Source organism: Marinomonas colpomeniae (assembly GCF_014803385.1).
Classification (GTDB): domain Bacteria; phylum Pseudomonadota; class Gammaproteobacteria; order Pseudomonadales; family Marinomonadaceae; genus Marinomonas; species Marinomonas colpomeniae.
In genome coordinates this window covers 1-57,671 of the sequence record NZ_JACYFC010000004.1, presented here as the reverse complement: position 1 = coordinate 57,671, position 57,671 = coordinate 1, and the positions used below count along the sequence as shown (strand labels likewise).

At 40.9% G+C, this 57,671-nt stretch carries 45 protein-coding genes and 8 tRNA genes (1 of these 53 running past the window's edge); 19 read left to right on the top strand and 34 right to left on the bottom strand.

The features are described 5' to 3' along the window. The 5 genes in view from IF202_RS17725 to purU are tightly spaced (at most 51 nt apart) and all read right to left on the bottom strand, a layout consistent with a single transcriptional unit that may run on beyond the window. Positions 1-1,887: the 5' portion of a 2Fe-2S iron-sulfur cluster-binding protein gene (locus IF202_RS17725; protein WP_191595225.1), read on the bottom strand. It extends 1,035 nt beyond the left edge of the window; the window shows 1,887 of its 2,922 coding nt (coding positions 1-1,887); the start codon lies at positions 1,885-1,887; its stop codon lies beyond the left edge, outside the window. Further along, entirely contained in the window at positions 1,884-2,195 is a 312-nt protein-coding gene (locus tag IF202_RS12330; RefSeq protein ID WP_191595224.1) for a sarcosine oxidase subunit delta, read from the bottom strand. The genes IF202_RS17725 and IF202_RS12330 overlap by 4 nt, the downstream gene beginning before the upstream one ends. A 10-nt stretch (positions 2,196-2,205) precedes the next feature. Beyond that, positions 2,206-3,453 carry an FAD-dependent oxidoreductase gene (locus IF202_RS12325; protein ID WP_191595223.1) on the bottom strand — a complete coding sequence of 416 codons (1,248 nt, stop codon included), beginning with the start codon at positions 3,451-3,453 and terminating at the stop codon, positions 2,206-2,208. Positions 3,454-3,489: 36 nt separating this feature from the next. Then, positions 3,490-4,362: a bifunctional methylenetetrahydrofolate dehydrogenase/methenyltetrahydrofolate cyclohydrolase FolD gene (folD, locus tag IF202_RS12320; protein WP_191595222.1), complete on the bottom strand. Its 873-nt coding sequence runs from the start codon at positions 4,360-4,362 to the stop codon at positions 3,490-3,492. A gap of 51 nt (positions 4,363-4,413) precedes the next feature. After that, positions 4,414-5,268 carry a formyltetrahydrofolate deformylase gene (gene purU, locus IF202_RS12315; RefSeq protein WP_191595221.1) on the bottom strand — a complete coding sequence of 285 codons (855 nt, stop codon included), beginning with the start codon at positions 5,266-5,268 and terminating at the stop codon, positions 4,414-4,416. Positions 5,269-5,437: 169 nt separating this feature from the next. Here purU and IF202_RS12310 point away from each other — a divergent pair, with 169 nt between their 5' ends. After that, a complete protein-coding gene (locus IF202_RS12310) occupies positions 5,438-6,193 on the top strand; it encodes an IclR family transcriptional regulator (RefSeq protein ID WP_191595220.1) in 756 nt (251 codons plus the stop codon). Between the two features lie 119 nt (positions 6,194-6,312). On the opposite strand, the gene IF202_RS12305 is transcribed toward IF202_RS12310, so the two are convergent. Genes IF202_RS12305 through glnT form a run of 4 tightly spaced genes read right to left on the bottom strand, consistent with a single transcriptional unit; the run spans position 6,313 to position 10,642 of the window. Further along, positions 6,313-7,635, bottom strand: a complete 1,323-nt coding sequence (locus IF202_RS12305) for an FMN-binding glutamate synthase family protein (protein ID WP_191595219.1) — start codon at positions 7,633-7,635, stop codon at positions 6,313-6,315. 19 nt (positions 7,636-7,654) lie between these two features. Then, positions 7,655-8,338 carry a GltB/FmdC/FwdC-like GXGXG domain-containing protein gene (locus IF202_RS12300; RefSeq protein ID WP_191595218.1) on the bottom strand — a complete coding sequence of 228 codons (684 nt, stop codon included), beginning with the start codon at positions 8,336-8,338 and terminating at the stop codon, positions 7,655-7,657. Between the two features lie 16 nt (positions 8,339-8,354). Then, on the bottom strand, positions 8,355-9,254 hold the full coding sequence (locus IF202_RS12295; RefSeq protein ID WP_191595217.1) for a class II glutamine amidotransferase: 900 nt from the start codon (positions 9,252-9,254) through the stop codon (positions 8,355-8,357). A gap of 53 nt (positions 9,255-9,307) precedes the next feature. Continuing rightward, entirely contained in the window at positions 9,308-10,642 is a 1,335-nt protein-coding gene (gene glnT, locus IF202_RS12290; RefSeq protein ID WP_191595216.1) for a type III glutamate--ammonia ligase, read from the bottom strand. A 325-nt stretch (positions 10,643-10,967) separates the two neighbouring features. On the opposite strand from glnT, the gene IF202_RS12285 reads away from it, so the two are divergent. Further along, positions 10,968-11,621, top strand: coding sequence for a helix-turn-helix domain-containing protein (locus IF202_RS12285; protein ID WP_191595215.1), 654 nt, complete (start codon positions 10,968-10,970; stop codon positions 11,619-11,621). 340 nt (positions 11,622-11,961) lie between these two features. Here IF202_RS12285 and IF202_RS12280 read toward each other — a convergent pair whose 3' ends face one another. Continuing rightward, positions 11,962-13,092 (bottom strand): BaiN/RdsA family NAD(P)/FAD-dependent oxidoreductase, encoded by a 1,131-nt coding sequence (locus tag IF202_RS12280; RefSeq protein ID WP_206705496.1) that lies wholly within the window; start codon positions 13,090-13,092, stop codon positions 11,962-11,964. A 395-nt stretch (positions 13,093-13,487) separates the two neighbouring features. On the opposite strand from IF202_RS12280, the gene IF202_RS12275 reads away from it, so the two are divergent. From IF202_RS12275 to IF202_RS12250, 6 genes are all read left to right on the top strand, one after another. After that, complete coding sequence (locus tag IF202_RS12275) at positions 13,488-14,069, top strand: hypothetical protein (RefSeq protein ID WP_191595213.1); 582 nt, start codon at positions 13,488-13,490, stop codon at positions 14,067-14,069. Positions 14,070-14,193: 124 nt separating this feature from the next. Further along, complete coding sequence (locus IF202_RS12270; RefSeq protein ID WP_191595212.1) at positions 14,194-15,489, top strand: imelysin family protein; 1,296 nt, start codon at positions 14,194-14,196, stop codon at positions 15,487-15,489. A gap of 80 nt (positions 15,490-15,569) precedes the next feature. Next, positions 15,570-16,955 (top strand): di-heme oxidoreductase family protein, encoded by a 1,386-nt coding sequence (locus tag IF202_RS12265; RefSeq protein ID WP_191595211.1) that lies wholly within the window; start codon positions 15,570-15,572, stop codon positions 16,953-16,955. After that, on the top strand, positions 16,955-18,013 hold the full coding sequence (locus IF202_RS12260) for an imelysin family protein (protein ID WP_191595210.1): 1,059 nt from the start codon (positions 16,955-16,957) through the stop codon (positions 18,011-18,013). Before IF202_RS12265 ends, IF202_RS12260 begins: the two co-directional genes overlap by 1 nt. A 3-nt stretch (positions 18,014-18,016) precedes the next feature. Beyond that, positions 18,017-19,123 carry a DUF1513 domain-containing protein gene (locus IF202_RS12255; RefSeq protein ID WP_191595209.1) on the top strand — a complete coding sequence of 369 codons (1,107 nt, stop codon included), beginning with the start codon at positions 18,017-18,019 and terminating at the stop codon, positions 19,121-19,123. Positions 19,124-19,233: 110 nt separating this feature from the next. After that, on the top strand, positions 19,234-21,486 hold the full coding sequence (locus IF202_RS12250; protein WP_191595208.1) for a GGDEF domain-containing phosphodiesterase: 2,253 nt from the start codon (positions 19,234-19,236) through the stop codon (positions 21,484-21,486). A gap of 92 nt (positions 21,487-21,578) precedes the next feature. Here IF202_RS12250 and IF202_RS12245 read toward each other — a convergent pair whose 3' ends face one another. After that, complete coding sequence (locus IF202_RS12245) at positions 21,579-22,883, bottom strand: OmpP1/FadL family transporter (RefSeq protein WP_191595207.1); 1,305 nt, start codon at positions 22,881-22,883, stop codon at positions 21,579-21,581. Between the two features lie 324 nt (positions 22,884-23,207). After that, positions 23,208-23,972, bottom strand: coding sequence for an IclR family transcriptional regulator (locus IF202_RS12240; RefSeq protein ID WP_191595206.1), 765 nt, complete (start codon positions 23,970-23,972; stop codon positions 23,208-23,210). Between the two features lie 321 nt (positions 23,973-24,293). Here IF202_RS12240 and aldA point away from each other — a divergent pair, with 321 nt between their 5' ends. The 4 genes from aldA to IF202_RS12220 all read left to right on the top strand — a co-directional run bounded on the left by aldA (position 24,294) and on the right by IF202_RS12220 (position 30,244). Next, entirely contained in the window at positions 24,294-25,718 is a 1,425-nt protein-coding gene (gene aldA, locus IF202_RS12235; RefSeq protein ID WP_191595205.1) for an aldehyde dehydrogenase, read from the top strand. A gap of 34 nt (positions 25,719-25,752) precedes the next feature. After that, positions 25,753-26,970 carry a mandelate racemase/muconate lactonizing enzyme family protein gene (locus tag IF202_RS12230; RefSeq protein ID WP_191595204.1) on the top strand — a complete coding sequence of 406 codons (1,218 nt, stop codon included), beginning with the start codon at positions 25,753-25,755 and terminating at the stop codon, positions 26,968-26,970. Between the two features lie 69 nt (positions 26,971-27,039). Next, entirely contained in the window at positions 27,040-28,656 is a 1,617-nt protein-coding gene (locus IF202_RS12225) for a GMC family oxidoreductase (RefSeq protein ID WP_191595203.1), read from the top strand. Positions 28,657-28,822: 166 nt separating this feature from the next. Beyond that, entirely contained in the window at positions 28,823-30,244 is a 1,422-nt protein-coding gene (locus IF202_RS12220; RefSeq protein WP_191595202.1) for an aldehyde dehydrogenase family protein, read from the top strand. A gap of 171 nt (positions 30,245-30,415) precedes the next feature. Here the strand turns inward: IF202_RS12220 and IF202_RS12215 are convergent, their stop codons facing one another. The 3 genes from IF202_RS12215 to IF202_RS12205 form a co-directional block, all read right to left on the bottom strand. Further along, positions 30,416-30,736, bottom strand: a complete 321-nt coding sequence (locus IF202_RS12215; protein WP_191595201.1) for a hypothetical protein — start codon at positions 30,734-30,736, stop codon at positions 30,416-30,418. Positions 30,737-30,960: 224 nt separating this feature from the next. Further along, a complete protein-coding gene (locus IF202_RS12210) occupies positions 30,961-31,272 on the bottom strand; it encodes a hypothetical protein (RefSeq protein WP_191595200.1) in 312 nt (103 codons plus the stop codon). 626 nt (positions 31,273-31,898) lie between these two features. Then, positions 31,899-32,864, bottom strand: coding sequence for an NAD(P)-dependent oxidoreductase (locus IF202_RS12205; RefSeq protein WP_191595199.1), 966 nt, complete (start codon positions 32,862-32,864; stop codon positions 31,899-31,901). Between the two features lie 219 nt (positions 32,865-33,083). Here IF202_RS12205 and IF202_RS12200 point away from each other — a divergent pair, with 219 nt between their 5' ends. After that, positions 33,084-34,031: a LysR substrate-binding domain-containing protein gene (locus tag IF202_RS12200; RefSeq protein WP_191595198.1), complete on the top strand. Its 948-nt coding sequence runs from the start codon at positions 33,084-33,086 to the stop codon at positions 34,029-34,031. A gap of 72 nt (positions 34,032-34,103) precedes the next feature. Here the strand turns inward: IF202_RS12200 and IF202_RS12195 are convergent, their stop codons facing one another. The 9 genes from IF202_RS12195 to IF202_RS12155 form a co-directional block, all read right to left on the bottom strand. Further along, positions 34,104-35,267, bottom strand: coding sequence for a hypothetical protein (locus tag IF202_RS12195; RefSeq protein WP_191595197.1), 1,164 nt, complete (start codon positions 35,265-35,267; stop codon positions 34,104-34,106). Between the two features lie 417 nt (positions 35,268-35,684). Further along, positions 35,685-35,761: transfer RNA gene (locus IF202_RS12190), tRNA-Asp, on the bottom strand. A 70-nt stretch (positions 35,762-35,831) separates the two neighbouring features. Continuing rightward, positions 35,832-35,907: transfer RNA gene (locus IF202_RS12185), tRNA-Val, on the bottom strand. 52 nt (positions 35,908-35,959) lie between these two features. Beyond that, positions 35,960-36,036: transfer RNA gene (locus IF202_RS12180), tRNA-Asp, on the bottom strand. 730 nt (positions 36,037-36,766) lie between these two features. Next, entirely contained in the window at positions 36,767-38,542 is a 1,776-nt protein-coding gene (locus IF202_RS12175; RefSeq protein ID WP_191595196.1) for a SulP family inorganic anion transporter, read from the bottom strand. 68 nt (positions 38,543-38,610) lie between these two features. Then, positions 38,611-41,220, bottom strand: coding sequence for a TRAP transporter permease (locus tag IF202_RS12170; protein ID WP_191595195.1), 2,610 nt, complete (start codon positions 41,218-41,220; stop codon positions 38,611-38,613). Positions 41,221-41,301: 81 nt separating this feature from the next. Further along, a complete protein-coding gene (locus IF202_RS12165) occupies positions 41,302-42,282 on the bottom strand; it encodes a TAXI family TRAP transporter solute-binding subunit (RefSeq protein WP_191595194.1) in 981 nt (326 codons plus the stop codon). Between the two features lie 146 nt (positions 42,283-42,428). Further along, positions 42,429-43,256, bottom strand: a complete 828-nt coding sequence (proC, locus tag IF202_RS12160; protein WP_191595193.1) for a pyrroline-5-carboxylate reductase — start codon at positions 43,254-43,256, stop codon at positions 42,429-42,431. A 59-nt stretch (positions 43,257-43,315) separates the two neighbouring features. Beyond that, positions 43,316-44,227 carry an aminotransferase class IV gene (locus IF202_RS12155; RefSeq protein WP_191595192.1) on the bottom strand — a complete coding sequence of 304 codons (912 nt, stop codon included), beginning with the start codon at positions 44,225-44,227 and terminating at the stop codon, positions 43,316-43,318. Between the two features lie 202 nt (positions 44,228-44,429). On the opposite strand from IF202_RS12155, the gene IF202_RS12150 reads away from it, so the two are divergent. After that, positions 44,430-45,113 carry a GntR family transcriptional regulator gene (locus IF202_RS12150; protein ID WP_191595191.1) on the top strand — a complete coding sequence of 228 codons (684 nt, stop codon included), beginning with the start codon at positions 44,430-44,432 and terminating at the stop codon, positions 45,111-45,113. Between the two features lie 457 nt (positions 45,114-45,570). On the opposite strand, the gene IF202_RS12145 is transcribed toward IF202_RS12150, so the two are convergent. The 5 genes from IF202_RS12145 to IF202_RS12125 all read right to left on the bottom strand — a co-directional run bounded on the left by IF202_RS12145 (position 45,571) and on the right by IF202_RS12125 (position 50,522). Further along, on the bottom strand, positions 45,571-46,896 hold the full coding sequence (locus tag IF202_RS12145; protein WP_191595190.1) for a TRAP transporter large permease: 1,326 nt from the start codon (positions 46,894-46,896) through the stop codon (positions 45,571-45,573). Next, positions 46,893-47,450: a TRAP transporter small permease subunit gene (locus IF202_RS12140; protein ID WP_191595189.1), complete on the bottom strand. Its 558-nt coding sequence runs from the start codon at positions 47,448-47,450 to the stop codon at positions 46,893-46,895. The genes IF202_RS12145 and IF202_RS12140 overlap by 4 nt, the downstream gene beginning before the upstream one ends. 12 nt (positions 47,451-47,462) lie before the next feature. Further along, complete coding sequence (locus IF202_RS12135) at positions 47,463-48,554, bottom strand: TRAP transporter substrate-binding protein (protein WP_191595188.1); 1,092 nt, start codon at positions 48,552-48,554, stop codon at positions 47,463-47,465. Positions 48,555-48,913: 359 nt separating this feature from the next. Further along, positions 48,914-49,360 carry an Lrp/AsnC family transcriptional regulator gene (locus IF202_RS12130; protein ID WP_191595187.1) on the bottom strand — a complete coding sequence of 149 codons (447 nt, stop codon included), beginning with the start codon at positions 49,358-49,360 and terminating at the stop codon, positions 48,914-48,916. Positions 49,361-49,637: 277 nt separating this feature from the next. Next, positions 49,638-50,522: a LysR family transcriptional regulator gene (locus tag IF202_RS12125; RefSeq protein ID WP_191595186.1), complete on the bottom strand. Its 885-nt coding sequence runs from the start codon at positions 50,520-50,522 to the stop codon at positions 49,638-49,640. A gap of 135 nt (positions 50,523-50,657) precedes the next feature. Here IF202_RS12125 and IF202_RS12120 point away from each other — a divergent pair, with 135 nt between their 5' ends. The 5 genes from IF202_RS12120 (at position 50,658) to IF202_RS12100 (ending at position 56,177) form a co-directional block, all read left to right on the top strand. Then, the gene (locus IF202_RS12120) at positions 50,658-51,617 is read left to right on the top strand and encodes a Bug family tripartite tricarboxylate transporter substrate binding protein (RefSeq protein ID WP_206705482.1); all 960 of its coding nucleotides are present in this window, start codon (positions 50,658-50,660) and stop codon (positions 51,615-51,617) included. Then, complete coding sequence (locus tag IF202_RS12115; RefSeq protein ID WP_191595185.1) at positions 51,614-52,123, top strand: tripartite tricarboxylate transporter TctB family protein; 510 nt, start codon at positions 51,614-51,616, stop codon at positions 52,121-52,123. Before IF202_RS12120 ends, IF202_RS12115 begins: the two co-directional genes overlap by 4 nt. Position 52,124: 1 nt before the next feature. Continuing rightward, on the top strand, positions 52,125-53,642 hold the full coding sequence (locus IF202_RS12110; protein ID WP_191595184.1) for a tripartite tricarboxylate transporter permease: 1,518 nt from the start codon (positions 52,125-52,127) through the stop codon (positions 53,640-53,642). After that, a complete protein-coding gene (locus tag IF202_RS12105) occupies positions 53,626-55,215 on the top strand; it encodes a gamma-glutamyltransferase family protein (protein WP_191595183.1) in 1,590 nt (529 codons plus the stop codon). The genes IF202_RS12110 and IF202_RS12105 overlap by 17 nt, the downstream gene beginning before the upstream one ends. A 137-nt stretch (positions 55,216-55,352) precedes the next feature. Continuing rightward, the gene (locus IF202_RS12100) at positions 55,353-56,177 is read left to right on the top strand and encodes a sulfite exporter TauE/SafE family protein (RefSeq protein WP_191595182.1); all 825 of its coding nucleotides are present in this window, start codon (positions 55,353-55,355) and stop codon (positions 56,175-56,177) included. Positions 56,178-57,040: 863 nt separating this feature from the next. Here IF202_RS12100 and IF202_RS12095 read toward each other — a convergent pair. The 5 genes from IF202_RS12095 to IF202_RS12075 all read right to left on the bottom strand — a co-directional run bounded on the left by IF202_RS12095 (position 57,041) and on the right by IF202_RS12075 (position 57,667). After that, a tRNA-Val gene (locus tag IF202_RS12095) sits at positions 57,041-57,116 on the bottom strand. Between the two features lie 53 nt (positions 57,117-57,169). Next, positions 57,170-57,246 (bottom strand) — tRNA-Asp (locus IF202_RS12090). A gap of 70 nt (positions 57,247-57,316) precedes the next feature. Beyond that, positions 57,317-57,392, bottom strand: a tRNA-Val gene (locus IF202_RS12085). A 52-nt stretch (positions 57,393-57,444) separates the two neighbouring features. After that, a tRNA-Asp gene (locus tag IF202_RS12080) sits at positions 57,445-57,521 on the bottom strand. Positions 57,522-57,591: 70 nt separating this feature from the next. Further along, positions 57,592-57,667, bottom strand: a tRNA-Val gene (locus IF202_RS12075). Between the last annotated feature and the right edge of the window lie 4 nt (positions 57,668-57,671).

Here is a 57,671-nt window from a genome sequence, read left to right as displayed (position 1 = left end):
AGCCTCTTCCTGAATCAGATTATCGCGGTTTATAGGGTCACCGTAGTAAGCTGGACGACGCCAAATACCCGCAGCTATCATATGAGCATCCAACTCTAGGTGCCTCTGATGCATAGGCGTTAATTTATGCGGACTGAATATACGACCAGCGATGTTAGCCAGCTTTTCAGGCACAAATGGTGGACGCGCTGTGGTCACTCCCGTTTCCGTTACCGTTCGATTGGTCGCGTCTGCCACCAAACGCGCTGTCGGCAAAGCAGAATGACGACCTTGAGATGGCCCCATGCCTACAGTAGAGAATCGTTTTACAAGTTGAACATCGCGATAACCTAAACGTGTCGCATTCACAATATCCTTAGATTGCAGATCTTCGTCGAAATCAACAAAGTCTTTACCTTTCGGATGCTTGAAAATAGGCCAAGGAAAATTCGTCTGTTTAACACAGGATGCCACTTGCGGCTCATTACTAGACAAACCTAATAACATTAAGCTTTTATAGGCCGCCTGCTCACCATCGTTAATGACAGAGTCTAATTCGTGAATACCATTTACAGACCCAGCAATGTGAAGGTTTTTAGGCAAGTTCGTTAAAGAAAAACGAGCACTGTCATCGTCATAATTCAGTTTGGCTCCTGCCTGACAAAGAAGCTGATACACAGGCATATAACCCGCTGACATACATAACAAATCACAAGGAATGGTTATACCACCAGCAGAGACTTGGCCTTTTCCAGTAATGCTATGAACCTGAACCGCTGAAAGACGTTTTTTATCTGAACTAGGTAACGCCTCATAGACGGTCGAATTGAAAAGCACCTTGATGCCTTTATCTACAACAGCTGAATGCAATACTGAGTCCGCAGTTTCTATTCGCATATCAACGATGAGAGGTACTTCGACACCGTTTTTGATTAGTTCTAAAGCACATAAGTAACCGTCATCATTACCAGTAAGAACAACCGCTTTATTACCCGGTTTAATCGCATACTGAGACATTAAGCGCATCGCAGCACTCGACATCACAACGCCTGGTACATCGTTATTACGAAACACTACATGTTGCTCAAAGGCACCTGACGCCACAATACATTGCTTGGCACGCACTTTGAACATGCGAGTACCTTGAATAACAGGCAAGTAGTTGTCTGTAAACCAGCCATTACACGTCGCATTTGTGAGAATCTGGATATTAGAATGATTTAGAGCTTTAATTATTAAATCTTCTCGTAGCGCTTGAGCACGAACACCCTCAATATCAAAACGATGATAAGTAAGCGCACCACCTAGAATAGGATTTTCATCGACTAATAAAACACTCGCGCCAGCATCAGCGGCTTTTAATGCAGCGGCTAACCCTGCAGGCCCCGCCCCAATCACAGCGACATCATGGAACAAATACGCTTTATCATGATAAACAGGTTTAAATGTTAAATCCGCAAAGCCTAAACCTGCTTTTTTACGAATGAAAGGTTCCCATTTATCCCAAATGCCCGTTGGCTTATAAAAGGCACGATAGTAAAAACCTACCGGCATAAATCGCCCAGCAAGGCCTAGTTTTGCGTCTTTATCATTTTCAAGAGAGCCATTATAGTTTTGACCCTGTACATCCATATCACGAAATATTTGCTGTTTATCAGCTAAGACATTTGGTTCGCTTTTAAGCTGAACTAAGGTATTAGCGTCTTGACCCGCCATCGTCAATGGCCCACGCGGACGATGGTATTTAAATGATCTGGATATTAACCATTGATTATTAGCAATCAAAGCGCTGGCAATAGTATCACCCTCAACCCCTTGATATTCTTGTCCTTCAAAAGTAAAAGTGACTTTTTTTTCTCGTTGGATATATAAGCCTAACGGGGCTGCTAATCTATTATTAAGGCTCATGCTGATTTCTCCTCAACAGGCTCTGGCTTGCTTTCAAATTCTATACGTTCATTAAATAGTTCGGATGGATCATAGGTTTTAAAAATCTCATCACTTGCTGTATGTCGTTCTGCAATAAACCAGTAACCTGAAGCAGAGTGATACCACCACTCAGTGATCACACGAATAGTGTTATCGGAATAAAAAACATAATCAGCCCATTCTTTGTCAGAACAAGTCAAAGAGTTAGGCATCGTTTTAACTTCGCCGCCGTAAACAAACTCACTGATGTTTCTAGGCCCATTTAATGGGCAATTCATAATTTTCATAACATGCTCCCTAGTGGCTTGCCGCCGTTGCGCCCATCTCATTTACTTGACGAAATTCGTCAAAACGGTCCATCGCGAATGGCGCAATAAGCTCAGGTACTTTCCCACCACTTGCCACTAGTTCAGCCATGCTTTTTCCACAAATAGGTGTTGATTTGAATCCCCATGTCCCCCAACCAGCGTCAAGGTAATAGTTCTCTACCGGACTCAATCCCATGATAGGGCTGTAATCTGAGGTCATGTCAGTAATACCGGCCCACTGACGCATCAGCTTTAAGTTCGCCATAAATGGAAACATTTCAACGGCACTTGCCAATAAACTTTCTTTTAAATCCAAAGTAGATCGTGTGTTATAAAGTGGATAAGGATCAGACCCGCCACCGAAGACAATCTCACCTCGGCCAGTTTGTTGAACATAACAATGCAATGCAGAAGAGCTAACCAATGGATCTAGGAATGGTTTCACAGGTTGCGTCACCATGGCTTGCAATGGATATGTGGTAATAGGCATTTTGATTCCAGCCATTGCTGCGACTATCGAACTATGCCCTGCAACAGCCTGTACAATACAACCGCAACTCACTGTACCGCGGTTAGTTTTTACACCTGTAGCCTTACCATTTTCGACAATTACATCCGTCACTTCTGTTAACTGATGAAGTTCTACGCCGCGCTGAGTTGCGCCTTTCGCGTAGCCCCAAGCGACCGCATCATGGCGCGCTGTTGCGCCATCGATGTGCCAAAGACCCGCTAAAACAGGCATATCAGCTGGGTTCATATTAAGCGTAGGCACAAGTTCTTTAATTTGTTGGGGATCAATCAGTTCTGTTTTTCCTCCAAAGTGCGTGTTTACTTCTGTACGCTGTCGAAATGAACGAATCGTAGAGTCTGTATGCGCTAGAGTAAGCTGACCACGAGAGGAATACATTATATTGAAATCAAATTCGTTAGAGAGCCCTTTAAACATATCCACGGACTCTTTATAAAACTTAACACCTTCAGATGTTAAGTAATTAGAACGAATAACCGCCGTATTACGAGCTGTATTACCGCCGCCTAAATATCCTTTTTCCAATATAGCAACGTTAGTAATACCGTGGTACTTGGCAAGGTAATATGCCGTTGCTACACCGTGTCCACCACCACCAATAATAACCACATCATAGTGTTTTTTTAATTCCGTCGGTGATGGTAAATCCACATCATTTTCAAACGGATAATCATTTTTCAATCCATACTTGAGCAGCGAAAAAGGCATAGTACATTTCCTAAATTAATCTAATTTTTCTTAATTTCAGTCTAATGAAGCGCTTAACTGGTGTTGAGCCGCCGTAAGCGTATTCTTCATAAGACAAGCGATGGTCATAGGACCAACGCCTCCTGGAACGGGCGTAATAGCAGACACTTTTGACAATACAGAGTCATAATCTACATCACCAACCAAGGTTCTTTTGCCATCAACCTCTATGGCATTAATACCCACATCAATCACAACCGCACCAGGCTTAACCCAGCTTTCGGTAATCAATTTAGGTTGCCCTACTGCGGCGATTAAGATATCAGCTTCAGCACAGGTTGCTTCAATGTCTTTTGTTCGAGAATGTACGATTGTCACAGTGCAATTTGCTTTTAAAAGTAAACTCGCCATCGGTTTACCAACAATATTAGAACGACCAACAACTACGGCCTTTTTACCTGACAAGTCACCAAGCTGACGCTCTAACATAATCATGCAGCCGAGTGGTGTACAAGGAATCAGAGATTGCTGACCAGTAGATAGCTTGCCAACATTTTGTGGGTGAAATCCATCCACATCTTTTTCAGGAGAAATTGCTTCAATGATTCGATTTTCTGATAAATGAGAAGGCAATGGCAACTGGACCAAGATACCATGCACTGAATCATCCTGATTAAGGGATGAAATTAGGTCATCTAGAGTTTTCTGGTCAACATCTGCTGGTAAGTAATGTTCAATAGAATTCAGACCAGCTTGCACTGCTCGCTTTACTTTATTACGAACATAAACAGAGCTTGCTGGATCGGCTCCAACCAAAACAACAGCTAGCCCTGGTACAACGTCATACTTAGCGGTGAAATCAGCAACCTCTTTGGAGACTTCTTCAACAATTTCATCCGCCAATAGCTTGCCATCGATTCTAAGTGTCATTACCTTCTCCTATTCTTTCAATATATTTAAAAACGACGAATTAAAAACGATCTACTTAAACACAATCGTTTTATTGCCATACATAAATACACGATGCTCTAGGTGTAACCTTACCGCTTTTGCCAAAGCAACGGTTTCAGTATCACGACCCGCAGCAACCAATCGCTCAGAGGTATATGAGTGATCAACAGGCTGAACCGATTGTTCAATGATTGGGCCTTCATCAAGATCAGACGTCACATAGTGAGCCGTTGCACCGATAAGTTTCACACCACGTTCATGCGCTTGGTGATAAGGCTTAGCGCCTTTAAAACCAGGTAAAAAAGAATGGTGAATATTGATTGCTCGGCCATGTAACTGCTTACACAAAGAGTCAGATAAAATTTGCATATAACGTGCTAATACAACTAAGTCTGTTTTAGTTTCTGAGATAATATCTAGTAACGCGGCTTCTTGTTCGGCCTTATTGTCTTTCGTTACTGGAAGGTGAACAAATCGAATACCTTCTCGTTCCGCCATTGGCCTTAGGTCTTTATGGTTAGAAACGATTGCAGTCACTTCCATTGGCAGCTCGCCTTTACGATGGCGATAAAGAAGGTCGTCTAAACAGTGGTCAAATTTACTCACCATTAGAAGCACTTTTACAGGTGTATCTTTGTCTAGAATTTCCCAATCCATTTTGAATTTTGCAACGACAACATCAAGACCATCTCGAATCAAAGCGATTGCATTGTCATCGCCTTCTATTCGACAAACAGCTCTCATAAAAAAGCGATTATTATCGTCATCATCAAACTGATGCATTTCTGCAATGTAGCAGCCATGTTCGGCCAAATAAGACGTTACTGTTGCAACAATTCCACTTGTCGCCTCACAAGACGCTTTTAATACAAACTCTTTCGACATCACAAAATCCCCTGCATATAAATCATTTAAGTAATAATTTTCACTTTAAAAAGTCACTACATTCAAATATATTGGAATAATTACTTTTTGGAAGTATAAATTCAAAAAAACACCAATATTTTAAAACTAAATACATATACGTAAAAACTAATCATATTTGGATAAAAAAATGACAAAAAGCACCGAGTACCAGGTTCCAGCGTTATCTAGAGGTCTCCAAATAATTGAGATGTTTGATAAAGATCACAGAGTTTTAAACACACAAGATTTTGCAGATCATTTAGGTGTTAGTGCATCGTCCACTTATAGAATCGTGCAAACCCTATTGGACATGGATTATCTGAAAAAAGTCACTAGGAATGCCTACGAGCTTGGCCCGCAAGTTGTTTCTCGTGGCTTTGCATTTCTAGCTGGAAAAGATTTAGTTGATATTGCAGCGCCTCACCTTAATGAACTCAGAGATCAAACTTCCATTTCTTGTCATTTAGGCATTCGCGATGGACTAGAAACGGTCTATATATATAGAGCTCAAGCGTCACAACGCTTATCCGTCAACATTCCACTAGGTTCCCGTTTACCTTGCCATACCAACGCAATGGGTCGTGTTTTACTTCAACAATTAAGTGACATTGAACTGAATGCAATGTATCAAACACTGCAATTAGACTTATATCCAGGTCCTCATCCACAATCCTTACCGGAATTAAAAACACTATTAAGAAAGGAGCAAGAACAAGGCTTCTCCAGTAATCGATCCGACAATGCAACGGCCATTGCGGTACCGATCACCAACTATTTAGGAAAAACAATTGCCGCTATTAACATATCAGGGGCGGATCAAGTCATGAACAACCCAGAAAAATTTGAAATTGCTAAACAACAACTTTTAAACATTGCAAAAGCCATCTCTAGAGTGACGCCCTAAACGAAAAAGGCACCTCAAAAATGAGGTGCCTTGACACCCTTCTAAAGAATATATTTCAGGCAAAAAAAACCACGCATCACACGTGGTTTAAAACAGAAATATTATCTAATATCTAATATCTAATATTTCTGACCTGGGATCCAAGTTGTACCTGCTAATGGAACACGCGCCATAGCAGCCGATTCAACCGTTAAAGCAACAAGATCTTCTGGCTCAAGGTTACGTAAATCATTCTTACCACAAGCACGAGCAAGTGTTTGCGCTTCTAGTGTTAACACACGCAAGTAGTTTGCCAAACGATGCCCTGCAGCCACAGGGTCAAGTCGCTTACTCAACTCAGGGTCTTGTGTTGAAATACCTGAAGGGTCTTTACCGTCTTGGTAATCATCGTAAAAACCTGCTGCAGAACCAATGGCTTCGTAATCTTTTTCCCATTTTGGATCGTTACAACCCAAGGCAACCAATGCTGCTGTACCAATCGCTACGGCATCTGCTCCTAATGCCATACATTTCGCTACATCCGCACCATTACGAATACCACCAGAGACAATCAACTGAACTTTACGATGCATCCCCATTTCTTGTAAGGCTTGAACCGCTTGAGGAATGGCGGCCATGGTCGGAATACCAACATGCTCAATAAACACATCTTGAGTTGCCGCAGTTCCGCCTTGCATACCATCAACTACAATAACGTCTGCACCGGCTTTTACGGCTAATTTCACATCATAATAAGTACGAGTTGCACCGATTTTGATGTAGATAGGTACTTGCCAATCAGTAATTTCACGCAGCTCTTGAATCTTAATAGCCAAATCATCAGGGCCTGTCCAATCAGGATGACGACAAGCAGAACGCTGATCGATCCCTTTAGGTAGGTTACGCATACTAGCAACACGATCTGTAATTTTTTGACCTAGTAACATGCCGCCGCCGCCAGGTTTAGCACCTTGGCCCAGTACTACTTCGATGGCATCTGCCTTACGAAGGTCATCTGGGTTCATACCGTATCGAGAAGGCAAATATTGATACACCAATTTACTCGATTGACCACGCTCTTCAGGTGTCATACCGCCATCACCCGTTGTCGTAGAGGTACCGACAATAGAAGCGCCACGACCTAATGCTTCTTTCGCATTAGCAGACAAAGCACCAAAACTCATACCCGCAATCGTCACAGGCGTTTCAATCGTAATCGGCTTTTTAGCAAAGCGATCACCCAGTACAACAGAGGTATTACAAGTTTCACGGTAACCTTCTAGTGGATAACGAGACATACTCGCGCCCAAAAAAAGAAGATCGTCAAAATGTGGTAATTTACGCTTTGCACCAAACCCACGAATGTCGTAAATGCCTGTATCTGCTGCCCGACGAATTTCTGCCATTGTTGCACGGTCAAAAGTCGCGGATTCTTTCAAATTAATATTTTTATCGTTGCTCATAATAAAACCTCGTTAGAAATTAGTAAGCGGATGCGTTATCAACTTTGAATGTATAAAGCTGACGAGCAGAACCGTAACGTTTAAATTCAAGTGGATTCTCATCCACTCCCGCTTTTTCTAATAAGCCTTTTAATTCAATAACATGCTCATCTCGCATGTCTTTTTCAATGCAATCTGCACCTAAAGACTTTACAGAGCCTTTCACATAGATATGCACTTCGTATAAGGAATCACCCAAAGCTTCGCCGGCATCGCCACATACCACAAGTGATCCAGATTGCCCCATGAAACAACTCATATGTCCAATACTGCCTTTTACGACAATGTCCACGCCTTTCATGGAAATACCACAACGAGCACCAGCATTTCCTTCGATGACTAACAAGCCACCATGAGCTGTCGCTCCGGCGGCTTGAGAAGCGTCGCCTTTTACTCGAACAACGCCCGACATCATATTTTCCGCAACGCCTTGGCCAACATTGCCATGAATAGTAACGTTGGCCTCTTTGTTCATGCCAGCGCAGAAATAGCCTGCGTGACCTTGAATATCGACATCCAGATCAGCATCTAAACCCACCGCAATATTATGACTGCCTTTTGGGTTTGTTATTGTCCAGTTCTTTTCGCTCACACTGCTGCTTTGCTGATGTAAAGCGTGATTCAAATCTTGTACAGAACTTGTTGTTAAATCAACTGTTTTCATTTTTAGGACTCCTGAACTATTTGCGTTCCCAGATGTAGAAAGTAGCCGCGTCTGGCTCCCAAACTTTAGCGTTTTCAATACCTGGTAATGTGGTTAACGCTTGGTACTCTGATGCCATCGCAACATAGTCTTCTGTTTCTGCCAGTACAGCAGGTTTACACGCAATTGGATCTCGCATTACGGCAAAGCCATCTTTTGTTCCGATGGTAAAAGTAAAGAAACCATCTAGGTCTTTTAGGCCATTTTCCAACGCTTCTTTCAATGTATCGCCTTGCTCAAGACGCCATGCAAGATACCCTGCTGCAACCTCTGAATCATTCTCTGTTTGGAAAACAATGCCTTCGCGCTTTAGGTTTTCACGCAGACGGTTATGATTTGAAAGCGAACCATTATGAACAAGACACAAATCAGAACCGGTAGAAAAAGGATGACTGCCTTCCATGGTTACAGCTGATTCTGTCGCCATACGAGTATGACCAATAATGTGTGTGCCTTTCATGTTACTTACGTTGTACTTTGAGAGGATTTTTTCTGGCAACCCAACTTCTTTTAGAATTTCAATAGATGAGCCAGCACTTAAAATTAATACATCTGGATACAGTTCAGACATACAATCACGGGCTGCTTTTTCATCACCATTAATTTTAAGCACAGCAACGTCAGCATTATTAGTCCACTCAACTTTGCAGTTAAGCTTACTGGAAAGAACGTCACTGATTTCAGCCCAATCACACGATTCATCTAAATGACGTACTGTTAATTTCACCCAGCCTTCGCCCACTTCATCGCCATAAACCGCAAATCCAGCACTGTCTGGACCACGGTCAGTCATGGCAATTAACATAGGCGTAAATAACTCACCCAGTCTGTCTTTATATTTGTCGTTTTTTAAATAAAGTCCAACAATTCCACACATAGCAGAAACCTCTATAAATATTAAAATGCTTACAATTGATTACTTATAAAAAGCTAAAAGAACTCTGCGTATCTTTCAATTTCCCACGTAGAAACCTGACGGGAATACTCATTCCACTCAGCGCGTTTCACATCCACAAACTCAGCAACAATATCTTTGCCCATGGCTTCTACAAAAATCTCATCTTTCTCAAGTTCGTTTAGTGCATCACCAAGGGACTGTGGAAGAATGGAAATATTTTTAGCAAGAATTTCTTCAAGAGAAAGATCGTATAAGTTGATATTCATTGGTTCGCCAGGATCAAGCTCACGCTCAACACCGTCCATACCTGCGGCAATAATAGCGGCATGCACTAAGTAAGGATTACAACCAGAATCAGGAAGACGGAATTCCAATCGACCATAAGGTACACGAACCAATGCGGAACGATTGTTATCGCCGTAACATACGTAAGCAGGTGCCCATGTTGCGCCAGAGCTATTACCACCAACAACAAGACGCTTGTATGAATTAACCGTTGGCGCTGCAAAAGCACACAAGGCTTTAGCGTGAGCAAGAATCCCCGCCGTAAAGTGATAAGCAAGCTTTGAAAGACCCATGCCATTTTTATCAGAATCATCGTTAAATAAATTTTTACCAGATTCATCTGTAATAGATAAATGGAAGTGCATGCCATTACCTGTTGTATCAGGAGAGGGCTTTGGCATGAAAGAACAAATCATTCCCATGTCGTTAGCAATTTCACCCGCCGCCATTCGAACAAAGGTAAATCGATCAGCCGACTCAAGCGCTTCACCATAAGTGTAATTGATTTCAAATTGACCGTTCGCATCTTCATGATCGATTTGATAAACATCAAAATCAACGGCCTGTAATGATTCAACAAGAGTCTCTAAGAACTCTCTAGAACGAGAAAGTCCTTTATAGTCGTAACAAGGTTTATCTAGTGTGTCAGATTTATCGACTGGAAGTAGCTCGCCGTTTTCACCTTTCTTGAATAAGTAAAACTCTGGTTCCAGACCCGTGTTAAGTGTCCAACCTTTTGCCTCTAAGCGCTTAAGTTGATTCTTTAATACCACTCGAGAACAATATGGATGAGGTGCATCATTAACATAGCCATCACAAACCAGTCGAGCATAGCCAGGTTGCCACGGAACAATACTTAAAGTAGAAAGGTCTCCACGCGCTAAAAAGTCGGGACCATGTGGCTCCATTGCCAGCCCAGTCACTGCAAATCCAGCAAATCCGGCGCCCTTTTCTACTACATCATAAATATTTTTTGCAGGAACGGATTTCGTTTTCGCAACACCATGAATGTCTACAAATTGAGCCAACACGTATTTAATCTGGTTGTCTTTTAGAAAGCTGTCTACTGCATCGGATTGCATTGTGAATCTCCTAACTTTTTATGAACGTAAAGTATGCTTAAGCTGATAAATCAATTGAATAACATTCAAATCACTTACAATATGAAATACCAATAAACACTAAGCTGTCATTATTCGTCACCAAACTGAGGTGGAAAATAAATATATAAAAACCCAATAATTTCCTACTAGGAATTTTTATTTATCTATAGGAAAGCAAAATGTTTGCCAAATATGGCAGAAAAATATTTTTTTTTCCTACCTGTGCAAACACATGATTTTTATAGTGTATTCTTATTAGATAAATAGAGTGGTTGATTGCCCTGAACACTAAAGGCCTTAAAAAATGGAAAAAAACGCACCGTCGCAGCACGCAGAAGCACTAAATAAGGGCGACATCATTCAAGAAAGGGTGTCATCACCTAAACTTAAGCTAGAAGAATACATAGCTTTACAAGTCAGACGAAAACGCATTGCACAAGGCCTAAAAATTACCGATGTCGCTCGCATAGCGAAACTCAGTCAAGGTATGGTCAGTAAAATAGAAAACGCTCAAGTCTCGACTAGTCTAGATACGCTTAGTCGACTGTGTGACGCTATTGGCTTGTCCATTTCTCAATTATTTGCCGACTATGATCGCCCAGAAGGCGGTGCTCAGCTCACAAAATCTGGGCAAGGTATGGAAGTGGTTAGACGAGGAACGGAGAAAGGCCACACTTATCAATTATTGAATTATAACCGTGGTAGTAAGCAGACATTTGAACCGTTCATGATCACAATGGATGACGCTAGTGAAGTCTTTCCAACATTCTCTCACCCAGGCCAAGAATTCATTTACCTATTAGAAGGTGAAATTCTATATCGTCATGGGAATCATCTATATAAAATGGAAGCTGGGGATTCTTTATCTTTCGATGCAGAAGTTCCTCACGGCCCAGAAGTACTAGAGCAAGTTCCAATAAAGCTGCTTTCATTCATCATGCATGAGAATAAAGATTAAACACCCTTATAACGTCATTAGAAATAATAAGCATACCCACTAACATATAATATTTAGGAGTTGTGTTAGCCAAGGTTGCTTAGGATTACAATGAGATCGAAAGCTTGGCCTCAAACATTGAATATCATAATTAATTTGATCCTTTAGCGACATTAATAAGATAAATGCCGCATCTGGAAGAACAAACTCAAAACTTAAATAAACCCATTCTCTAATATTTCAATCTAGCGATGATTTACACATGGATTTAATAATCACTAACGACCTCTCAAGTTTATGATAAAAAAACATCTACCCTATGCTTCACACTCTATAGAAATAAATTTAGTAATAGTTCTCATTAAACATACTGACCTGCGCAGTAACCACTCGCCCAAGCCCATTGGAAGTTGTAGCCACCAAGCCAGCCCGTTACGTCGAGCACTTCACCTATAAAGTAGAGACCTTTTTGTTTTTGTGACTCAAAGGTTTTAGACGACACTTCGTTGGTGTTAATACCACCCAGGGTCACTTCTGCGGTTCGGTAGCCTTCTGTTCCGTTTGGTGCAATGTCGAAATGACTGAGATATTGATATAACGCTTCTATTTGCTCGTTAGAGGTTTGCGCTGAACGTTCGTTTAGCCAAGGAAATTCGGTTTTGATAAGGTCAACCAGTCGTTTAGGTAAAGTAGTCGATAAAACACCTTCAAAGCTTTTCTTGGGCGTATTTTGACGCACGGCAAACAGTTCGTCTAAAGAAAGCTCTGGTGTGATGTTGATATCAAGAGCAACACCCGGTTGCCAGAAGTTGGTGATTTGCAAGATGGATGGGCCACTGACACCTCGATGAGTAAACAACATAGGTTCGGTAAAAGTGGTGCCATTAGCGGTGGCAGAAATGTCACAAGCAACACCAGAGAGTTCGGCCAGTTGTTCTTTACGATCTGGTTGTATCGTAATAGGCACAAGGCTGGCTCTGGTTGGTAATAAGTCGTGACCTACTTGTTTGGCAATATCGTAACCAAAACCACTCGCGCCCATACTAGGAATGGATAATCCACCTGTGGCAATAACCAATGACTCACAAGCAAACACACCTTGATTCGTTGTGACTAACGTGTGGTCGTCTTTATAGTCGATGCTGATGATCTTTGTGTTGAGCTTAAGCTCTGCGCCAGACCATTCAAGTTCGGTCAGTAGGATCTCAAGTAGGTCTTTGGCAGAGTGTTGGCAGAAAAGTTGCCCCGGTGTCTTTTCGATGTATTCCAATCCGTGGCGATCCACTAAATCTACAAAGTCTTGAGAAGAGAATCGACGTAACGCAGAAATACAAAAATGTGGGTTCTCAGACAGAAAGTGCTTTGGCGCAGCGTCCATGTTTGTAAAGTTACAACGCCCTCCTCCTGACATGAGGATTTTTTTACCGGCTTTGTTCGAATGATCTAAGACGACGACTTTTTTTCCTCGGTAACCAGCGGTCGCGGCACACATCAAACCAGAGGCGCCGGCCCCAATGACAACTACATCTACTTTATCCACAACCTACCTCATCGCTTATTTGTAGCCGTATTATAGTGTTTAGGCTTTTTATTAGCAGTAAATCTGAGAGCTTTTCTTTCCTCTTAGTACAAAATTCAACACCTATAATGTTGTCCACAGAAACCGTTAAGAAGGCTGTGGGAATCATTGATTTTCCCTTTAAATTCAATCGATTAAATAAAATCAAACATTATTTAAAATTATTTTTAAATAATGTTTTCATGCCAAAACCAGAAAATCATTTTAAAAAAAGCAATCTATTTTTGAAAATATCACTATACAATTTAACTGTTCATCTATACAGTACTGTATAAACAACCAGTTAAATATTTTTAAAGGATATGAATATGATTACGCTAAAGACCCCAATTCGCACTATTCATAAAGTTGCACTTCTAGCCGTGATGACATTAGCCTTGTACGCTCCAGCCAAGGATCTTATACAATATGCAGAAACACGTTTTGCAAAACAAACCATTCAAATAGTTGACGCTTCCTTTGGCACTAATATGCCATGGCAAGAAGCAACTTCTTCTTATTTAAAGGTGAGCCAAAATGCACAATCCAGCTTATCTCGCTCTCAAATGATCTACACTAAATTACGCTTTAGTAACCCAACATCGGAGCCTCAAACTTACCGCAAAATTTGGTTAAACTTTGCCCATAAAAATGGCGATCAGGAATACACTACCGATTACACTTTATACAATACGGAAACTCGCCAACGTTTGATTGGGCAATCTATTGAGTTAGGGGCAAACAGTGAGATAGATGTCGTGGCAGCGTATCGCTTTATTCCCAGCTATAAGAACAAGTCGCCGATCAGTATGAGTGTGTCTTGGGAAGGTCAGGGGTTACTAAGAGAAAAAGCTTGTGAATACAACCTTAAGAACACGTCAGAAAATACTTTCCAGTATCAATGTAACTAAATAGTACCTCAGTAAAGAGTATTCAAAAAATGTGCAACGCAGAACATTGATAATCGTTTTCATTTGCAATACTATTGCTTCACGAATCAAATTGATTTTAGAAATTATATTTTGGAGCTCAAAAATGAAACGATTGTTAACCCCTGTTGCAATTTGTGTTGCTGCCACAATGCTTACTGCCTGCCAAGTTAAAAATGACTCTACTACTGCAAGCTCTGTTACCGCAGACGCTGTTGTTGTGCATTATGCTGATATTGCTGAAGCGATTTACAGTGACTCTTTAACGACTGCAAAAACACTTCGCGCAACAATCGCGACTTTTTTAGCAGATCCTACTGAAGCTAATTTGCAAGCGGCTCGTACATCATGGATTGCGGCTCGCGTACCTTACCAACAAAGTGAAGTTTACCGTTTTGGTAATGCTATTGTTGATGATTGGGAAGGTAAAGTTAACGCTTGGCCATTGGATGAAGGTCTTATCGATTACGTTTCAACAAGCAGCTACGGTACAGAGTCTGATTTAAACTCCCTTTATGCCGCAAATGTTGTTGCTTCTAAGCAACTCCATATTGGCGGTGAAATGATTGATACAACTGATATCACTCCCGATCTTCTTGCTAACACTCTACAAGAAGCTGACGGCGTTGAAGCTAACGTAGCAAGCGGCTACCACGCTATCGAGTTTTTACTTTGGGGCCAAGATTTACATGGTACTAACCCTGGTGCAGGCGAACGTCCAGCAACAGATTACGACTTAGACAATTGCACAAACGGTAATTGTGATCGTCGTGGTGATTACTTAATCGCTGCCACTAATTTGATGATTTCTGACCTAGAAGAAATGGCAAATAATTGGAAAGAAGGCGGCGCAGCTCGCGTAGCACTATTAGACCAAACGACTGATGAAGGTCTTGCAACTATCCTAACAGGTATGGGCAGCTTGGCATATGGCGAATTGGGTGGCGAAAGAACCAAACTTGGTTTGATGTTGCACGATCCAGAAGAAGAGCATGATTGCTTCTCTGATAATACTCATTGGTCTCATTACTATGATGCTAAAGGTATCAAAAACGTATACTTGGGTGAATACAAGCGCGTTGATGGTAGCTGGGTAAAAGGCCCATCATTGTCTAAACTTATTGCTCAAGAAAACATTGAACTTGATGCTAATATGAAGCTTAAGTTAAATAGTACTGAAGCAGCTGCACAAGCAATGGTAGATGCGGCAAAAGAAGGCCAAACATTTGATGTTCTTATTGCTATGAACAACACTCAAGGCAACCAGCTTGTTCAAACATTTGTTGACTCTTTGGTAGATGAAACTCGTGTTACAGAAGAGATCATTCATCAATTAGACATTCAAGGCATTGCTTTAGAAGGCTCCGACAGCCTTGATAACCCAAGCTCTGTATTTGAGTAATATTGTCATCCCAATATAATAATTAAATGGGGTGTCTGAAAAGCTATGTCATTTAGTCAGTTAATGGTATTTGTCTATTTATGACTTTGTATTTGAAAAAATGTACTTTTTGTATAGCTGGCGCTTTCGCCAGCTTTTTTTGTTTTCAGCCCGTTGCTTTTGCCAGTGACTATTCGAAGCCTATTAAAGGTATAGATGTAGAGGATAAACTCGACTTTAAAATTGGTGAAGGTATTTTCCAAAAGTTTTGGGTGCCCTCACCCTCTTCCACCACGGCAAGTGATGGCTTAGGCCCTCTACACAACACTCGCTCATGTAATAGCTGCCACCTTAATAATGGTCGAGGCCATGCCCCAGAAGCAGATGTCAATGGCGCTTCGATCCCTTCCTTTTTAATACGTATTGGCCAGTCTTATAAACAGCCATCTCCCGTTGCCGATTTCATGTATCCAAATCTTGGAGATAAATTTTATGGCAAGCAATTACAAGGACACAGTGCCCAGAACGTTCTTCCTGAAGGTGATTATTATCTTTCCTATGAGACTCGCAGCGAAACTTTAGCCGACGGTACTCGTGTTGAGCTAAGAAAACCTCATTTACACTGGAGCATTCTTAATTACGGTCCTTTCGAAAAAAACACTGGTTTTACCATGCTTGTATCGCCCGCTTTAGTAGGTATGGGTTTATTAGATAATATTCCGAATGATACAATTATCGAGAACTCAGACCCTGACGATAAAAACAATAATGGTATTAGCGGCCGCGTCAGCTGGGTTCCTAGTAATGATGGAAAAGAAAAAATTATTGGTCGCTTTGGCTATAAAGCCTCGGCACCAAGTGTAACGGCTCAAAATCAAGCTGCATTTAATACTGATTTAGGATTATCAACGCCTTTAAACCCTGCTGCATCAGGCGATTGCACTGAACTTCAAAAAGAATGTATTGAAAGCCCTAACGGCAACAGTAAACATTTGGATAATTTAGAAGTCGATAAACAGCAAACAAGACTAGTGGACCTTTTTGTATCATTATCTTCACCACCATCAATGCGTAACTTGAGAGAATCAACATTCCTCGAAGGAAAAGAAATTTTCGACAACGGTGGTTGTGCAAGTTGCCACATACCAAAAATGGAAACAGGAAAAAATTCATCTTTCACTGTATTAAACAACCGCACCTTCTATCCTTTTACCGATATGTTGTTGCATGATATGGGGCCAGAATTAGCTAGTGGTTTCCCAATTTTTTCAGCTATGCCAAATGAATGGCGCACTGCGCCGTTGTGGGGAATCGGTTTATCCGAAAAAGTTTCTGGTAGAGCCGGTTTTTTACATGACGGTAGAGCAAGGACGATAGAGGAAGCAATCCTCTGGCATGGTGGAGAAGCCAAAACAAGCCAACAATTTTATAAACAATTAAATAAAGAATATCGGAAAAAACTCATCTACTTTTTGGAGTCGCTTTAATGAAATATTTCCCTCAGCTTGTTGCTCTAGCTGTTTGCATCACTACCCCTTTATTCGCGTCAGCCGGCCAATGGGAAGGCCCACTTAATGGCATTGTTAAAACAATAGTAAATGACGGTTATAAAAATTATGCGTCATCCTCAAAAGCATTAGAACAAAGCAGCTACACACTTTGCACTTCACCTTCAGAAAAAACGTTAACCGCTGCGAAGCAAGCCTTTGAAATCAATGCATTAGACTGGCAACAAGTACAGTGGCTTAACTTCGGCCCAGTTACTTACTTTATGCGCTATTATGCATTTCAATATTGGCCAGATAAAAAAGGCGTCACTCAGCGTCAATTAAGAGCATTAAGCCAAGGTGACCCTTCTATAATGGACGCCCCTAAATTTTGGACGTCTGCCAGCATTGCTGTACGAGGCTTAACTGCAATAGAAAGCCTTCTTTATCATCCAGATTTTGAGCCTGTCAATTCAGCTAATCATTGTCACTTACTTGAACGAGTAGCGACGCATCACTTTGAAAGTTCTGATGCCGTTGCTAGTCAATGGCAAGAGAGCAAGGCCCAAGATTGGGTATACGATGAAGAAGGAGCGGGCTTTGATGCTGAAGAAGTTGCTTTAGAGCAGTTTTTACAGCAATGGATCGAACATATGTCCGCTGTGAAAGATGCCAAACTTGAAACACCTATTGGCTATAACGGCCGAGAAAACTTAAAATTGGCTGAGTTTTACAGAAGTAACCTATCACTTAAGACTATTCAAAAAAACTTACAGTCTTATCGCGAAATTTACCATGCAGGATCACCTTCTTTATTTGATATCGCAAAACAGTCTAACCCTGACGTTGCCGAACAATTTGAACAACAGCTTCTTCAAAATATAAAATTGTCATTACAACTACCGAGTGACTTTTTCCACCCAGGTAAAACAAAAGACGAACGTATCGAACTTGCTAAACCTTTGGTTAAATCCATTTCTAATAGCCAATCTTACCTTTCTAGCCTTGTTACTCAGTTAGGCTTTCAAATAGGCTTTAATAGTAGAGACGGAGACTAACCCATGCTATCAAGGCGGTCTTTTCTTGCCTTGAGTGGTGCTATGGTTACAGCACCTTCATGGGCAAGCATGATACAAAAAAACACAGGTAAAATACTTTTCGCTTCTGCCTACTCTCTGAGCAAGCAAGAACATTTTTTTGGTGTTTTTGATGATAATGGCGAGATGGTATGGACATCTCCCCTTACAGACAGAGCTCACGCGCCTGTTGTCCATCCCAATCAAAGTGTTGTTGGTATTGTTGCTCGCAGGCCTGGTTTTTTTATCGATTTCTTTGATGTTTCTACTCATCAAAGAATCAAGCGTATTGAGCCAACGCAAGATCATCATTTTTACGGCCATGCACTTTTCACAAAAAATGGTACTCGACTACTAACTCAAGAAAATCATTACCCAACAGGGCAAGGCAAAATCTTTGTTCGTGAATGGCCTAGTGGTAATGTGCTCAATGAATTCAATAGTAATGGTATTGGCCCTCATGAATCTGTCTTTTTGAACGATGATGTTTTAGTAATCGCTAATGGTGGTTTAAAAACACATCCAGATGAAGACAGAGAAATATTAAATCTCGACAGTATGAAACCAAATGTCACTTACCTTTCACTAATAGATGGCAAGGTTATAAATCAAGCCTCTCATAGTGACGAGCTACATCAGTTAAGTATTCGTCACCTTGATGTAAATTCGCAAGGCATAGTTGCACTAGGTTTTCAGTACCAAGGTGAAGTATGGGATCAAGTTCCCTTAATTGGGCTATCTCGTATTAATCAACCAGAGATGGAGTATTTGCCTATTCCAGAAAACGTTAGAATCCGTTTTAAGCAATACTGTGGCAGTGTCTGCTTTGATAAATCAGGCAAGGTATTGGCCATTAGTACACCAAGAGGCGGTTTAGTGGCTTATTGGGATATAGAGTCTAAAACTTTTTTAGGCATAGAAAACTGCCGGGATGTGTGTGGACTTGTCGCAACCGATAATGCACATGAATTTTTATTAACCAGCGGCACTGGTGCTCAATTAAAAAGCAATCCAGTGCAAAGCACAACAAATCCGATCAAAAAACATACAAACATTCACTGGGATAATCACCTGAGACAAATCATTGCATAATTTCACTTATAAACTCGAGCCTAGCGTAGTCAAACCAACACTTTTTAGGTAATGTGAAGTTAGCTCTAAATAATTACTGTTTTTATTCTCCCATTATATAAAGTTGAATAATGTTTATACAATTTTTAAAAAACTATTTTTTTGTTGATTCTAATCACACCTTTGGATGTGACGACAAAGCATTTCATCAGAGTGCACTTAGGATTTTACTTGCACTTACTGTCTGTATTTTTGCCGTTTCAGAAGTCCACTCCATTTTTGCATCCAAACCACTTACTTTTCTTGGGGTTAATAGTTTTTATCTTGTATTGCTCATAGGGCTACTTTTTTTTAGTAAAAAACACACACAAATCACCGCCGTTTTATTTACTGCAACACTAATAACAACAAGCTTCTTGCTATTAACTCTTAGTGACCAACTTGACGCAAAAAAATACGCCTTAATTTCTTTATATTCATTACCTCTAGTCATCCGTTTATTATTCAGTTTCAAAGCATCTTTAATAGCAATGGTTATCAATCTTTACCCTTTCTACTTTATGACAACTGAATATTTGAATATCTCTAATCCAGATACAACACCTTCGTTCTATTTCCAACTATTAACATTTGTTACGCTAAACATAGGTCTACCTCTTGCTGTTTCTAGAATCTTCCACACTCTGGAAAGCAACACAATTCACATGAAAGAACTTTATAAAAAGCTAAATGACAACTACGCGTTACACGAAGAATTTTTTGAAAATACAGGATCACCGACTTTATTCTGCGATCAGCATGGCAAACTTCTTAAGACTAATCAGCTAGCACGAGATTTATTAGCAACCGTTGAAAAAAATGATTTTTCAGACACTAAAATATCTGATTGGTTATCGCCTATTGAGAATAGCAGTAAGCTATTCTGGCAGTCCAACGTTGCAGAATGTACATTAAAAGCAAATACAGGCACTCATATAGAAATTCGAAGGGCCACTTTAACAAAGCACAATCATTATGTTTTACATTTACAAAACACCACTCAATTACATGCGATACAGCAAGAACTTGAAAACACTCAACAAACAAACAGCCGTCTGGCTCATTTTGATTTACTAACATTACTACCTAATCATAGAAATTTTTGCCGCCAAGTAAATCAACTTATTGATAAACCTAGCAAACACTTAACTGGCGCGATGTTTATTATCCGCATTCGTCAGTTTAAGCTACTCAACAAACAATATGGAAAAGACAGCGCTAACAAAATCATTTTAAATTTCTCAAAAGCACTACAGAAAAACGTTTCTGATCAGGCAATAATTGGTCGATTACGAGGCGTCAAATTCGCTTGTTTTGTTCCATTAAACCAAACTCATCTTATTCAAAAAAATCTATCCGCGTTCATTAATTCCATTTTGCCAGATCAAGTTAAGGTTGATGGCAGACCTTTGAATATGGATTATCAAGTGGGCATTTCCTACTACCATACTGATGGAAATACGGCAGAAACTTTATTAGAACATTGTGAAATGGCTTTAGAGTACTCCAGTAGCACTGAGCACCTTTCCTACTATAACCATGAACTTGAAAATAAATTAATCAAAGAGCATGAGCTTGGCTTAAAACTCAGTTCTGCTATAAAAAATAAAGAAATAAAAATGTGGCTTCAACCTCAAGTGAATCAAAATGGGCACATATGTTCATTTGAAGCACTTGCCCGTTGGAAGATCGATGGTAAATACGTCCCTCCTATGACTTTCATTAAAATTGCAGAAAAACAGGGGCTTCTTTCTCTTCTTGCCGTAAATTTAGTACGAGAACTTGTTGAAACGCTAACCGAATGGCATAAGGAACATATACATACACCAATCGCATTTAACTTAGCAGGTCAAGAACTCATGAACGATTCTTTCTTTGCTTTATTAATGACATTAGTAGCTGATAAGCCTTGGCTAAGTAAAATGCTTGAACTCGAAATTACGGAAACCAGTTACGTTATGACAAACCCTCTGATTCATAAACGCTTGAGAAGCTTATCGCAATATGGTTTCTCCATTGCTATTGATGATTTTGGTACTGGACAGGCCTCTTTGGGTCAGCTTGTTGATATTCCAGCTAACATCTTAAAAATTGATCGCCGTTTCATTTCCCCTTTACCAAATGACCAACGCCATGTTGATATTGTTAAGTCGACTATACAACTAGCGGAATCATTAAATATGAAAGTCATTGCAGAAGGCATAGAAACCAAAGAACAAGCAACCCTGCTTATCGCATTAGGCTGTCATACCCTACAAGGTTATTACTTCGGCAAACCATCCCCTATGTCTGACTGGACAGCTCGTAATCACGAAAAGGCTAAAGAGCTGCGTATGGTGTATTAATTAAATCTATACTCTATATAGAGCCTAGAAAAATCACATAAAAAACAGAATTCGTTAGAGCTCTGTTTTTTATGTGATTTAAAGTTGTTACATTAGAACGCCATATTCATAGCAACCGAAAATACATTAGCTTTAGACTCATAGTCTGCCTCTAAAGTACCACGAGAGGCGTCCTCACCTGTGCCATCTCGACTCACATTAACGTCATCAATCATTACGTGAGTAAAGGCAAACGCTACGGAGCTCATATCGTTGAAGTCATACGTTCCACCAACAGAAATCCATTTTCGATCTCCATCTGGTGTGCGTGCTGAACTATATTCATCTTTTACTGGCGAATCATCCATTGCCACACCTGTTCGTAAGGTTAATTTATCTGAATAATCATAGGTAAGCCCGATGGAGTAAAACCATTTATTTTCAAAACCAAAAGACAATACAGAGTTATCTTGGGAACTATCAAAGTCTATATTGATGCCGTCCATAGAATCCCAGCCCGTTCTCATTGCGGTTAAACCAAGAACCAGTTTTTTTGTTAGCTCTTGATCCAAACTAATAGTAAGTACTGACGGAAAAGTTAAAGAGTCAGAGACAGAAGTATCAACTAAATTTGCAAGGCCATAGCTAGTAAGTGTTGAGTTTAATGAATCTACATCGGTATAAGTAATATCACCCTCAAAATCAAAATCTACTTTACTGCGATAACCAACACCAATTCGTGTTCCTTGCATTGGCTCAAATAAAGCACCTAAACTATAACCATAACCTGTTGCATCTGCTTCAATAATTCCATCCCCTTCGAGACCAGGTGCTCCAACAGCTGATGCCAGAATAACTTCAGCTTCATGTAATTGAACACTTGCCCCAATAGAGAGTTGTTTATTCATTTGATGCGCTAATGTGAAACTTAATGCAATATCTTGAATGCCTGTTTCTGTCCCGTGAAAACGCCCCGCCCAGTCATCCCCATAATCACCAGAAAGTCCAAAAGGTACATTTAATGAAATTCCTGCGACTGTATTACTCGACAAGGGCTTTGCGAAATAAATAGCTGGAATTAAAGCATCGGACACAGAATCGGAGGAAGAGTCTGCCCCAATGTTAGTAGAGCCTAAGGCTGATGCACCACTCGCTGATGTGACGGTAGCCTCAACACTAGGCATTACATAAGCACCAGACGCATATACAGTTGTTTCTGAGGCATTTAGGAATAAAGCAGGGTTCCAGTAGCTAAAGGAGATATCAGCACCTGATGCTGCAGCACCTGCTAAAGCGTTACCAGAAGCCGTTGCACTATGGTCATTAAGGGCAAAGCCTGCTGAGTAAGTCGATGAAGCTACAGCTACAGAAGCAGCAATGACACTTGCTTTAAATAAGTTTTGTGAAGAGGTTTTCATAAATAAGCCAGACTATTTTTATTAGATATTTTATATACCTAAATAAATTATACATTTGATTATAGAATAGCACGTCATAGCGTTATCAGCATAAATACCTAACTCACACAGTATTTAAAATACATTTTGTATTTTTCTAAACAAGACAAGAGTTTTATTTAGTAAAAGGTCTAGTTGAGAATGGAAAACTAATAAACTAGTTTTAGTTTATTTCAAATAATAAACACTCTTAATAAGCCTTAGATTACTCTTTCGTGAATTCTTTCAAGCTTTATTATACTAATAATGGTGAATAGAACATCATATAAAAAGTCCTAACCAGCCTTAAATGATTCTTGATGATAATTGTCGAGCCGCTTGCACTAAGTTTTTGGAATATTGGCGTGCGTCTGCAGGGTCAAACACCTTACTTTTTATCACGATGCTAATCGCTGCCACAGGTTCATTGCGTAAATTCATCACTGGCGCAGCCATAGTACTGATGCGCCCATCAAACTCACCGTAATTGACGGAATAACCCAACAAAGCCGCCCGATCCAATTCACTCAGCGTTTCTTTTTTATCACTTTTCGACAGTGTATTTGTCACCGAATCGAGCGAAAAATAATTCTGTCTAAACTCATCCGTTTGCATGGATAACAGCGCCTTCCCAGAAGCCGATTCGTGCATGCGTATCGTTTGTCCGATGTAAATATCAAAAGCGTTACCCAATAAAGGCTCTACTTTAGAAACCACCACCATTTGATTCCCTACTGGTACGCTTAACAAAATCGATAAATGAATTTCATTTTTTAGAATTTCAGCGATCGGGTAGAAAAAAGGAATCAAACTTTGCTTACTAAAAACGGTGGAAGCCACTTCAAATATACGAGAACCCACACTGTAAGAACGTTTCCGACGTGGATCCAAAGACACCATTTGGTGCTGAACTAAGGAGTTAATCACTCGATGCGCACTGGCCGCAGGGATATTGGTTTGTTTGCAAATCTCAGACAAGGTTAATGGAAAAGAAGATGCGGCAATCAAATTAATGATAGCAACGGCATGGTCAACCGCAGGGGCTTGCGTTTTATTCCTTTCAATACTCATCGCTACAAAATTTCCATATATAGAAAAACAAAGATTATAAAGAGTAGGAAAATAGCTTCTTTAAAAAACCATAAAAAAATAGCCATTTATTTCGTTTGGAGATGGCACTAACCAATAAAAAAATCATAAGTCAGATCTAGATTAGCAACAGGAACCGTTTTCTTTCATCATCACAAATTAAATCATTTAATAAAGCCATTAATAATCATAATCTTACAGTATAAATTCCATATATAAAAATAATATTTCGCCTATAGAAATAAATTTGACTCACCTGATCTATGCTCCTTACTATCCATACAAATACATTTGGGGTGCCGCATGAGAAACGATACAAACTTTATCAAAAATCAATTCATTCATTCTGATCAAGCAGAGCTGATTCCTGTTTACAACCCAGCGAATGAAAAACTCGTTGCGAACGCTCAAGCCGCTACTGAAGCGGATGCGCTGTCCGCCATCGATGCCGCTAGTATTGCTCAAAAAAAATGGCGAAAACTGACGAGCGTAGAACGTGGTCAGTATTTGCATAAACTGGCAGATGCCTTGGTGACGCTTAGCCCTGCTATTGGTAAAGCGTTGGCCGAAGAGTCAGGTAAAAGTCTAGAAGACGCCACCAATGAAGCCATTTATGCGGGAGACATCACTCGCTATCACGCTGAGTGGGCGCGCCGCATTGAAGGCGAAATCATTCCAAGCGATACACCATCAGAAAACTTGTTATTACAGCGTGAGCCTATTGGCGTTGTTGCTTGCCTAATCCCGTTTAATTTCCCTGTTTACACCTTGCTTCGTAAGATCGCACCGGCCCTTATCACAGGCAACAGTGTCATTGTGCGACCGAGTAACAATACGCCGTCTTCTGCCTTCGAAATTGCCAAAGCGGTTCAGCTTGCGGGTTTCCCAGAAGGTGTGATCAACATCTTAACCATGTCCCATGCAACAGCTGAAATTGTTTGTACTCACCCAAAAGTCGGCATGATTACGTTAACGGGTAGCGTTGGTGCAGGTCGTAAAGCGCTGGAATACTCACAAGTAAACATTGCCAAAGTGTCCCTTGAGCTTGGCGGTAAAACGCCAGCGATTGTCGAAGCAGATGCCGATCTAGCGAAAGCCGCCAAAGAAATCGTCGCGTCTAAAACCACTCACTGTGGTCAGCTTTGTACCGCAGTAGAACGACTTTATGTTCACGAATCCATCTATGACGAATTCATCACCCTATTAAAAGCCGAATTCACCGCAAGAGAGTTTGGCAATCGTAAAAACAGCCCAACGCTAATGGGGCCTTTGGTCAATAAAGCCGCTCGCATCAACATTCATCAGATGGTTGCGCGCGCGATTGACGACGGAGCTCAATTGGAAATTGGTGGCTATATTCCTGAAGGCGAAGGGCATTTTTACCCGCCGACCTTGCTTACAAATTGCCGTCAAGACATGGAAATCGTACAAGAAGAAATTTTCGGTCCTGTGTTACCGGTTTTAACTTACAGCACCATTGATGAAGCCTTGGAATTGGCCAATGATCACCAGTTCGGTTTGGCATCGGTTATCTATACCGAAAATTACCGTACAGCAATGAAAGTAGCGAACAACATAGAAGCGGGGGAAATTTACATCAACCGCACACCGTCTGATCCTTATCAAGGCTACCACGCAGGCTGGAAACGTTCTGGGTTAGGTGGCGACGATGGCAAACACGGTATGTTGGAATTTACCCAAACTCGCCTTGTAGTTCTGAACTACTAACACTGAACTACTAACACAGACTTAGAGGATTCCCATGAAAATCATTTCTTGTGAGACACACGTTGTTGCCACACCGCCGCCTCATGTTGGTGGTATGTATTGGATCTTTGTGCAACTACGAACGCAATGCGGTATCGAAGGTGTCGGTGAAGTCTACGCTGCGACCTTCCATCCTAATGTGATGGCTTCCGCCATTGACGATGTATTTACCACGTATTTAGAAGGTCATGATCCTCATCACATTGAACGCTTCTTCCGCGAAGCCTATTCCAGTGGTTTCACACAAAGACCAGACCTAACCATGATGGGCATTATCAGTGGTTTGGAAATGGCCTGTTGGGACATCATAGGCAAAGCCGCTGGCAAACCTGTGTATGAATTAATTGGTGGCAAGGTAAACGACAAACTTCGTACCTACACCTATTTGTATCCAGAAGACGAAAACGGTGATTACGATTATGACAATCTTGATCTCGCCGTGAAATGCGCAGTGAAAAACATGGAAATGGGGTTTACCGCGCTGAAATTTGATCCTGCTGGCCCTTATACGGCTTACTCTGGTCATCAGCTATCACTCAAAGACATTGAAAAAAGCGTCGCATTTTGTCGTGAAATACGCAATGCCGTCGGCACCAACTGTGATTTATTGTTTGGCACTCACGGGCAAATGACACCAGCAGGCGCGATCCGTCTTGCTAAACAACTCGAACCTTACGATCCATTATGGTTTGAAGAGCCCGTCCCACCTGGTAACAACAAAGCCATGGGCAAGGTTGCTCGCCAAACCAGTATCCCAGTCGCTACTGGGGAACGCCTCACCAGTAAATACGAATTCCACGATGTGTTGATGAACGATGGCGCAGCGATTTTGCAAATGAACCTCGGTCGTGTGGGCGGTATTTTAGAAGCTAAAAAAATCGCAGGCATGGCAGAAGCCCATTATGTGCAAATCGCCCCACATTTGTATAACGGCCCTGTTGGTGCCGCTGCCAGTATTCAATTGGCAACGGCTACCCCTAACTTTTTGATTCAAGAAAGCATCGGTACTTGGGATGGCTTCCATGCGGAAGTACTGCAAGAGAAAATCGAATGGCACGATGGTTGTATCATTCCTTCTGACAAGCCGGGCTTAGGTATTGAATTGAATATGGACGTGGTGAAAGCCAACTCACCTTACAAAGGCAAACGTCTGCATTTGCAGATGGACCCAAAACCTTACGATACTAAAAAGCAAAGCGCTGGCACGTATTAACGTCAATACCACAGAAAGCCCTTGATAGTGTGCGATCTATTCATAGTTTAAAGGCGAGTAATCATTTAGATGAATAAGTACGATTTTATTATTGTTGGAGCAGGATCAGCTGGCTGTATTCTGGCAAATCGCCTTAGTGAATCAGGGCAGTTTTCTGTCTTATTATTAGAGGCGGGGCCAGAAGATCGATCGCCTTGGATAAAACTGCCAGTGGGGTTTGCAAAGACTTACTACAATCCTACTTACAATTACATGTATTACACGCAACCCGAACCGGGTATGAACGGTCGCTCTCTGTATGCACCAAGAGGTAAAGTAGTAGGCGGTTCAGGTTCCATCAATGCGATGATTTATGTCCGCGGAAACCCTGTTGATTTTGACGATTGGGAAGCCGCAGGCAACCCAAGTTGGGGCTATAAAGAGGTATTACCCTATTTTAAAAAATTAGAGTCACACCCAAAAGGCGACACGGAATACCATTCCAGCAAAGGGTTAATTGGTATCACACAAATGAAACAGGGTGCACACCCTATTTGTAATCATTTTTTAAATGCAGCAACAGAATTAAACCTCCCCATCAATGATGGCTTTAATGGTAAAGAGTTTGCGGGTGCCGGCATTTATGAAGCGAACATTCGCAACGGTGTTCGCGCCTCAAGCAACGCCGCTTATTTAAAACCCGCACGCAGCCGACACAACCTAACCGTCAAAACCGTTGTTCAAGTAGAAAAGGTTTTGATCGATGACAACCATAACGCGATGGGTGTCGAAGCCAATATACATGGCACTATCACTCAGTTCCACGCAACAAAGGAAGTGCTACTTTGTGCGGGTGCGGTTGACTCTCCTAAGCTGCTGCAACTCTCTGGCATTGGTGAGCCAGAGTTACTCAAACAACATGGCATCAAGCTCGTCAACGCCTTACCTGCGGTGGGTGAAAATTTACAAGATCACCATTGTGTCAGTTATTACTTCAAATCGAATATTAAAACTCTCAATGACGACTTTCGCTCCTTAATCGGCCAAGTTAAAGCCGGCATTCAATACGCTTTATACCGTAAAGGGCCGCTTTCCCTCAGTGTGAATCAAGCTGGTGGGTTCTTTAAAGGCAGCGAGCAAGAAGAGCAGGAAAACATTCAGCTCTACTTTAACCCCATGTCTTATAAAATCCCCAATGACCCAAATGCCAGTTTAAAACCCGAGCCTTATTCTGGTTTTTTAATGGCCTTTAATGCCTGTCGTCCAACCAGTAAAGGCTCAGTTAAAATAGCGTCGGCCATGCCAAGCGATGCGCCAGTGATTCAACCAAATTATCTGTCTACCGAAAAAGATCAACAAGAAATGCTTCAAGGCTGCAAATTAATTCGTCAATTTATTAAGACCGCCGCCTTACAAAAAATCACCGTTGAAGAAGTGACCCCTGGTGATACGGTAAATAACGATGACTCTATAATGAAATACTGCCGTGAAAACAGTGGTTCTATTTATCATTTATGTGGCACCTGCGCCATGGGGCCAGACTCCAATTTACATGTTGTAAACCATGAGTTAAAAGTCCACGGCATAAAAGGGTTAAGAGTCATCGATGCGTCTATTTTCCCTAACATTACCTCGGGTAATATTAATGCGCCAGTCATGATGGTCGCCGAAAAAGGCGCCGACATGGTGTTACATGACCACACTTAAGCATTTCATCAATGGGCTTCAAATTGATACTTCTCATTCTACACCCTTACTAATAACGGTTAATTTTTCTTACCGATACCGCAGAAAAAAATCAATTGTTGCACCTTTAGCAAAACACTAACTTAACTTTAATTAATGTCTTACTCCCAATAAGGAGAACTCTGTTATGAAACAGCTTGATCACGCCTACATTGATGGTAATTGGCATCCACTCCAAGGCCAAAATAAATTCTCACTCATTAATCCAGCAACACAAGATAGCGTTGCACACGTTACAATGGCGACAACGGCAGATGTTGAACTTGCAGTTGATGCCGCAAATAAAGCCTTTCCAGCTTGGTCAAACACACCCGTTTCAGAACGAGCCAAATACCTAAACGCCATCGCCGATGAAATGCTAGTTCGCTATGACGACTTGGTCGAAGCGCACGTTGTCAGCATGGGTTGCCCTGCTCATCTAGTTGGTGCCTACCATTTAGACTGCGCCATTGACGCTATGCGTTATTATGGCGAGCTTGCCATCAAGACCATGGATAAAATAGAAGAAAGAGAAAACATTCTCCTGACCAAACAACCTATTGGGGTGTGCGCGCTGATTAATCCTTGGAACTACCCTCTTCACCAGCTTGTTGGCAAGCTTGCTCCAGCATTAGCCGCAGGCTGCACCGTGATAGAAAAACCAGCCGAACAAACCCCACTGGCCGATCTCATTATGGCGGAAATTTGTTATAAAGTAGGTTTACCTGCTGGCGTGTTCAACCTTGTTTTTGGTTATGGATTCGAAATTGGTCCAATCATGGCACAGCACCCAAAAATCAATATGATCTCTTTCACTGGTTCCACCCGTGCTGGCATTGAAGTAGCGAAAAACGCCGCATCCAGCGTGAAACGCGTGTGCCAAGAACTGGGTGGAAAATCTGCCTACATCATCACCGAAGACGCCGACATCGATGCAGCGGTTCGTTATGGGGTAGAAGATGTGATGGCGAACACAGGCCAAACCTGTAACGCCCTAACACGCATGCTAGTCCCTACAAGCCGTTATCAAGAAGTGATCAAAAGCGCTAAAGAAGCAGCATTGGAACAAGTGGTCGCAGACCCTTACCAAGCCGATGCCACCATGGGGCCACTCGCTTCTGAAAATCAATACCAGATTGTAAAAGACTATATTCAGCTTGGTATAAGAGAAGGCGCTGAATTACTAGTGGGTGGCATTGAGCGACCTACGAACGTAAGCAAAGGTTATTACATCAAACCAACCATCTTCACCAAAGTCACTAAACACATGCGCATTGGCCAAGAGGAAATCTTCGGGCCCGTGTTATGCATTATGGAATACGACGACATAGAAGAAGCGATTGAAATCGCCAACGACAGCCAATATGGATTATCCTCTGGCGTCTACGCTAAAGACAAAGCCGCCGCCCTACCTATTGCCGCACGTCTAGAAGCGGGCCAATGCTACATCCAAGGCGCTTACTTCTCTATGCACGCCCCTTTCGGCGGTGTGAAACAGTCTGGTAATGGCCGTGAATGGGGAGAAGAATCCCTACAAGAATACATAGAAATCAAAGCGATTATTTGTTAAATCGAGTTTCAAGTTTGGTGCATCGCTCTAAAATATTAAAAAGGCGACCTTAGATATCTAAGATCGCCTTTTTAATGCTTACATAAGCGGAAAATTATAGTTGGCTATAATGTTTGAGGAATGAAAAACAGCAAACTGTTTTTTGTCCTTGTTTAATTTATTGTTATTTTTTTATTTGCGCCTAAAGCAACGAAATAACGCATTCAGGTTTACACCTAACCCAAAAAAGTTTGGCTTTAATTCCACTATATCCTCTGTAGATTTAGTGGAATTAACTTGAGAATCAAATGATGCCAGCCATTCACGACCGCTAAGACTAATTCTTGGTTCAAGAAAGCAATAGCCATCATCTGAACAAGCATTAGCTCCGTTAACTAAACCTGATTGAATCAAATCCTTAAGAATCGTCACATCGATATCAGAAGTTTCATTGATGGATTTTATGTCCGGATTATCAATTAAGTATTGTAAAATATATTTATGTGCTTCCATAGTGTCCTAAAAACATAACGAGGCTGTAGAATTACTCGAACAGCTAAATTCAGCTAAAAAACGAGTCCCTGAGATCAATTCTAAGAGGTTTTAAGGCATTAGGTAATACATTTCACTCCCATAAAACAGGCTACTTTTCTTAAAAAAGAGTAATTCTACAGCCTCAACGCCACAATCAGCCGACGCGTTAGCGGTCGGCTGTATTGTTTTGTTATGCACTCTCGCTAGCAGTTTGGAACCATTCTACATACTGGAACTGAATAACACCTTCTCCAGCGATTGCCTTGAGCATCGGTGTACCAATCGCACACTCGTCTAGACCCGTCACAAACTCGTCTATAACCACAGCCAGCAGCAGCGGCTTCCGCCTTGACATCGCCAGGAATTTCGCTGATCTCCAACGATGCCGCATAAAACTCGTCTCCGAGACCGGCATCCTCTAGAACTTTTTGCGCAGCATCTAAAGCTTTTAAAACAATATCATCCTTCAAACTATCTGCGCTTAGACCTTCAGTACTAAATGTTTCAACACTCATAGATTCCTCCAAATTTTGAGGGAGTTGAAATACGGATAGCACCCCCATCACGCTCCGCAACTTCGGAAACTTTTATGCATAACATCTATGGCACCGTCTATTATCTCAATACGGTGAATTCTTAATAGTTGATCTTAGTAAGGCTTTTCATTTTCTGCCAGTACAAACACGCAAAAAATAAATTATTTAAAATGGCTAAACGCGCAAATAATGGTCTGAATGAAAAATAAACTGTCTATGCATACATGTTAGGCTGTCGCATTAGTCTGAATGAAAAATCGAGTCAGGGTCAAAGCCCTTGTTGATTAGTGCTTCTGTGATCAGGAGGTTTCGAAGGCAAAAAGGGGTTCGACCCTTTGCGTCGATAATAAACTTATGTAAAGAAATAATGTGAGACAAAGCAAAGCCCTTGAGCGAGATCAAACGGCAATGTAGAAAAGTAATGTCGAGCGGTGGGGTTTGGTTTTTTCACATTTCAACAAGATCGTCGAATTCCAAGTCAGGGTCAATATTCCCACGCAGGAGCATGGGAACGAGAAATTTAGAGCATAAAAAAGCAGCTTTATTTCTAAAGCCGCCTTTTCGTGTGGTTTGCAGACGTTTTTTATCTGCTTATTCGGTAGGTTTTAGTAATCGCTACGGAATGGGATTTTTACTTCGTAGCCCGGTTCTTCTGGCTCATCATCAACCATTTGTGCTGGGAAGCCTTTGCCTAGTACTTTAACACCACAGGCGTCTTCTAGACGACGGATGATGTTTGGTGAGAACTCGCGGTCGCCGTAACGTGCTTGGCCGTCCTTAAAAATGTCAACAACAAGCGGGGCAAGTTCTAGTGGTAAGCCGTGGCGTTTCGCAACTTCGTCGAACAAACCTACGTCTTTTGATACTAGATCCAATGTGAAGCTGATGTCGCGGCTACCGTTCAAGATAACTTGAGATTCCGTTTCATGCACAAACGAGTTACCAGAAGACGCTTTGATCGCCTCGTAAGTTACGTTCATGTCCAAGCCCATGACTTGTGCAGAAGTTAAGGCTTCAGACAAAGCAAGCAAATGAACACTGCATAAGTAGTTAGTAATAATTTTTAGTTTAGACGCACTGCCTAATGGACCCGTATGAATGACTCGACGACCCATAGTAGTTAGGATTGGCAAGACTTTATCAAATGCACTGCGCTCACAACCCGCGAAGATTGAGATGTTACCGGTTCCCGCACGGTGACAACCACCAGACACAGGACAATCTACTGCTAACGCGCCTTTAGCTTGTACTTTTTCAGCAATACGACGAATTTCAGCTTCGTCTGTGGTACTCATTTCTAACCAAACAGCGTCTGCTTTAATACCAGCAATCACGCCGTCGTCGGCTTCCATAACATGGGAGCAAACCGCAGGAGAAGGCAAACAGGTGATCACAACATCACAGGCTGCAGCGAGTTCTTTTGGAGAGCCTGCAACTAAGGCACCTTTCTCTTTAAATGTCGCCATTAAGGCATCATCAAGATCGCGCACCATGACATCCAAGCCGTTACGCAACAAGCTACCTGCTAATTGACCACCTACATTTCCTAATCCAATAAAACCGACTTGCATAATGACGCCCCTTCAATCTAAATGAGTGACTCTTCCTTTGCCTTAAGCGAAAAAGGAAAACCACATGAATAACTCATCACAGGTTAACCATCGGCTTCTTGCTTAAAAATTGATTTTTTTTGAGGGCTTTGGTAAAAAAATATTTCCAATCATTTATACTCATGGTGAGCAGAAAAAAAGACACTAGCGTAACGCTAAAACAGACATGGCAGGACAAACGTGGATACTGACGATCAGCAAAATGAAAAACACTTTGAGAAAATGGATCTACGTAAGCTTCCGCCATTGAAAGCATTAAAAGGCTTTGAAGCAGCAGCAAGACTGTCTAGCGTGCGTGGTGCGGCAGAAGAGTTAAACCTGACTCATCCTGCAATCAGCCATCAAATACAAACTCTAGAAGCCAGCCTTGCAAGCAAACTGTTTACACGAGAAGGCCGACATATTCAGCTCACGGAAGCTGGAAAACAGTATTATCAATTTGTACGAAAAGCGCTTGATATATTGATCACAGGGTCAGAAGAAATTAGAGATAATACCAGTCAACCTGCGCTTAGAATTCAGACCTATATCACTACCTCAATTCGTTGGCTTGCACCTCGATTGCCTAAGTTTAAAAAGCAAAATCCAGACATCCGTTTGCAAGTCAGCACCTACAACGCTGACTGGAATTTTGACGAAAAACACGCCGATATTGGGATTATTTGTAAGACTCAACCCTTACCTGATCATCTTAGCTGGCAACCTCTTTTTCAGTCTCAGGTTTTTCCTGTCTGTAGCCCTGAATTTTTCACCACACTACCACAAGATATTCAGCCGAAAGACCTACCCCGTTATCCACTTATTTCTGTGTATACGGAAGACAAATATTGGACTTGGATAGATTGGTTTGAATCGGCCAATGTACAGGTATCACAGCAAGAGCTTAACCCCAAAATCCTTGAAGTAGATACGCTCGCCGCTGCGCTGGAAATGGCCGTTGTCGGAGAAGGTATCGCCTTAGTGAATGGCCCTTTTGCAGACAATGACCTCGCTACAGGACGTTTGGTTGTGCCGATACATCACTACACTAAAGGACTGGGGGAATGGGGAATTGTTTGTCATAAGAACCTAACAAAGGATAAACGCGCAAAAGCGTTTATTGACTGGCTAGTGGCTCAAGCATCTTAACATCATAAATCCATAGTCAGTGAAACGCGTACCTTTCTGCTTCAAATGGTCTTATGTCTGCTTTAAATCGTCTTATGAGGCACGAATTTTTCTTATTGTCGTGGCTGGCGTTATACCCCAGATCATCTTAAATACCTTGTACATTCCCAATAAAAACACGACAGGAATAATCATGGTTTTAAAGATAAACAAAGCCATAAGATTTAAGAAATTATCCATCGCCAAATTCAGAGAATCAACAAAACCCACGATCTTGTTTTTCGCAGCAAAGGCTAAGTTATTAAAGCCATTCTTCAAATTCTGAAGAGTACTAACATTATCATTTTTATACTGCTCTTTTAGTGATTCATAATCATTTTGATGACCTTTCATGTCATTTTGAATGTCTCTCATATCACTTTCGATCATATAGAGTTCATGACGTAATACATTTCGCTTTTGCTGCAATCGTTTTAGCTCATCAGATGGGTTTATTAAATTATTGATCATTGAAGATTCAGCTGATTGCTCATCAAGTCGACTTTCTATTTCAACAAGATCAGATTCCGTAATGCGTTTGTCTTCCTTTAAGGTATCTATCTCAACAGAAAGGAGCTGTATTTGTTCTTCTTTAAGATCCATATCCAATTTGATTTGCTGCTTGATCTCACTGGTTAAATCAAAGCTTTGATTCAATTTTGAAGCAGAAACAGGAAAGGTGTTTAATACGTTATTTTCTTTTTCTATCGATTCATTCAAAAACGCACTGTCGACAAAACTCGTCGCAATCGCCACCAGCGCAATCGAAAACTTGCACGCTAAGGCAAATACAAACACTTTGTAAGTAAACACTCGACGTTCTTTAAACATGTATTTTGTGGCAATAAAAGCCAGACCAGAAAGGGTTAGGAAGATCTTGAAATGAATCGTTTGCAGTATTTCGACAATGAGCTTTTGAATCAATAAAGAAGAGATTGAATATTTCATGATGGTAGAAAAGTCTTCTACCAAATCATTCAATGGATCAAGCAACTCACCGATCTGGATAGAACCGACAAATGGCGCTTGCAAAGTAATCGTAGACAACACAGAAACCGTTGCATTAAAGCCTTTTGCAATTCCAAATGATACTAAAGACGTCGCAATAGAAGCGTTAATGTATTCCTCTGCGTATTGGTCAATAAAACCAAACCAACAGATCAGAACCAAAAACATAACCGCTAACATATCTCGATTGCTCTTCACGAAATTCATCATCTTCACAGCCTTTAAGTATCAGTTACCTTTCCTTTAAATCAATTTACCATAATTCAGACAAGAGAATTTAAACATTCCATTATTGGCTCTAAAACGACTTCATTTCGTAGTATTCTTTTGGAGTTAATCTGTAAAACGACATAAACGAGAATTAAAAAATTGACGCGCGCTCAGGGTTGCTTCTAGCATCAGTTTTTGAACGGTTTGTGGTTTACTGTTAATTTTCGCTAGATAGAAAATCGGTGGTAGAAAAATATAAGAAAAAGAATATAAAAAAATTGGTAATTGATATAGAGAATTTACTAGATAGGATAATAGAGGTATGAAATTTTTAATTTAACTAAATGAGTAATACTGTCACGATTTGATACATTATTATTTGCTAACTCTCTTTCTTAGTCACTAAAAGAAAGATAATGGCGGAATGGACGGGACTCGAACCCGCGACCCCCTGCGTGACAGGCAGGTATTCTAACCAACTGAACTACCACTCCAACACAATCTAGGACTTTTGTTTATTTTTAATTCTCTGCAGAAATAAAAACAAACCCACTGTCTAGTTAGTGGTGGGTGTGGAGAGGTTCGAACTCCCGACATTCGCCTTGTAAGGGCGACGCTCTCCCAACTGAGCTACACACCCATTTTAAGCTAAACTCTTTTCTTAACCTCTTACTTATTGCTTAGATAAGTAATGGCGGAATGGACGGGACTCGAACCCGCGACCCCCTGCGTGACAGGCAGGTATTCTAACCAACTGAACTACCACTCCAACACAATCCTGAACTGTTTTTAAGTCATTGCTTCCTAAGTAGAAATGACCTTCGCTTCAAGACGAGGCGTATATTACACCAACTAAAGATAATGTCTAACGTTTTTTAAAAAATCATTCGTCTATTTTTTTACAGTGTGCGTTGTACCAATATTAACCCTCATAAAAATAGAAATATAAAGCCATTTTTGATGCTTCCAAAGTAAAAATGAAACCATTTTAACTTGCTGTTGGCAATCTAGCATTTCATGCAAGAGGCTTATTCGCATGCATATTAAATTCAATTTAGGCAGCGTTTATTTGTTTTTCAAGCTTACAATATCGCAAGATTTAAGGAGTTAAGTTCTGCTAAAACCTTCCTTATGGCCACTTCGGCTACGATGATTTTAGCATCGAGTATTATCTTCGCTAATGTCTTAAAACTTCCTACTGTGAAAGACGTGCGCTTTGTTTATCACTGCTTCCGCCTATAATTGACTCGTAGGGGGTAAAAGTTAAGAAGTATCAGAATAGATATCTCACATGAGACCATTTACTTTTTAATAGCCAGATAAGCATTTCTAGAAGGTATTTTTTAATAACCAAAATCAACCTATTCATTAATAGAAAATAAAAACGAATTAGCATAAAGCTGACATGCCACCAGCCAAGTTCAAAACAACTACTTCCTAGTAACACTGTGAAGTCTATAACCGAATTTATTAAGTCGAAAAAATATTTAGAAATAGACTTATAAAGTACATCGCTGCCTTTTTTTAATCACAGGGCAATCATGAAACACTCTTGATGTACAAGCAGTACATGATTCAGCACTAATGTGTTGAATCATGTCGCTTATGGCTTGAGAAGTGGTATCAAACAATCGGTCATCATCTAGCTGATTTTTAAGCTCTGTTTTCTCCAAGTCATCACACACATTGCCTTTTAAAGAACTGAAAATTATCCTTCCGCCCTTCTTTTCAATGCGCTCTATCTCATTAATCAGCATGTGCTGACCTGTTGCGTCAATGAAGTTAATGCCTTTTGAGATGACAATGACTTTATCGTGACCTTTATCGCCTAGCCCTTGCAGGGACTTTTGCAGATGTTCGGAGGAACCAAAGAATATAGAACCATCTACTCGAATCATTTTCACCTCAGGACATTCCTGCAATGCGTATCGAGCAACGTTTCTTATTCGTCGCTTGCCTTCATCACTCACAAGAGGCGCCACTAAGGTCACTTTAGGTCGTGATGTTTTATGCAGATAACAACCGATCGAAATCAAAACGCCTACATAAATGGCGAACTCTAATTGAATGCATAAAGTACAAACAAACGTCCCTAAAAAAGTGATGACTTCCGCTTTCTCTGACTTAAGGGTTTCTATAAAGCCTTTTACATCAAAAAGATTCCACGTGATAACAATAATGCTTCCTGCCATCACAGGCACAGGAATGAATCGAGTGATGGAAGGAATAAACAGGACAAATAAAATAACAAGAAGAGCAGAAAAAAGGCTCGCCAACGGTGTTTTTGCACCTGCGTCGTAGTTGCCTCCTGAACGAGTAAAAGACCCAGAACTTGGATAACAAGATAAAAAACCACCGATCACATTAGACACACCCTGCCCGATAAACTCTTGATTGCCTTCTATCTGCTGTTTTGATCGCATGGCAATGCTTCTCGCAATAGACGCCGCTTCAATCAAGCCCAACAGTGCCACAGCAAATGCGCCTGAAAGCAAAACTGACAAAACATCAGAATCGAAGCTAGGCAAACGAAAAGGCGGTAACGTCCCAGACAATTCATCTAATAAGAAAACGCCTTTTACTGCGCCATCAATCAGGAAACACAGCAAAGCACCCAACACCATCGCGCCTAACAAATAAGGAACGCGCTTCACATATCGTTTAAACATGAAGGCAATGGCCACAGTAACTAATCCGATACTTAACGCGGTTATGTTCGTTTCTTTGATATTGTCCAGCACCCCCATGATGTAGCTCATCAAGGTGCCATTGCTTTCGACTTGAAAGCCCAATAAATTTTTCATCTGGCTTGCCGCAATAATAACCGCAGCGCCAGACGTAAAACCTTGTACGACAGAGTGCGAAATAAAATTAACCAAGACACCAAAATTCAAGAAGCCCAAAGCCAACTGAATAACACCTACCATGAAAGTCAGTGTGATCATCAGAGTAATATAATCAACCGCGCTGTTATCAACAGAAATATCCGCAGTGACACTGGTGATAACCGTTGCAGCAACAATCGATAACGCCGCGGTTGGCCCCGATATCATGTGCATTGAACTACCAAAAAAAGATGCAAACGTCGCCGAGACGATCGCGGTATAAAGGCCAAACTCTGGCGGTAAACCGGCAATCAAAGCGTACGCCACGCCTTGAGGTAAGACCAAAATAGCACCCGTAATACCCGCCATTACATCTGCTTTAAGAGTCTCTTGATTAACGTCTTTTGACCAACGTAAAAAAGGTAGCAATGAATAAATAAAGGTTAACATCAAGAATTCCAAAAAATAAAAATGGCGGTTTCAAAGGCCGCCATTAGTTCAAACATCACCATCATTGATTATGCTGTCAGTGCTTCTCGTTTTCTTTGACGTCGTCTCTGAGAAAGCGCAATCAAAACGATCAGCAACACACAGGGAAGATAGACAAATACGGTTGACGGTTGTTTGTTGGCAACATCGACGCCAACTAACACCTGAAATGCTTCGAATCCTGCTTCATAGGCGTCACTGCCAATATCCACACTATCCACTTCAATCCGTTCATCTTCTTGATAGAGATTCAATCCTGAAGCCATAATCACATCGGAAGCAGAACCCTGTTCTCTGGCAATAAGCATGTGAATAGAAATATCCTTTTCACCTGAATAACTGTCTTCTTCTACATGAATTCGTAAAGGCGTACCAACGGGAACTCGCTCTTCTTGTTCCAAGTACTCACTCAGTGCCATATAACGATGTGGTTCAACCATCTGGTTTACCCAGAAATCCGGTCTAAAAATACTAAACGCGATTAACAGTAAAAGCCCTCTTTCCCACAATTTACAGCGGTCAAAGAAATAACCTTGAGTTGCGGCAGTAAAAATCAGCATGGCTAATGTGGCAATAATAAAGATAAAGATACCGTGTAAAACGGTTACATTAATCAGTAATAAATCAGGATTAAAGATAAACAAGAAAGGTAAAACCGCGGTTCTTAACGCGTATTTGAAAGCAATAATACCAGTCGGAATAGGTTTACCACCCGATACAGCAGCCGCCGCAAAAGACGCCAATCCGACTGGCGGAGTAACATCTGCCATTAAACCAAAGTAGAAAACAAACAAATGCACCGCAATAAGCGGAACCACTAAACCATTTGATGCGCCTACTTCCACAATGACATTCGCCATTAAAGAAGACACAACAATATAGTTCGCTGTAGTCGGTAAGCCCATGCCCAGAATCATACACAGCACAGCCACCAGCAATAACATCAGCGTGATGTTTCCGAACGACAATACCTCAACCACATCAGCCAGTACCGCACCCACACTGGTTTGGGAGACAACACCAACGATAACGCCTGCCGTTGCAGTAGCGATGGAAATACTCGCCATGTTTCTCGCGCCACTTATCATGCCATCCGCTAACTGTTTGAAACCAGTAAAAAAAGGTAAGGAGGCAATCGTATTTTTCGTGTCTGTTTCTTGTCGAAAAAACACTTCCAAAACAGGCTTAGCGACAATCATAAACATGGTCAGTAAAGACGCCCAAAAAGCACTCAAACCTGGGCTTAATCTTTCTATCATCAAGCACCAGACCAACACCACCACAGGCAATAAGTAATACAGACCTGAACGAAATATTTCTCCTGGAGGTGGCAAAGCACTTAAATCTTGATCAACGTCATCCGACAACTTCGGCAACTTACAACCAACAAATAACAAGCCAACGAAGGCGGAAATAACAAGGCCAGAAACCACATAAACAGAAGCATCACCGGCAAGGTCTTTTATCCAACCCAAACCATAATACACCGCCGCAGAAAGCACACAGAGCATTAAGAAACCAAAGAGAAAGCCAGTTACTTTCGAAACCGCACTTCGTGATACGGCTCTTGCCGATTTAGGCAAACCTTGCATATTGGCTTTAATGGCTTCCAAATGAACAATGTAAACCAAACCGATATAAGAAATCAGCGCAGGTAAAAAAGCGTGTTTGATCACATCAAGATAACTGATGCCGACATATTCAACCATTAAGAAAGCAGCAGCACCCATAACAGGTGGCATAATTTGCCCATTCACAGAAGCAGCCACTTCTACTGCCCCAGCTTTCTCTGCTGAGAACCCTACCTTTTTCATCATGGGAATGGTAAAGGTACCAGTTGTTACCACGTTCGCAATGGACGAGCCAGAGATAAGACCCGTTAGACCAGAAGCAACCACGGCCGCTTTCGCTGGACCACCACGAAAGTGACCAAGGCAGGAAAACGCCAATTTAATAAAATAATTGCCCGCACCGGCTTTATCGAGTAAAGAACCAAACAAAACAAACAAGAAGACAAAGTCAGTAGATACACCCAGCGCAATACCAAACACACCTTCAGTGGTGATCCATTGATGATTAACGACTTCTTGCAAACCAAACCCTTTGTGAGCAATCATCTCTGGCATGTAATTACCAAAGAAGTTATAGGCTAAAAACACAGCAGCGATGAGAGGGAGTGTAATACCTAAACTGCGTCGAGCCGCTTCAAATAAAAGAGGAATACCAATACAAGCAATAATAATATCTTGCAGAATCGGTGCACCAACACGAGTCGCAATATTGTCGTATTCGATTAAATAGTAAAGAGCAGCAAGACTCGCAGAAATAGCAAGTAGCCAGTCTATTAGAGGAATTTTTTTAACAGACGATTTGGCACTAAAAGGAAAGCTCAAAAATACTAGAAAAATAGCAAATGCTAAATGTATTGACCTTGCTTGGTTACTGTTCCAGCGCAATAAATCTGAATCCATCATGTAAGGAAAGGGAGAAGCAATCCAGACTTGAAATAGCGCCCATAAGAACGCGACACAAAGAATAATATTAAGCTGAATCCCACTCGTCTGGCGCCCTCCAATATCGTTTGAAGTAACCAAACTATCAACATCTATCGAACTTGTGTTCTTTTCTAATAGACTCATATTTACGCCTTAGCAGAGTGCTTTTAAAAAAAGCCGAGCTACAAGAGCTCGGCTTACTAACCAATTAAATAATTTACTCAGTTATTTAATCCAACCACGTTCCTTGTAATACGTCACTGCACCGTTATGCAATGGCGCAGAAAGGCCTGCTGTAATCATTTCTTCTGGGTTCAACTGTGCAAAAGCAGGATGTAAACGTTTGAATCGCTCAAAATTTTCGAATACTGCTTTAACCATGTTGTAAACAACTTTATCCGATGTATCTGTAGAAACAACTAGGGTCGCTTTTAAACCGTAAGTAGTAACATCGTTAGGTGTGCCTTCATACATGCCACCAGGAATTTTTGCTTCACTATAATAAGGGTATTGTGCAATTAGCTTATCAACTGCAGGGCCAGTCACATCAATAATATGAGTAGAACAAGTACTCGTTGCTTCTTTTACATTCGCAACTGGGTGGCCCGCAACCATGACAAACGCATCTACTTTGTTATCGCACAAGGCTTGAGATTGCTCTGCAGACTTAAGTTCACCTGCTAATTTAAAGTCAGACAATGTCATGCCTTTCTCTTTCATTAGAGTCAACATAGTGGCACGTTGACCAGAACCAGGATTACCAACGTTTACCCGCTTACCTTTCAAATCATCAAATGTTTTGATGTTCGCATCCGCACGTGTCACTAAGGTAAAAATATCAGAATGCAAAGAAAAAACAGATCTCAGTTCTTTATAAGGGCCAGCTGCTTCGAAGTTTGAAGTGCCATTAAGTGCATGGAACTGCCAATCAGACTGAACAGTACCAAAATTCAAACCGCCAGATCGGATAGAGTTAAGGTTAGCAATAGAACCACCCGTTGATGGAGCAGAACAACGTAAGTTATGCTCTTTTGTTTCGCGGTTTACCATTTTACAAATCGATTGACCGACAACATAGTAAACACCCGTTTGCCCAGCCGTACCGATAGAAAAATGTTCTACCTCACTTGCGTAACTTTGCGTTGCACCAAGACCACTAAACAATAGTGCTGTTGCCGCTACCTGTTTGAAATTTATATTTTTCATTAGCTCATTTCCTCGTTTCTTTTATGATATTTTTTTAATTTTTTTTACGTTCTATTTGTATTGCCTTACTACACTTTAATCCGTCATCAATAACGAATCTGAACAGTATTCCACCACCCTATTACTCATCGAACTTTCCGTTCAACTTAGGATAATTGAATACTGCGTTCCTTAGCTGCTTTACAACAATCAAGAAGTTGTTCCATAAAAATATCATCTGCCATCAAAGCTTCTAAACCCGCTTGCGTTGTGCCATTCGGGCTAGTGACATTTTCACGTAGCTTAATAACATCATCGATACTTTGATCAATTAATACAGAAGATCCAATAAGCGTTTCTAATGCCAAATCTTTAGCTAAAGCATCAGGTAAACCCAATGCCTTTGCAGACTCAATAAAACATTGAGCAAAATAAAATACATAAGCAGGACCGCTACCACTTATTGCCGTCACACTGTGCATATGCTCCTCACTGGTGACCCAATAAAATTTACCCAAAGAATTGAATAGTCCTTCAACCAAATTAGTAAAAGCAGATTCCTGCTCCTGCGCATAACCAACAAGAACGCCTTTACCTACCATAGCTGGTGTATTCGGCATTACTCTAATGATGTGTTTCGCATTCGTCATTAGCGAACGTAATGTATTTACAGTGACGCCCGCAGCAACGGAAATTAAGCAAGTATCTTTATTAATTAAGCGATTAAAATCACCAACACGTTTCAGAATAACTTGAGGTTTAAGTGCCAAAAGAAAAACGGAAAAAGATTCGCTAACCGATATCTGATCAACGCTTGAAAATGTATTGACGCCCTGAGCCTGATAGCCATCCAATACACTCTGATTTTGATCAATCAAATAAATGGACTCTGCTGCGATACCCTTAGTAAGCCAACCATTAATGATTGCTGCTCCCATTCTTCCGCCACCCACCACAAGAATTTTACTTTCTGCGCTGATCTCGAATGCTTTCATAAAACGAATCTCTATTAACTAGTTGATGCCCATTAATTCATGCAATGGTTTTCGACCTTTTAAGACGCCGCTAACGCTTTATACAAAGCACTGATACGCTTAAAGATTGGTCCAGGCTTACCGTCACCAACAATACGTCCATCAATACTATTAACAGGCGTTTGCCCAGCGAATGTACCAGTGACAAAAGCTTCATCTGAGCCATACACTTCAAAAAGAGAAAAATCAGTTTCGTGAACGACAATGCCATCGGCTTTACAGACATCGATTACTTTTTGACGAGTAATTCCGTTCATGCAGTATTTAGGTGTAGAAGTCCAAACTTCGCCCTTGCGTACAATAAAGAAATTAGTGGAATTACAGGTCGCAACGAAACCATGAGGATCAAGCATAAGTGCTTCATCCGCACCGGCTTTTTGCGCTTGAATTAAAGCAGTGATGCAATTGATTTTACTGTGTGAATTTAGTTTAGGGTCTTGGCTATTAGGCTGACCTCGAACGACATGAACGGTAAATAGACTCATTCCTTCTTCTTTTACTTTTTCACTCGGTTTACTGTGCTCTGCAATAATGACAGTCGTTGCGCCATAAATACTCAAACGAGGATCTTGAAAAGGCTTCTTCTTTTTACCTCGAGTAACCATTAATCGAAGATGCGCATCGTGAGTCATGGCATTCGCTTCTAATGTCTCATAAAGCGCTTTAACCATATCTTCACGGGATAAACCCAACTCAAAATCTAATACCTTTGCCGATGCATAAAGTCGATCTAAATGGTCGTCTAAAAAAGCAATTTTGCCATTATAAATACGCAGCCCTTCCCAAATACCATCACCAAGCATAAAGCCACTGTCATAAACAGAAACCATCGCTTCGTTCTTAGGCAATAACGCCCCATTAACATAAATTTTAATCGACTCGTTACGGTTATCTTCTTCAGCCGTGTGGGCACTAAATGAATGGGATGACATGCTTTACTCCAAATAACCAAGGGTGAATTTGCTCTTTCCAAGAACAATATGATGAATTCAGAGTAAATTTATAAAAACAAATTGTCAACTGTATGATTGTTAACAACCATACTAAATACAATAAAGTATTCTCTCATCTCATAATATTTGCTACTCTTGTCTTTCATAACTGTTCTAACTTATTTATTAAAATCAGGAATTTATGTCGGTATTAAACTTAAAACCTATACATAAAAATCGCACACTAAGAGCCAACGTTGCCGAGCAACTTAAAGACGCCATCATTAGTGGTGACCTACCTCCAGGCACCAAGCTTGTTGAGTCACAATTATCATCATTATTAGGCGTTAGCCGAGGCCCACTAAGAGAAGCCATCAGTCAACTTGTTGATCAAGGCCTAATTGAAAGCATTCCCTACACAGGAACGTACGTTGCGAATATCACAGTAACGGCGATTCAAGAGCTCTACTCTTTCAGGACAGAACTTGAACAATTTGCGTTTAAGCTGGTATGGGGAAAGAGAGATGATGCTTTTTTTAACGAGTTGGATTTACAGCTAAAGAAACTCACTCAAGCAGTGAAAGATAACGACCGAAGCGCGACTATATTTGAAGAATTAGAATTGCATAATGTTGTTTATAAGCATTGTGGACACTCGCTTTTACAAGACTCGTGGCAAAGACTCAGAGGCCGACTTCACCTTTACTTCACCCTACACCAGCAAGCCCACAACCGAGCCGGACCACTTATCAGTGCCCATGATAAATACGTCAACCTTGCCAAAAGTGATAGTTTAGAGGCCATGCTCGACCATGTTACCGAGCACATGCAACAAGGTTACAACAAGGTGGAGCAACTGGTTTCAGGGATTGAATCTAATAACTAGATACATCAGATCACTAAAATGGACTTCACTAGACACCCATAAACAGTAAAAACTGACAATCGTTACTTAAAAAGTGTGATGTTCCACAGTCATGAATGGGTTTATCAATATATTCATGATGACAAAAAATAAAGGGATACTCTATCGTCATTTAGTCCCCTACCATATCAAGGTTATGATGAATATTCCCCTACATGACGATAAACTACTTTATATAATGTATTCAAAGTCTTAGTAAACACCTACCCTTCGAATCAAAGCATTTCAAAATACCCCATACCAAAAGTCAAAAACACCCATAAATACATGGTTTTAATTACTTTGAATCAAAGTATATTTTTGGACATATTTATTGCTTTGATTCGCAGTAAATTAGGGTATTTCTACATTAACATAGCTTTGGCTGACATCCCTTTCCTCAAGACAACTAACATTATGACTTAGTTCACATATTGCACTACCAACCAATAGCTTTAGGCAACCAAGTAGCAAGACTTGGAAAATTAAACAAAACTAATAATGCGCAAAGTTGCAATATAACAAATGGTATTGCCCCTAAATAGATATGTTTAATTGATATTCCCGGTGGCACTACTCCTTTCAAAAAGAAAAGAGCCCAACCGAACGGTGGTGTCAAAAATGACATTTGAAGATTCATGGCAACCAAAATAGCCAACCAAACCATATCCGTTCCATAATTACTAAAGACAGGTAAGAACATGGGTAAAGCAATATAGGAAATTTCAATCCATTCCAGAAAAAAACCTAGAATAAACAATAACGCCATTAAAAAGATAATGGCACCAAACTCACCACCGGGCAGAATATCAAAGAAACCGTGAATGACCTGTTCACCACCCAGCCCTCTAAAAGCCAATGAGAAAGGCTGCGCACAAAGTAAGATAAAAAACACCATAGCCGATATGGTTAACGTACCGTGTAGCACCTCTTTTAGCATGACTCTATTCAGCCTTTTCATAAAGGCAGCTAATAGAATCGCTCCTAATGCTCCCATTGAAGCGGCTTCTGTTGGTGCTGCGACCCCCCCAACAATAGACCCTAGAACAGCGACAACTAATAATAACGGCGGACAAACATTTCGTAATAAATCTTTGAAAAGCTGTGATTTACTTGTTAATGCCCGCTCTTCCTTTGGTATAGCAGGCACCCAATCTGGTTTGACTAAACCTAAAATCAATAAATACAGAATGTAAATCACCGCTAATACCAAGCCTGGAATAAATGCGGCAGCAAACAAGGTACCAACCGATTCACCAACAATATCTGATAATAGAATGAGCACTAAACTCGGAGGAATAATTTGTCCTAATGTTCCTGACGCGCAAATCGTCCCACAGGCAATACTTGGGTGATATCCACGTCTCATTAAGACTGGCAATGTTAAGAGTCCAACGGTAACGACAGTAGCGCCAACAATGCCAGTTGATGCACCCATCAAAACACCTACTAAGATAATGGCTAGACCCATACCGCCATTAACGCCTCCCATGGCCTTGCCAATAGTCTCAAGCATATCCTCAGCAACCCGAGATTTTTCAAGCATGACTCCCATAAAGACAAATAAGGGAATCGCCAATAATGTGTAGTTTGTTACCACACCATATAGACGTGCCGGCATCAAATTAAACAGTAACGGGCCAAAACCCAAGTAACCGGCGACGAAGCCAGACACGGCTAATGATATTGCCACTGGAATGCCTATGATCATCATCGACAAAAACCCAGCAATCATCCCTAAGATAATCCATTCGTTGCCTGTCATACTGCACTACCTCTATCGACTTCTTTTACGGAGACATTTGGCTCAAGTTCCACAGAAACTTTTGCTTCAGTAATTTTCAAAATCGATCTCATAATATCAGCAACACCTTGAAGCACTAATAAGCCAAAACCAAAGGGAATAAACCCTTTAAGGAGATAACGCATGGGTAATCCACCAGGATCAGGTGAACCTTCTTGTAGATTATAAGATTGCCCAACATATTTTATTCCCAACCAGCAAATATAAACGCCTATAGCGATGGTAACGATGGCGGTTATTAGATCAACAACGCCTTGCTTGCGAGAAGAAAACTTATCGTAAAAAATATCAACACGTACATCTGCACGATGCTTCATAGAGTATGAAAGGCCGATCAGTGCAATAGGAGAAATTAAATGCCATTCAAGTTCCTGCAAAGAAACAGGCCCTATAGAAAACAAATATCGTAAAATAACATTAGTAGCGACGAGCAAAACTAGGGCTAGCACGCAAAAACGCGCTAGCCCTCCGAACCACTCAACCACCCGTTCAATAAGTTGAATAAGGGCATTCATAAGAGCGACCAGTTAGAGGTTTAAGAAAGGTTTCTCGCTAAGAGCAGCCCAAGATGAATGCTTCTCACGGAATTTCATAAAAGAATCGTATACTTTCTTAGTTTGAGGATCTGCAGCAGCCATGCTTGATAATGTATCAAAAGTGGCTTCTTTTAAATTGCTGACAATTTCTTGTGGCAATGGTTGAGCAATCACACCTTCATTTTCAACTAAATCTTTCAGTGCTTCAGCGTTCACAGATTCAGACCATGACAAACTTTCTGTAACGCTTGCTTGAGCAGCCATTTTGACGATCATTTGTAAGTCTTTAGGAAAAGAATCCCAAACGTCTTTGTTGATCAATAGTTCCGTCACGTTAGTCGGCTCATGCCAACCTGTTGTGTAGTAATATTTAGCGGCTTTATGAAGCCCAAGACGGCGATCTTGATATGGCCCAACAAACTCAGCCGCATCAATTACGCCTCTTTCTAGCGCTGGAAAAATCTCTCCACCTGGCAGCAAGCGTACGGTTACGCCTAATTCACTGTAAACCTTCCCAGCTAAACCAGGAATTCGCATTTTCAACCCTTTTAGATCGGCAACGGTTTCAACAGGCTTTCTAAACCAACCTGTCATTTGCACACCGGTATTGCCCATCGGAAAAGCGATTAATCCATGAGGCTCATACAACTCATGCCATAATTCCATACCACCACCATGGTATAGCCAAGCATTCATTCCCTGCGTATTAAGACCAAAGGGGACAGTTGTAAAAAATTGAGCCGCTGGAATCTTACCCGCCCAAAAATAAGCATTAGCCGCATTCATTTCAATCGTGCCACTTGATACTGCATTAAAACCTTCTAAAGCAGGTATCAACTCTCCAGCTGCAAAATGATTAATATTAAGGCGACCATCCGACATCGCGGTAACTTTTTCACAGAAATCCATAGGACTACCCGGCCCTTGTACATAAAAAGGAGAGCCTGGTGGATAAGCATTAGTCATCCTGACATTAAAGCGCTCATCACCTTTAGCTTGCGCTAGTGAAGGTGTACCTACAGCTGCACCAGCTACTGAAGCCGCAAGCGCATTACCTAGAAATTGACGTCTACTATTAGTCATATTTATGCCCTTTACATTTGAGTAAAAATAAATCGATAGGAATCGATCTAGTTAACTGAACTTTGCAGAAAGCATGCCAAAGCAAAAAATACAAATAACATATTGATTTATAATAAATAAAATATTTTTTTAATTATTTCTAAAATAATATGACGAAAAAAGTATGGTTTGAAACGAAAGTTTTTAATGCAGATAATAAATAAAAAGCCATTATTAAAATCATTTGTAAACTATATGATTACAAATAAAATCAATTCGATAAAAAATATGTAAATCTAGAATACAATCGCTATAAGTGATTCAACAAGATGCTTTAATTGGTAATTTGCACCACGACAAAGCATAGATTTGACAAAAATCTACAATCTAGCTCCACCACGCCTATGTTTAACTCGTTTCAATAAGCTACCGCATTCGACCGAAATAACCTCTTTACGCCCAAGCAAAAAGTCTTTGGAAAACTTATCAAAAGCCTCATGGCTATCGGTAAGTGTATGGATGTGTAAGCTTCTTAAATCCGACATAATATACAAGCTAACAACCTCTTGTTTGGCCGCAAGCTCCTCAGCAACCGCCTCTATATGTTGCGGCACGACTTTTAAATCGATAAAAGTTGAAATAACCTTACCTAATTTTTCAGGATTTACTACCGCTGTGAATTTCTCTATTACACCTTCATCAACAAGAGCATTCACTCTTGATCTTGCATGCGCTCGTGAGATATTTAACTTTCTTGCAATATCAGCAAAAGACGCTCTAGCATCTTGTATTAAGATACTAAGCAAAGCTGTATCATTTTTGTTCATTATAAAGTCTCCTTATTTCTGTAATCACTGACCTTTAAAGCAACTCAAATTCTTAAACTATAATGCAAGCTTTCTGCCACCCTGCCATCGGTTAAGAATGGTTTCTCTTAATTTTTAATTAATTAGGCACAATATTTAAAGGCTATTTTTAAAGATAAACATGCTTAATCGGTTATTTTTACTCGGAACATGGTAGGTATGTTAATTAGACCTTTGTCTATTACCTACGTTGGTTAGAAAGGAAAAATCTCTTACGAGTTGATTGTATGTGTGCAGCCTAGATATCCTCTAGCATTTTTTGACCTTGATGCTCTAACGCCACAATAAGTGCACCAAGAACATCTTTGCGACTTGAATTCTCTCGCTGAACCACGCCAAGTCTTCGATAAATTGGCGGAGAACCAAATGGAAACCAGTCAAGTGAAGTAGTAATCGTATCTTGTAACGCCATTTTTGGAACGATAGAAAAACCAAGTCCAGCTTGAATACATCCCACCACAGCGGTCATTGTATTTACTGATACTACTTCTATTGGTTCCGATGAGAGTTGTGCAATCTCAGTATCAATTTGCCTAGAAAGTTGCACCTGCGTGCGGTAACGAATAAAGGGGATTTTACGTACCAATTCTTCAAGAGTTCGTACACCTGTTCCTCTCGGTAATAAAACCACAAGAGGCTCATTAACAACAGGAGTCCAAGTCAAGCTTTGCGGCACAGCAACATAATCAGCAACGAGTGCGGCATCAAGCTGTCCTGAAACAACTTCATTCATAAGTTCTTCAGACATACCTATACGTAATCGAAAGTTTAATTCTGAATATGTCTTACGTAAGCTTGCAAGTGACCGTGGAACTAACGAGTTTGTACCCGTTCGGAGTGAACCAAACGCAATAGTTCCACGCACCTGCATGCCCGAAACCGATGTCTTGGTTTCGGTCATAATTTGCAATATAGCTCGAGCTGAGCGAACGACCTCCTCCCCTTTAGCTGTAAGCATTGGAGGACGATAGGTACGATCAAAAAGTGTCGCGCCAAGTTCTGACTCTAATGAAGTAATCTGCTGACTTACTGCAGAAGCGGTAATATTCACTATTTTCGCCGCTGCAGCAAAACCACCGTACTGCTCAATAGCAAGAAGTGTTTCAAGTTGTTTTGTATCCATAACCTTAAGATAAGTTTTACTAAATATAATGTCAAATATTTCGAGCTTTCCCTATGTTTTTCTTGTGTTAGTATCGATTGGTAACCTTTAGCTGTGGCATTAACACTGCGGCCTCATTTATTCAGGAGTGTTCCAATGAAAAACTGTAGTATTTCCATGAAAATCAGTGCGGCTCTTATTGCCGTAGCAACTATGTTCGCTACACCAAGTAATGCAGAAGTTTATCCAGAACGTGCAGTCGAATTTATCGTCCCTTGGTCACCAGGTGGAGGGTCAGATACGCTAATGAGATTAATCGCCAATAATGTGGAACCTTTTCTTGGTGTAAAAATGCCAATCATAAATATGCCTGGGGCTGGTGGAACAGTTGGTCTGCGTGAAACATCTCGTCGCGATACAGATGGGTATACAATTAGCCAAATTCACGAAGGCCTTCTCGTGGCGACTGAAACTGGCATCACTGATATTGCTTGGGATGATTTCGAACCTGTTGCATTGATGACATCATCACCACAATACCTTGTCATTGGAAAAAACAAGAACTATAGCAATTTTGAAGAGTTCGTCTCATTTGCTAAATCTCATCCAGGTGAAATAACAATGGGAGTTACTCTTGCTGGTGTACCACATCTTCATGCCGCTATGATCGAGCAAGCATTTGGCCTTCAATTTAAGTACGTAGGATACGAAGGAACAGGGCAACGAATAAGAGCTCTGGTTGGTGGTAATCTAGATTCTGCTATAGGTGATGTTAGCTCTTCTAAGCAATTCGTTGATAATGGTGACCTAATTTTCCTTGCAGTTGGATCAACTGAGCGAATGACCGAAACTCCAAATGTTCCAACATTAGCCGAGCTTGGTCAGAATTTAGAACTTAACGTAACTCGCGGAATTGTTGTACCTAAAGGAACGCCTAAAGAAATACGCGATGCACTTGAAGTAGCATTCGAGAAACTATCTAAAGACCCTTCCTATATTAAGCAAACAAACAACGCTGGTGCTAACGTTGGGTTCCGAGGTCAAGAAGACTATAAAGCTTATCTTCTTACGCTAGAAAAAACAGTTTCATCCCTGTCTGAAGTACTTGCTCCATGAGTAATTCAACTCATGACAAAGTGCTGGAGGCGGGCGAAATTGCCCGCCTTCTAAGCTACTTTATTATTCTGATTGCCTCTGTTGGATTATTCTTTGCCGCTTATAACATACCAACATCTCGATTTGAAACACTTGGAGCAGGCGCTTTTCCACAGATTGTTTGTGCTGTAATTGGGCTACTCACTATGTTTGCTATTGTCGATTCCTTGCGTAAAATTTCTTACCTAGGCTATGGTCGCTTTTATACTGAAGTAAAAGCCTGGATGCACCGTCGTTATCTTGTATTTATAACACTTGGAGCGCTTGCACTTTATATTCTTGTAATCCCTATCATAGGCTTCTCTATTGCAAGCATGATTTTCATATTCACAGTTCAAGTAATTTTGATGCCTCGTACCACTAAATCAATTGTGATTGCTTTCATAACGGCACTGGTCTTTTCTTTCGGACTTAATTGGCTATTTGCTGAAGTCTTTACCGTATTTCTTCCACGGGGAGTATTTTAAGATGGATGATTTTCTCATCGGAGCTACGCAAATATTTACCTTCTCGACACTTGTGTACATGTTTGCAGGATCCATTGCCGGTATTGTTGCTGCTGCAATACCAGGTTTCACTGTAACTATGGCAATAGTCTTAACTCTACCCCTTACATTTGCTATGGAGCCATTACAAGGCATTGCGGTAATGCTTTCTGTTTATGTAGGTGGATATACTGGAGGCTTAATATCCGCAGCACTTTTAGGAATACCAGGTACGCCTTCATCTGTTGCAACCACTTTTGACGCCTACCCTATGGCACGTAATGGTGAACCAGGTCGCGCACTATCGATTGGTGTTTGGGCATCATTTTTTGGAACGATAATTTCAACTGTCGTATTAATTTTTGCAGCCCCACCACTAGCACTTTTTGCTGTAAAGCTTGGTCCTTGGGAGTATTTTTCACTCATTGTTTTTGCATTAACAATTGTTGGTAGTCTTGTAGGTAGTTCGGTTGTTCGTGGAATGCTTGCGGGACTTGTTGGTCTTCTCATTTCAACCGTTGGAACGGATCCAATTTTAGGTAGAGCTAGATTCGATTTTGACATTGAAATGCTACAAACCGGCTTTCCATTTCTTGTAGTACTAATCGGGATTTTTGCGATTTCACAACTAGTCTCTGAAGTGGAAGATGCCAAAAATATACGCTCTGGTAATTCATTAGTTACTGGCGCAATAGATTTTCAGACATGGAAAGTATTTAAAGAAGTACTAATGAGACCAGTAAACTTATTAAGATCTTCAATCCTAGGAGTGCTAATTGGAGCACTTCCCGGTGCTGGTGGTTCTATTGCGAACTTACTAGCCTATGATCAAGCCAAACGTGCGTCAAAATACCCCGAAAGATTTGGTAAAGGGGAAACGGATGGCATTGTTGCTTCAGAAGCAGGCAATTCTGCAACAGCTGGTGGCGGGCTGATTCCACTTATCGGACTAGGTATTCCTGGATCTGCAGTTGATGCAATTTTAATGGCGTCACTCATGGTTCATGGTATTTCAGTAGGCCCACGCTTAATCCTTGATCATGGCGATTTAGTTTACGGTATGTTTATCGCTATGGCTGTAGCATCTCTAATGATGTTAATTGTTTCCGTTTTTTCAATGCGTCTTTTTTTACGAATTACTCAAGTACCTAAATGGGCAATAGTACCTGTGGTGATGACCTGTTGCGTAGTTGGTGCGTTTGCCCTCAATAACCGTGTAACAGATCTATACTTGTTAATTATTATCGGTATAGCTGGGTATGCGATGCGGGCCTTAGGATATTCACTTGCACCATTAGTACTAGGTGTAATTTTAGGTCCTATTGCTGAAACCAATCTACGTCGTGCTCTTATGACTGATGCTGATTTGAGTTTATTTATAAGCCGCCCTATTAGTCTAATTTTCTTAGTAGCCGCTGTGCTTTCTATCGCTTGGGCAATCCGAAGCCATCTTAAAAATAGCAAAACAACTAAAAGGACTTCTAATGAATCTGCGTCATGACCCTGTATACCCTTCTCGTCGCTCACCTATTCTTGCTGAGAATATTGTCTCAACTTCTCAGCCATTGGCTACTCAGGCAGGAATTTCGATTTTACAACAAGGTGGTAATGCTGTTGATGCGGCTATTGCAACTGCAGCGACTCTAACAATTGTCGAGCCTACAGGGTGCGGTCTAGGATCAGATGCATTTTGTATTCTTTGGGACGGTAAAAAACTACATGGTCTCAATGCCTCTGGCAGAGCGCCAGCAGCTTGGACGCCAGAGCGTTTTATTGAAGGCATGCCTCAACATGGCTGGGATTCAGTAACAGTCCCTGGTGCAGTAAGTGCGTGGATTTCTCTTTCACAACGATTCGGAAAACTCGATCTTGCTACCGTACTCGCTCCGGCTATTCGCTATGCAGAAGAAGGTTTTATTGTTTCTCCTGTCGTTGGCGCAGCATGGGCCAAAGGCGCTGAAATATTAAAAGATCAACCAGGCTTCGCAGAAACTTTTATGCCGAATGGACGCGCACCAAAAGCAGGTGAAAGATTCCGTAATCCAGGTGCAGCCAGAACCCTTCGAGCCATTGTAGAAACAAATGGTAAAGCGTTTTATGAAGGTGAAATTGCTGAAGAAATTGCCGCTTTTGCCAAAGCAAACGGTGGCGCTATGACAGTGAGCGACTTAGCTTCCCATAGCAATGACTGGTGCGGCACAATCAGCCATAATTTTGATAATGTTGAGCTCCATGAAATCCCGCCTAATGGTCAAGGAATTGCGGCATTAATGGCGCTTGGTATCCTTGAACATACAAACATTCGTAATTATGAGCCTGACGATATTTCTGCAGTTCATCTACAAATCGAGGCTATTAAGCTTGCTTATCGCGATCTTGATGCTTTTGTTGCTGACCGCGACCATATGAAAGACATAGACGAAGATGATCTACTTAATAAAGCATATCTTAAATCTCGAGCAGCGCTTATTGACATAAATAAAGCTCAAGACTTTCAAGCTGGCGCACCTAAAACGGGTGGCACTGTATTGTTAAATGTAGGTGATTCGTCAGGCATGATGGTGAGTTTTATTCAATCAAACTATTCAGGGTTTGGCTCAGGCGTTGTTGTTCCCGGAACTGGAATATCGATGCAAAATAGAGGTTTTGGTTTTACCAATAAACAAGGACACCCTAATCAGGTTGCTCCTGGCAAGCGCCCTTTTCATACTATTATCCCAGGCTTTGCAATGAAAAATGGCAAGCCTCTAATGGCTTTTGGCATGATGGGAGGACCAATACAAGCACAAGGTCATGTTCAACTATTATTACGTACTCAACTGTGGGATCAAGATCCTCAAGTAGCCGCAGACGCCCCTCGCTGGCGTATGGTAGAAGGGCTTGAAGTTGCTTGCGAACCAACGATGCCAAAATTACTTATCGATGGGCTCATAAATTTGGGTCACAAGATCACGGTTGAAGCACCTGATAATGCTTTTGGTTTTGGCGGAGCGCAAATTGTTCAGCGCTTTGAAAATGGCGGTTATGCCGCAGGCTCTGACCCTCGTAAAGATGGTCAGGCGGCTGGATTCTGATATAAGCGAGTAAGAAAGTTTCGGCACATTTTATAAGGATACTATGTGTCGAAATCTACATCATAAGTTTCTAACATTATAAGTAGAAAGTTTAGATTAATTGAGATCAGTTCCTTTAAAAATTAAAGAAGGTATATATGAATGAAATTTTAGCCGCTTGGCCCATTATTATAGCACTAATGATTACCGGGGTTTTTGCTGGTTTATTAGCGGGCTTACTTGGTGTTGGCGGTGGAATAGTAATCGTACCAGTGCTATATTTTTTGCTTCAATTTTTTGATGTCAGCCAAGAATCTGCGATTGTAATTGCCACAGCAACAAGTTTAGCAACTATTGTCCCTACATCTATTTCATCAATTCGCGCGCACTATATTAAAGGTAATGTCGACATTGGTATTTTAAAAGCTTGGGGGGGATTCGTATTGCTATTTGCCATATTAGGCAGCTTAATTGCATCAAATATCCCAGGTAATACCCTAACCCTTCTGTTCGCCATCATTGCTATTGTTGTTAGCATTAATATGCTTTTTCGCGCAGGTGCTTCAGCCTTATTTAGTAAACTACCCGGTAAATTTGGACAAAGCATTATGGCTTCCTGTGTAGGTGGTTTATCAGTAATGATCGGAATTGGTGGAGGCACAATTGGTGTACCATTATTGACTCTCTTTAACGTTGCGACTCACAAAGCAGTTGGTACTGCTGCTGCATTTGGATTATTAATTGCTTTGCCAGGAGCTGTTACCCTCCTTGCTGTTGGTGGTAGTCGTATAGATGCTCCGATTGGCACTATAGGCCTAGTCAATTTACCTGCATTCTTATTAATTATCCCGCTCACTATTATTTTTGCACCAATAGGAGCAAAAATAGGCGCTAAGCTAAACTCCGCTCAGTTGAAAAAAGCATTCGGTATTGTTCTTTTTATTACTGGTGTACGCATGCTATTACAACTCATTGGAATATAAGAAATAGAAAACATGCCTAAATGATAATAAATTTCACTTAGGCATCTTTAATTAACAGTAGTGAAAGAAAATGTTTTTTATCAATAATCCCTCCTGAAGTAATCCATAAATTTTCTAAGCTTTACTAGGCTCAGTATTTAAAGCTCCATTTGAATTTATTCGTGGACTTGTCGAATTGCTTTGTTAGCGCTTTAAGGTCTCTCTGGAGAGTACGTATTTGAACGCTAAAACCTTTCCCTTCTAATACCGTCTGAATCGTTTCGGCCGATATAGAACGGTCTGGTTTATCCGGAATAGCCCTTAGGATCTCTATTTGACAAAATAACGCAGTGCAATTAGTACCCACTCCTCCGCTCCCTGAGTAAATATTAAATCCCACACAATTAAGGCTTAATGCAAAGGCTCACGCAGAAGCATGAACAATAAAAAAATTACTTTTTTAAGCGCTATAGCCACATTGGCTTTTCAGCTTCGCCATAAAATACTAATCAACCCTAACAATTAATTTCTTTATTAGTCAGTTACTTATGAGGATGTAGAAAAACACACTTTAGGTGTATTAAAGTCACTTGGCAAAAAATTTAGTCACAGAAATCTTGCGACCAAAAACATCCTGCTTACCGCATGGACCAAAACGACCGAAGGTCAAAAAATGGGCTAAAATAGGTATCTGGGAATATTTAAATGAATGAATTAAAAATAGGAATATTCAAGATGGTCACCACATGGTCACATATTCGCCACATGATAAATTAAGACATTGAGAAGAATTCAACATTAACAATTAAAAAAAAATGACTAGGACAGTCATATGTATCAAGGCTTACTAGATGGATCTCATATGAAAAAATCAATCATATGATTGGTGGGTGTGGAGAGGTTCGAACTCCCGACATTCGCCTTGTAAGGGCGACGCTCTCCCAACTGAGCTACACACCCATCTTTAAGCTAAACTCTTTTCTTAACCTATTACTTATTGCTTAGATAAGTAATGGCGGAATGGACGGGACTCGAACCCGCGACCCCCTGCGTGACAGGCAGGTATTCTAACCAACTGAACTACCACTCCAACACAATCTAGGACTTTTGTTTATTTTTAATTCTCTGCAGAAATAAAAACAAACCCACTGTCTAGTTAGTGGTGGGTGTGGAGAGGTTCGAACTCCCGACATTCGCCTTGTAAGGGCGACGCTCTCCCAACTGAGCTACACACCCATTTTAAGCTAAACTCTTTTCTTAACCTATTACTTATTGCTTAGATAAGTAATGGCGGAATGGACGGGACTCGAACCCGCGACCCCCTGCGTGACAGGCAGGTATTCTAACCAACTGAACTACCACTCCAACACAATCTAGGCCTTTTGTTTATTTTTAATTCTCTGCAGAAATAAAAACAAACCCACTGTCTAGTTAGTGGTGGGTGTGGAGAGGTTCGAACTCCCGACATTCGCCTTGTAAGGGCGACGCTCTCCCAACTGAGCTACACACCCATTT

What these genes read in the sequence shown, in the direction of transcription:
- IF202_RS12170 (WP_191595195.1), bottom strand. Translation starts at nt 41,220, where the DNA reads ATGAGTCTATTAGAAAAGAACACAAGTTCGATAGATGTTGATAGTTTG.
- IF202_RS12140 (WP_191595189.1), bottom strand. Translation starts at nt 47,450, where the DNA reads ATGAATGCCCTTATTCAACTTATTGAACGGGTGGTTGAGTGGTTCGGA.
- IF202_RS12305 (WP_191595219.1), bottom strand. Translation starts at nt 7,635, where the DNA reads ATGAGCAACGATAAAAATATTAATTTGAAAGAATCCGCGACTTTTGAC.
- IF202_RS12295 (WP_191595217.1), bottom strand. Translation starts at nt 9,254, where the DNA reads ATGTGTGGAATTGTTGGACTTTATTTAAAAAACGACAAATATAAAGAC.
- IF202_RS12125 (WP_191595186.1), bottom strand. Translation starts at nt 50,522, where the DNA reads ATGGATACAAAACAACTTGAAACACTTCTTGCTATTGAGCAGTACGGT.
- IF202_RS12215 (WP_191595201.1), bottom strand. Translation starts at nt 30,736, where the DNA reads ATGGAAGCACATAAATATATTTTACAATACTTAATTGATAATCCGGAC.
- IF202_RS12310 (WP_191595220.1), top strand. Translation starts at nt 5,438, where the DNA reads ATGACAAAAAGCACCGAGTACCAGGTTCCAGCGTTATCTAGAGGTCTC.
- IF202_RS12205 (WP_191595199.1), bottom strand. Translation starts at nt 32,864, where the DNA reads ATGCAAGTCGGTTTTATTGGATTAGGAAATGTAGGTGGTCAATTAGCA.
- IF202_RS12195 (WP_191595197.1), bottom strand. Translation starts at nt 35,267, where the DNA reads ATGATGAATTTCGTGAAGAGCAATCGAGATATGTTAGCGGTTATGTTT.
- IF202_RS12120 (WP_206705482.1), top strand. Translation starts at nt 50,658, where the DNA reads ATGAAAAACTGTAGTATTTCCATGAAAATCAGTGCGGCTCTTATTGCC.
- IF202_RS12220 (WP_191595202.1), top strand. Translation starts at nt 28,823, where the DNA reads ATGAAACAGCTTGATCACGCCTACATTGATGGTAATTGGCATCCACTC.
- IF202_RS12255 (WP_191595209.1), top strand. Translation starts at nt 18,017, where the DNA reads ATGCTATCAAGGCGGTCTTTTCTTGCCTTGAGTGGTGCTATGGTTACA.
- IF202_RS12260 (WP_191595210.1), top strand. Translation starts at nt 16,955, where the DNA reads ATGAAATATTTCCCTCAGCTTGTTGCTCTAGCTGTTTGCATCACTACC.
- IF202_RS12135 (WP_191595188.1), bottom strand. Translation starts at nt 48,554, where the DNA reads ATGACTAATAGTAGACGTCAATTTCTAGGTAATGCGCTTGCGGCTTCA.
- IF202_RS12110 (WP_191595184.1), top strand. Translation starts at nt 52,125, where the DNA reads ATGGATGATTTTCTCATCGGAGCTACGCAAATATTTACCTTCTCGACA.
- IF202_RS12245 (WP_191595207.1), bottom strand. Translation starts at nt 22,883, where the DNA reads ATGAAAACCTCTTCACAAAACTTATTTAAAGCAAGTGTCATTGCTGCT.
- IF202_RS12270 (WP_191595212.1), top strand. Translation starts at nt 14,194, where the DNA reads ATGAAACGATTGTTAACCCCTGTTGCAATTTGTGTTGCTGCCACAATG.
- IF202_RS12210 (WP_191595200.1), bottom strand. Translation starts at nt 31,272, where the DNA reads ATGAGTGTTGAAACATTTAGTACTGAAGGTCTAAGCGCAGATAGTTTG.
- purU (WP_191595221.1), bottom strand. Translation starts at nt 5,268, where the DNA reads ATGTCGAAAGAGTTTGTATTAAAAGCGTCTTGTGAGGCGACAAGTGGA.
- IF202_RS12265 (WP_191595211.1), top strand. Translation starts at nt 15,570, where the DNA reads ATGACTTTGTATTTGAAAAAATGTACTTTTTGTATAGCTGGCGCTTTC.
- IF202_RS12115 (WP_191595185.1), top strand. Translation starts at nt 51,614, where the DNA reads ATGAGTAATTCAACTCATGACAAAGTGCTGGAGGCGGGCGAAATTGCC.
- IF202_RS12155 (WP_191595192.1), bottom strand. Translation starts at nt 44,227, where the DNA reads ATGTCATCCCATTCATTTAGTGCCCACACGGCTGAAGAAGATAACCGT.
- IF202_RS12165 (WP_191595194.1), bottom strand. Translation starts at nt 42,282, where the DNA reads ATGAAAAATATAAATTTCAAACAGGTAGCGGCAACAGCACTATTGTTT.
- folD (WP_191595222.1), bottom strand. Translation starts at nt 4,362, where the DNA reads ATGACACTTAGAATCGATGGCAAGCTATTGGCGGATGAAATTGTTGAA.
- IF202_RS12275 (WP_191595213.1), top strand. Translation starts at nt 13,488, where the DNA reads ATGATTACGCTAAAGACCCCAATTCGCACTATTCATAAAGTTGCACTT.
- IF202_RS12175 (WP_191595196.1), bottom strand. Translation starts at nt 38,542, where the DNA reads ATGTTAACCTTTATTTATTCATTGCTACCTTTTTTACGTTGGTCAAAA.
- IF202_RS12230 (WP_191595204.1), top strand. Translation starts at nt 25,753, where the DNA reads ATGAAAATCATTTCTTGTGAGACACACGTTGTTGCCACACCGCCGCCT.
- IF202_RS12330 (WP_191595224.1), bottom strand. Translation starts at nt 2,195, where the DNA reads ATGAAAATTATGAATTGCCCATTAAATGGGCCTAGAAACATCAGTGAG.
- IF202_RS12105 (WP_191595183.1), top strand. Translation starts at nt 53,626, where the DNA reads ATGAATCTGCGTCATGACCCTGTATACCCTTCTCGTCGCTCACCTATT.
- proC (WP_191595193.1), bottom strand. Translation starts at nt 43,256, where the DNA reads ATGAAAGCATTCGAGATCAGCGCAGAAAGTAAAATTCTTGTGGTGGGT.
- aldA (WP_191595205.1), top strand. Translation starts at nt 24,294, where the DNA reads ATGAGAAACGATACAAACTTTATCAAAAATCAATTCATTCATTCTGAT.
- IF202_RS12100 (WP_191595182.1), top strand. Translation starts at nt 55,353, where the DNA reads ATGAATGAAATTTTAGCCGCTTGGCCCATTATTATAGCACTAATGATT.
- IF202_RS12145 (WP_191595190.1), bottom strand. Translation starts at nt 46,896, where the DNA reads ATGACAGGCAACGAATGGATTATCTTAGGGATGATTGCTGGGTTTTTG.
- glnT (WP_191595216.1), bottom strand. Translation starts at nt 10,642, where the DNA reads ATGCAATCCGATGCAGTAGACAGCTTTCTAAAAGACAACCAGATTAAA.
- IF202_RS12285 (WP_191595215.1), top strand. Translation starts at nt 10,968, where the DNA reads ATGGAAAAAAACGCACCGTCGCAGCACGCAGAAGCACTAAATAAGGGC.
- IF202_RS12280 (WP_206705496.1), bottom strand. Translation starts at nt 13,092, where the DNA reads ATGTGTGCCGCGACCGCTGGTTACCGAGGAAAAAAAGTCGTCGTCTTA.
- IF202_RS12325 (WP_191595223.1), bottom strand. Translation starts at nt 3,453, where the DNA reads ATGCCTTTTTCGCTGCTCAAGTATGGATTGAAAAATGATTATCCGTTT.
- IF202_RS12225 (WP_191595203.1), top strand. Translation starts at nt 27,040, where the DNA reads ATGAATAAGTACGATTTTATTATTGTTGGAGCAGGATCAGCTGGCTGT.
- IF202_RS12150 (WP_191595191.1), top strand. Translation starts at nt 44,430, where the DNA reads ATGTCGGTATTAAACTTAAAACCTATACATAAAAATCGCACACTAAGA.
- IF202_RS12250 (WP_191595208.1), top strand. Translation starts at nt 19,234, where the DNA reads ATGTTTATACAATTTTTAAAAAACTATTTTTTTGTTGATTCTAATCAC.
- IF202_RS12300 (WP_191595218.1), bottom strand. Translation starts at nt 8,338, where the DNA reads ATGAAAACAGTTGATTTAACAACAAGTTCTGTACAAGATTTGAATCAC.
- IF202_RS12130 (WP_191595187.1), bottom strand. Translation starts at nt 49,360, where the DNA reads ATGAACAAAAATGATACAGCTTTGCTTAGTATCTTAATACAAGATGCT.
- IF202_RS12240 (WP_191595206.1), bottom strand. Translation starts at nt 23,972, where the DNA reads ATGAGTATTGAAAGGAATAAAACGCAAGCCCCTGCGGTTGACCATGCC.